The sequence below is a fragment of the Mycolicibacter sinensis genome (assembly GCF_001667945.1).
Taxonomy (GTDB): domain Bacteria; phylum Actinomycetota; class Actinomycetes; order Mycobacteriales; family Mycobacteriaceae; genus Mycobacterium; species Mycobacterium sinense_B.
The window spans coordinates 1-49,919 of sequence record NZ_LZJK01000085.1 but is presented as its reverse complement, the minus strand read 5'-3'; the positions used below and the strand labels follow the sequence as shown (position 1 = coordinate 49,919).

Annotated in this window: 52 protein-coding genes; 29 read left to right on the top strand and 23 right to left on the bottom strand. The window is 68.0% G+C overall.

Features of this window, described 5'->3' with window-relative positions:
• The first annotated feature begins 39 nt into the window (after window positions 1–39).
• Genes hsaA through hsaB form a run of 3 tightly spaced genes read left to right on the top strand, consistent with a single transcriptional unit; the run spans window position 40 to window position 2,758 of the window.
• On the top strand, window positions 40–1,230 hold the full coding sequence (gene hsaA, locus A5694_RS12255) for a 3-hydroxy-9,10-secoandrosta-1,3,5(10)-triene-9,17-dione monooxygenase oxygenase subunit (RefSeq protein ID WP_064922112.1): 1,191 nt from the start codon (window positions 40–42) through the stop codon (window positions 1,228–1,230).
• Window positions 1,231–1,276: 46 nt separating this feature from the next.
• On the top strand, window positions 1,277–2,179 hold the full coding sequence (gene hsaC / locus A5694_RS12250; RefSeq protein ID WP_064922111.1) for an iron-dependent extradiol dioxygenase HsaC: 903 nt from the start codon (window positions 1,277–1,279) through the stop codon (window positions 2,177–2,179).
• Window positions 2,180–2,206: 27 nt separating this feature from the next.
• Window positions 2,207–2,758, top strand: a complete 552-nt coding sequence (hsaB, locus tag A5694_RS12245; protein WP_207515998.1) for a 3-hydroxy-9,10-secoandrosta-1,3,5(10)-triene-9,17-dione monooxygenase reductase subunit — start codon at window positions 2,207–2,209, stop codon at window positions 2,756–2,758.
• Between the two features lie 85 nt (window positions 2,759–2,843).
• Here the strand turns inward: hsaB and A5694_RS12240 are convergent, their stop codons facing one another.
• Genes A5694_RS12240 through fadD3 form a run of 8 tightly spaced genes read right to left on the bottom strand, consistent with a single transcriptional unit; the run spans window position 2,844 to window position 11,313 of the window.
• A complete protein-coding gene (locus tag A5694_RS12240) occupies window positions 2,844–4,088 on the bottom strand; it encodes a hypothetical protein (protein ID WP_064922109.1) in 1,245 nt (414 codons plus the stop codon).
• A 9-nt stretch (window positions 4,089–4,097) separates the two neighbouring features.
• Window positions 4,098–4,496: a heme-binding protein gene (locus tag A5694_RS12235; protein ID WP_064922108.1), complete on the bottom strand. Its 399-nt coding sequence runs from the start codon at window positions 4,494–4,496 to the stop codon at window positions 4,098–4,100.
• Between the two features lie 44 nt (window positions 4,497–4,540).
• The gene (locus A5694_RS12230; RefSeq protein ID WP_064922107.1) at window positions 4,541–5,716 is read right to left on the bottom strand and encodes a pyridoxal phosphate-dependent aminotransferase; all 1,176 of its coding nucleotides are present in this window, start codon (window positions 5,714–5,716) and stop codon (window positions 4,541–4,543) included.
• Entirely contained in the window at window positions 5,713–6,699 is a 987-nt protein-coding gene (locus A5694_RS12225; RefSeq protein ID WP_064922106.1) for a linear amide C-N hydrolase, read from the bottom strand. Before A5694_RS12225 ends, A5694_RS12230 begins: the two co-directional genes overlap by 4 nt.
• Window positions 6,700–6,718: 19 nt before the next feature.
• Window positions 6,719–7,666 carry an acyl-CoA dehydrogenase IpdE2 gene (ipdE2, locus tag A5694_RS12220; RefSeq protein ID WP_064922105.1) on the bottom strand — a complete coding sequence of 316 codons (948 nt, stop codon included), beginning with the start codon at window positions 7,664–7,666 and terminating at the stop codon, window positions 6,719–6,721.
• Window positions 7,667–8,632 (bottom strand): acyl-CoA dehydrogenase family protein, encoded by a 966-nt coding sequence (locus A5694_RS12215; protein ID WP_064922104.1) that lies wholly within the window; start codon window positions 8,630–8,632, stop codon window positions 7,667–7,669.
• Window positions 8,629–9,762 carry an acyl-CoA dehydrogenase family protein gene (locus A5694_RS12210; protein ID WP_064922103.1) on the bottom strand — a complete coding sequence of 378 codons (1,134 nt, stop codon included), beginning with the start codon at window positions 9,760–9,762 and terminating at the stop codon, window positions 8,629–8,631. Before A5694_RS12210 ends, A5694_RS12215 begins: the two co-directional genes overlap by 4 nt.
• Complete coding sequence (gene fadD3, locus A5694_RS12205; RefSeq protein ID WP_064922102.1) at window positions 9,763–11,313, bottom strand: 3-((3aS,4S,7aS)-7a-methyl-1,5-dioxo-octahydro-1H-inden-4-yl)propanoate--CoA ligase FadD3; 1,551 nt, start codon at window positions 11,311–11,313, stop codon at window positions 9,763–9,765.
• A gap of 61 nt (window positions 11,314–11,374) precedes the next feature.
• On the opposite strand from fadD3, the gene ipdE1 reads away from it, so the two are divergent.
• The 5 genes from ipdE1 to A5694_RS12180 are packed head-to-tail and all read left to right on the top strand — an operon-like array spanning window position 11,375 to window position 15,760.
• Window positions 11,375–12,523 (top strand): acyl-CoA dehydrogenase IpdE1, encoded by a 1,149-nt coding sequence (gene ipdE1 / locus A5694_RS12200; protein ID WP_064922101.1) that lies wholly within the window; start codon window positions 11,375–11,377, stop codon window positions 12,521–12,523.
• Entirely contained in the window at window positions 12,520–13,320 is an 801-nt protein-coding gene (ipdF, locus tag A5694_RS12195; RefSeq protein ID WP_064922100.1) for a (5R,7aS)-5-hydroxy-7a-methyl-1-oxo-2,3,5,6,7,7a-hexahydro-1H-indene-carboxyl-CoA reductase, read from the top strand. The genes ipdE1 and ipdF overlap by 4 nt, the downstream gene beginning before the upstream one ends.
• A gap of 4 nt (window positions 13,321–13,324) precedes the next feature.
• On the top strand, window positions 13,325–13,921 hold the full coding sequence (kstR2, locus tag A5694_RS12190; protein WP_064922099.1) for a TetR family transcriptional regulator KstR2: 597 nt from the start codon (window positions 13,325–13,327) through the stop codon (window positions 13,919–13,921).
• Window positions 13,914–15,080 carry a steroid 3-ketoacyl-CoA thiolase FadA6 gene (gene fadA6, locus A5694_RS12185; protein ID WP_064922116.1) on the top strand — a complete coding sequence of 389 codons (1,167 nt, stop codon included), beginning with the start codon at window positions 13,914–13,916 and terminating at the stop codon, window positions 15,078–15,080. Before kstR2 ends, fadA6 begins: the two co-directional genes overlap by 8 nt.
• A 23-nt stretch (window positions 15,081–15,103) precedes the next feature.
• Complete coding sequence (locus tag A5694_RS12180) at window positions 15,104–15,760, top strand: TetR/AcrR family transcriptional regulator (protein ID WP_234786540.1); 657 nt, start codon at window positions 15,104–15,106, stop codon at window positions 15,758–15,760.
• Window positions 15,761–15,770: 10 nt separating this feature from the next.
• On the opposite strand, the gene A5694_RS24625 is transcribed toward A5694_RS12180, so the two are convergent.
• Complete coding sequence (locus tag A5694_RS24625) at window positions 15,771–16,607, bottom strand: TetR/AcrR family transcriptional regulator (RefSeq protein WP_064922097.1); 837 nt, start codon at window positions 16,605–16,607, stop codon at window positions 15,771–15,773.
• Window positions 16,608–16,689: 82 nt separating this feature from the next.
• On the opposite strand from A5694_RS24625, the gene A5694_RS12170 reads away from it, so the two are divergent.
• The 3 genes from A5694_RS12170 (at window position 16,690) to A5694_RS12160 (ending at window position 18,828) form a co-directional block, all read left to right on the top strand.
• Entirely contained in the window at window positions 16,690–17,376 is a 687-nt protein-coding gene (locus A5694_RS12170) for a DUF899 domain-containing protein (protein WP_064922115.1), read from the top strand.
• A gap of 21 nt (window positions 17,377–17,397) precedes the next feature.
• A complete protein-coding gene (locus A5694_RS12165) occupies window positions 17,398–17,784 on the top strand; it encodes a VOC family protein (RefSeq protein ID WP_342707981.1) in 387 nt (128 codons plus the stop codon).
• A gap of 126 nt (window positions 17,785–17,910) precedes the next feature.
• Window positions 17,911–18,828, top strand: a complete 918-nt coding sequence (locus A5694_RS12160; protein WP_064922095.1) for an endonuclease domain-containing protein — start codon at window positions 17,911–17,913, stop codon at window positions 18,826–18,828.
• A 15-nt stretch (window positions 18,829–18,843) separates the two neighbouring features.
• Here the strand turns inward: A5694_RS12160 and ipdC are convergent, their stop codons facing one another.
• The 4 genes from ipdC to echA20 are packed head-to-tail and all read right to left on the bottom strand — an operon-like array spanning window position 18,844 to window position 22,293.
• The gene (ipdC, locus tag A5694_RS12155; protein ID WP_064922094.1) at window positions 18,844–19,914 is read right to left on the bottom strand and encodes a (3aS,4S,5R,7aS)-5-hydroxy-7a-methyl-1-oxo-octahydro-1H-indene-4-carboxyl-CoA dehydrogenase; all 1,071 of its coding nucleotides are present in this window, start codon (window positions 19,912–19,914) and stop codon (window positions 18,844–18,846) included.
• A complete protein-coding gene (gene ipdB, locus A5694_RS12150; protein ID WP_064922093.1) occupies window positions 19,911–20,663 on the bottom strand; it encodes a cholesterol ring-cleaving hydrolase subunit IpdB in 753 nt (250 codons plus the stop codon). The genes ipdC and ipdB overlap by 4 nt, the downstream gene beginning before the upstream one ends.
• The gene (gene ipdA / locus A5694_RS12145; protein ID WP_064922092.1) at window positions 20,660–21,538 is read right to left on the bottom strand and encodes a cholesterol ring-cleaving hydrolase subunit IpdA; all 879 of its coding nucleotides are present in this window, start codon (window positions 21,536–21,538) and stop codon (window positions 20,660–20,662) included. The genes ipdB and ipdA overlap by 4 nt, the downstream gene beginning before the upstream one ends.
• Entirely contained in the window at window positions 21,535–22,293 is a 759-nt protein-coding gene (gene echA20 / locus A5694_RS12140) for a (7aS)-7a-methyl-1,5-dioxo-2,3,5,6,7,7a-hexahydro-1H-indene-carboxyl-CoA hydrolase (protein WP_064922091.1), read from the bottom strand. Before echA20 ends, ipdA begins: the two co-directional genes overlap by 4 nt.
• Window positions 22,294–22,363: 70 nt before the next feature.
• Here echA20 and A5694_RS12135 point away from each other — a divergent pair, with 70 nt between their 5' ends.
• Complete coding sequence (locus tag A5694_RS12135; protein ID WP_064922090.1) at window positions 22,364–23,128, top strand: SDR family oxidoreductase; 765 nt, start codon at window positions 22,364–22,366, stop codon at window positions 23,126–23,128.
• Window positions 23,129–23,157: 29 nt separating this feature from the next.
• The gene (locus A5694_RS12130; protein ID WP_064922089.1) at window positions 23,158–24,063 is read left to right on the top strand and encodes an SDR family oxidoreductase; all 906 of its coding nucleotides are present in this window, start codon (window positions 23,158–23,160) and stop codon (window positions 24,061–24,063) included.
• 22 nt (window positions 24,064–24,085) lie between these two features.
• Here A5694_RS12130 and A5694_RS12125 read toward each other — a convergent pair whose 3' ends face one another.
• From A5694_RS12125 to A5694_RS12115, 3 genes are read right to left on the bottom strand one after another with little or no spacing between them, the layout of a single operon-like run.
• Window positions 24,086–24,565, bottom strand: coding sequence for a nitroreductase family deazaflavin-dependent oxidoreductase (locus A5694_RS12125; protein ID WP_064922088.1), 480 nt, complete (start codon window positions 24,563–24,565; stop codon window positions 24,086–24,088).
• A gap of 9 nt (window positions 24,566–24,574) precedes the next feature.
• Entirely contained in the window at window positions 24,575–24,964 is a 390-nt protein-coding gene (locus A5694_RS12120) for a hypothetical protein (protein ID WP_064922087.1), read from the bottom strand.
• Entirely contained in the window at window positions 24,965–26,116 is a 1,152-nt protein-coding gene (locus A5694_RS12115) for a steroid 3-ketoacyl-CoA thiolase (RefSeq protein WP_064922086.1), read from the bottom strand.
• Between the two features lie 118 nt (window positions 26,117–26,234).
• Here A5694_RS12115 and A5694_RS12110 point away from each other — a divergent pair, with 118 nt between their 5' ends.
• From A5694_RS12110 to A5694_RS12075, 8 genes are all read left to right on the top strand, one after another.
• Entirely contained in the window at window positions 26,235–27,479 is a 1,245-nt protein-coding gene (locus A5694_RS12110) for a cytochrome P450 (RefSeq protein ID WP_064922085.1), read from the top strand.
• Between the two features lie 32 nt (window positions 27,480–27,511).
• Window positions 27,512–28,759: a cytochrome P450 gene (locus A5694_RS12105; protein WP_064922084.1), complete on the top strand. Its 1,248-nt coding sequence runs from the start codon at window positions 27,512–27,514 to the stop codon at window positions 28,757–28,759.
• Between the two features lie 15 nt (window positions 28,760–28,774).
• Complete coding sequence (locus tag A5694_RS12100) at window positions 28,775–29,788, top strand: acyl-CoA dehydrogenase family protein (RefSeq protein WP_064922083.1); 1,014 nt, start codon at window positions 28,775–28,777, stop codon at window positions 29,786–29,788.
• Window positions 29,773–30,936 (top strand): acyl-CoA dehydrogenase FadE29, encoded by a 1,164-nt coding sequence (gene fadE29 / locus A5694_RS12095; RefSeq protein WP_064922082.1) that lies wholly within the window; start codon window positions 29,773–29,775, stop codon window positions 30,934–30,936. Before A5694_RS12100 ends, fadE29 begins: the two co-directional genes overlap by 16 nt.
• The gene (locus tag A5694_RS12090; RefSeq protein WP_064922081.1) at window positions 30,933–31,895 is read left to right on the top strand and encodes a bifunctional MaoC family dehydratase N-terminal/OB-fold nucleic acid binding domain-containing protein; all 963 of its coding nucleotides are present in this window, start codon (window positions 30,933–30,935) and stop codon (window positions 31,893–31,895) included. Before fadE29 ends, A5694_RS12090 begins: the two co-directional genes overlap by 4 nt.
• Entirely contained in the window at window positions 31,892–32,293 is a 402-nt protein-coding gene (locus A5694_RS12085; RefSeq protein ID WP_064922080.1) for a MaoC family dehydratase, read from the top strand. The genes A5694_RS12090 and A5694_RS12085 overlap by 4 nt, the downstream gene beginning before the upstream one ends.
• On the top strand, window positions 32,293–33,450 hold the full coding sequence (locus A5694_RS12080) for a lipid-transfer protein (RefSeq protein WP_064922079.1): 1,158 nt from the start codon (window positions 32,293–32,295) through the stop codon (window positions 33,448–33,450). The genes A5694_RS12085 and A5694_RS12080 overlap by 1 nt, the downstream gene beginning before the upstream one ends.
• Window positions 33,451–33,583: 133 nt before the next feature.
• Entirely contained in the window at window positions 33,584–34,423 is an 840-nt protein-coding gene (locus A5694_RS12075) for a hypothetical protein (protein WP_064922078.1), read from the top strand.
• Window positions 34,424–34,480: 57 nt separating this feature from the next.
• Here A5694_RS12075 and A5694_RS12070 read toward each other — a convergent pair whose 3' ends face one another.
• From A5694_RS12070 to kstD, 3 genes are all read right to left on the bottom strand, one after another.
• Window positions 34,481–35,908 carry a PPE family protein gene (locus A5694_RS12070; RefSeq protein ID WP_064922114.1) on the bottom strand — a complete coding sequence of 476 codons (1,428 nt, stop codon included), beginning with the start codon at window positions 35,906–35,908 and terminating at the stop codon, window positions 34,481–34,483.
• 146 nt (window positions 35,909–36,054) lie between these two features.
• Window positions 36,055–36,915: a MaoC/PaaZ C-terminal domain-containing protein gene (locus A5694_RS12065; RefSeq protein ID WP_064922077.1), complete on the bottom strand. Its 861-nt coding sequence runs from the start codon at window positions 36,913–36,915 to the stop codon at window positions 36,055–36,057.
• A gap of 2 nt (window positions 36,916–36,917) precedes the next feature.
• Window positions 36,918–38,621 carry a 3-oxosteroid 1-dehydrogenase gene (gene kstD, locus A5694_RS12060; RefSeq protein WP_064922076.1) on the bottom strand — a complete coding sequence of 568 codons (1,704 nt, stop codon included), beginning with the start codon at window positions 38,619–38,621 and terminating at the stop codon, window positions 36,918–36,920.
• A 204-nt stretch (window positions 38,622–38,825) separates the two neighbouring features.
• Between kstD and A5694_RS12055 the strand changes: the two genes are divergently transcribed.
• The 6 genes from A5694_RS12055 to A5694_RS12030 all read left to right on the top strand — a co-directional run bounded on the left by A5694_RS12055 (window position 38,826) and on the right by A5694_RS12030 (window position 45,407).
• A complete protein-coding gene (locus A5694_RS12055) occupies window positions 38,826–40,082 on the top strand; it encodes a cytochrome P450 (RefSeq protein ID WP_082952635.1) in 1,257 nt (418 codons plus the stop codon).
• A 147-nt stretch (window positions 40,083–40,229) separates the two neighbouring features.
• Window positions 40,230–41,015, top strand: coding sequence for a 2-keto-4-pentenoate hydratase (locus tag A5694_RS12050; protein WP_064922074.1), 786 nt, complete (start codon window positions 40,230–40,232; stop codon window positions 41,013–41,015).
• A 10-nt stretch (window positions 41,016–41,025) separates the two neighbouring features.
• The gene (locus tag A5694_RS12045; protein WP_064922073.1) at window positions 41,026–41,955 is read left to right on the top strand and encodes an acetaldehyde dehydrogenase (acetylating); all 930 of its coding nucleotides are present in this window, start codon (window positions 41,026–41,028) and stop codon (window positions 41,953–41,955) included.
• A 5-nt stretch (window positions 41,956–41,960) separates the two neighbouring features.
• The gene (gene dmpG, locus A5694_RS12040; RefSeq protein ID WP_064922072.1) at window positions 41,961–42,989 is read left to right on the top strand and encodes a 4-hydroxy-2-oxovalerate aldolase; all 1,029 of its coding nucleotides are present in this window, start codon (window positions 41,961–41,963) and stop codon (window positions 42,987–42,989) included.
• Window positions 42,990–43,022: 33 nt separating this feature from the next.
• Window positions 43,023–45,122 carry a RecQ family ATP-dependent DNA helicase gene (locus tag A5694_RS12035; protein WP_064922113.1) on the top strand — a complete coding sequence of 700 codons (2,100 nt, stop codon included), beginning with the start codon at window positions 43,023–43,025 and terminating at the stop codon, window positions 45,120–45,122.
• Window positions 45,123–45,143: 21 nt separating this feature from the next.
• Window positions 45,144–45,407: a heme-binding protein gene (locus A5694_RS12030; protein WP_064922071.1), complete on the top strand. Its 264-nt coding sequence runs from the start codon at window positions 45,144–45,146 to the stop codon at window positions 45,405–45,407.
• Here A5694_RS12030 and A5694_RS12025 read toward each other — a convergent pair.
• Genes A5694_RS12025 through A5694_RS12010 form a run of 4 tightly spaced genes read right to left on the bottom strand, consistent with a single transcriptional unit; the run spans window position 45,382 to window position 48,403 of the window.
• Window positions 45,382–46,101, bottom strand: a complete 720-nt coding sequence (locus A5694_RS12025) for an EthD domain-containing protein (RefSeq protein WP_064922070.1) — start codon at window positions 46,099–46,101, stop codon at window positions 45,382–45,384. The two genes, A5694_RS12030 and A5694_RS12025, sit on opposite strands and share 26 nt — an antisense overlap.
• A 9-nt stretch (window positions 46,102–46,110) precedes the next feature.
• Window positions 46,111–47,043, bottom strand: a complete 933-nt coding sequence (locus A5694_RS12020; protein WP_064922069.1) for a TIGR03619 family F420-dependent LLM class oxidoreductase — start codon at window positions 47,041–47,043, stop codon at window positions 46,111–46,113.
• Window positions 47,040–47,492 carry a nuclear transport factor 2 family protein gene (locus A5694_RS12015; protein ID WP_064922068.1) on the bottom strand — a complete coding sequence of 151 codons (453 nt, stop codon included), beginning with the start codon at window positions 47,490–47,492 and terminating at the stop codon, window positions 47,040–47,042. The genes A5694_RS12020 and A5694_RS12015 overlap by 4 nt, the downstream gene beginning before the upstream one ends.
• Window positions 47,489–48,403, bottom strand: a complete 915-nt coding sequence (locus A5694_RS12010) for an IclR family transcriptional regulator (protein WP_064922067.1) — start codon at window positions 48,401–48,403, stop codon at window positions 47,489–47,491. Before A5694_RS12010 ends, A5694_RS12015 begins: the two co-directional genes overlap by 4 nt.
• 96 nt (window positions 48,404–48,499) lie before the next feature.
• Here A5694_RS12010 and A5694_RS12005 point away from each other — a divergent pair, with 96 nt between their 5' ends.
• Both A5694_RS12005 and A5694_RS12000 read left to right on the top strand, forming a co-directional pair.
• On the top strand, window positions 48,500–49,636 hold the full coding sequence (locus A5694_RS12005) for a hypothetical protein (protein WP_064922066.1): 1,137 nt from the start codon (window positions 48,500–48,502) through the stop codon (window positions 49,634–49,636).
• Between the two features lie 2 nt (window positions 49,637–49,638).
• On the top strand, window positions 49,639–49,919 hold a 281-nt coding region (locus tag A5694_RS12000), incomplete at its 3' end, for an SDR family NAD(P)-dependent oxidoreductase (protein WP_234787919.1).

Sequence of the window (49,919 nt, the reverse complement as noted above, 5' to 3'; positions counted from 1 at the left end):
ACCGGGCCGCTAACCTGCTCACTCCTGGGAGGCAATCTAGTGACGTCCATTCAACAGCGTGACGCCCAGTCGGTGCTGGCCGCCATCGACGACCTTCTTCCGCAGCTGCGCGAGCGCGCCCAGGAGACCGAAGACCTGCGCCGGCTGCCCGACGCCAACGTCAAGGCGCTCGAGGACATCGGCTTCTTCCGGCTGCTGCAGCCCGAACAGTGGGGCGGGATGCAGTGCGACCCGACGATCTTCTACGAGGCGGTGCGCCGGCTGGCCAGCGCCTGCGGCTCCACCGGGTGGGTCGCCGGGATCATCGGCGTGCACAACTGGCACCTGGCGCTCTTCGACCAGCAGGCCCAGGAGGACGTCTGGGGCGAGGACACCAGCGTCCGGATCTCGTCGTCGTATGCACCGATGGGCGCCGGCGTCGTCACCGAGACGGCCGACGGCTACATCGTCAACGGGTCGTGGAACTGGTCGTCGGGTTGTGACCACGCCACCTGGGCTTTCCTGGGCGGCCCGGTGATCAAAGACGGCAAGCCGGTGGACTTCGGCAGCTTCTTGATCCCGATCTCCGACTACCGCATCGACGACGTCTGGCACGTGGTCGGCCTGCGGGGAACCGGCAGCAACACCGTTGTGGTCAAGGACGCCTTCGTGCCCCGGCACCGCTTCCTGTCCTACCGGGCCATGAACGACGGCACCGCCGGCGGCTACCAGACCAACACCGCCCCGGTCTACAAGATGCCGTGGGGCACCATCCACCCCACCACGATCTCGACGCCGATCATGGGCATGGCCTACGGCGCCTACGCCGCGCACGTCGAGCACCAGGGCAAACGGGTCCGGGCGGCGTTCGCTGGGGAGAAGGCCAAGGACGACCCGTTCGCCAAGGTGCGGGTCGCCGAGGCTGCCAGCGACATCGACGCCGGCTGGCGGCAGCTGATCGGCAACGTCGCCGACGAGTACGCCCTGCTGGCGGCCGGCAAGGAGATTCCGTTCGAGCTGCGGGCCCGCGCCCGGCGCGACCAGGTGCGCGCCACCGGTCGGGCCATCGCCTCCATCGACCGGCTCTTCGAGGCGGCCGGTGCCACCGCGCTCTCCAACGACGCTCCGGTGCAGCGGTTCTGGCGCGACGCGCACGCCGGCCGGGTGCACGCGGCCAACGACCCGGAGCGGGCATACATGATCTTCGGTAACCACGAGTTCGGGTTGCCGCCCGGCGACACAATGGTCTGAGCGGGCCCCGACCCGGGACATAGACGAGCTTGCGGGAGGTATCGCGATGAGTATCCGTTCGCTGGGGTATCTGCGGATCCAGGCCACCGACATGGCGGCCTGGCGGGAGTTCGGCCTGAAGGTTCTCGGCATGGTCGAGGGCGACGGGGCGACCGAGGGTGCGCTGTACCTGCGGATGGACGACTTCCCCGCCCGGCTGGTGATCGTGCCCGGCGACACCGACCGGCTGCTGTCGTCGGGCTGGGAGTGCGCCAACGCCGAAGGCCTGCAGGACATCCGGCAGCGCCTGGAAGTCGAGGGCACGCCGTACAAGGAGGCGGACGCCGCCGAACTCGCCGAGCGCCGCGTCGTCGAGATGATCACCTTCGCCGACCCGTCCGGCAACACCCTGGAGGTGTTCCACGGCGTGGCGCTGCAGCACCGCCGGGTGGTCAGCCCCTACGGTCACCGGTTCGTCACCGAGGAACAGGGTCTGGGCCACGTGGTGCTGTCGACCAAGGACGACGCCGAGGCGCTGCACTTCTACCGTGACGTGCTCGGCTTCCGGCTGCGTGACTCGATGCGGCTGCCCCCGCAGATGGTGGGCCGCCCGGCCGACGGCGACCCGGCGTGGTTGCGGTTCTTCGGCTGCAACCCCCGCCACCACAGCCTGGCGTTTCTGCCGATGCCCACGCCGACCGGCATCGTGCACCTGATGGTCGAGGTGGGGGAGGCCGACGACGTCGGGCTCTGCCTGGACCGGGCGTATCGCCGCAAGGTGCCGATGGCCGCGACCCTGGGCCGGCACGTCAACGACAAGATGCTGTCGTTCTACATGAAGTCGCCCAGCGGCTTTCAGATCGAATTCGGTTGCGAGGGACTGGAAGTCGACGACGACGACTGGGTGGCCCGGGAGAGCACCGCGGTCAGCCTGTGGGGGCATGACTTCACGGTGGGCATCGAGAAGTAGCGGCCGATAGTGACCGACGAGCTTCCGATCGACCCGCGCGCGTTCCGCAACGTACTCGGCCAGTTCTGCACGGGCATCACCATCATCACCACCGTGCACGACGGTGCGCCGATCGGGTTCGCCTGTCAGTCGTTCGCCGCGTTGTCACTGGATCCGCCGCTGGTGCTGTTCTGCCCGACCAAGATGTCGCGGTCCTGGCAGGCCATCGAGGCCAGCGGAAAGTTCTGCGTCAACATCCTGGCCGAGGAGCAGAAGGACGTCTGCGCCCGGTTCGGCTCCCGGGAACCCGACAAGTTCGCCGGGGTGGATTGGACGCCGTCCCCGCTGGGCTCGCCGATCCTGGCCCGGTCGCTGGCTCACATCGACTGCACGGTGGCCTCGGTGCACGACGGCGGCGACCACTTCGTGGTTTTCGGTGCGGTGCAATCGCTTTCCGATGTACCCGAAGTCAAGCCCCGGCCGCTGCTGTTCTACCGCGGCGACTACACCGGCATCGAGCCGGAGAAGACCACGCCCGCACAGTGGCGCGACGACCTGGAGGCGTTCCTGACCGCCACCACCGACGACACCTGGCTGTAAGCCCCGCAGCCAATCCCCCGCCGAGTCGGAATCCGGCGACGCCGAACCGGCGTGTCGCGTCGTGAGATTCCGACTCGGGAGAGCTTCAGTGCCAGCGCTGCTGGTGCTCGGCGTGGGTGCGCAGATAGGCGCCCGGGCGAAAGAACTCGTCGTAGAAGTCGGTGTCCAGATGCTGGGCCTGCAGGTACATCAGCGCATGCACCGTCGGTACGCTGCCGGGCAGCTTGCCGAAGGTGTCGTAGATATAGGACGCCTGCAGCGTGACCAGCTCGGCGATACCGTCCGGCGGCAGGGCCGAGCCGCGCACCCGCGGCGTATCCGACCACGGACCCGGCGTCGACGGGTGCGACGGCCCGCCGGGACCGAACTTTCGGGTCACCAGCTTGGCCACGCCCTCGGCCACCGACGGCACATGCGGCGGGCTCAGCGTCTCGAAATGGCCGGGCAGCCCGGTCACATTGGGCAACGGCCAGCGCGGATCGTCATCGGCGACGAACCCGAACGCGCGCAGCACCGAAACCCGGTCCAGCCCATCGAATATCCAGCCGCCCAAGCCCATCGCCTGTAACCCCAGCGCCCCATTGTGGGCGGCGATGGACAGCTCTGCGCTGGCCTCGGTCAGGCTGTACTGCTCGACGAACGACAGCGGGATCGGGTCGTCGGCGTGCGCCAAACCCGAGAATGCTTGCAGCCCGGGGATCGCACGACCGGTGATGTCGTCGGTGATGCGGTAGCCGTTGGCCGCGAAGAACCACAGGTTCTCCAGCAGGTGCTCGGCCAGGTCGGCCACCGCGAACGCCAGCAGGCTGCCCGGGTGATTGCCGATCCAGGTGTTGTGACCCTCCATATAGGGCTCTTCGCGGGGCAGCTCCAAGCGGGAATCCGACAGCTGCACATACGAATCCGCAGTATGGCCGATCCAATCCTCGAGGGTGGCGAACTCTCGCGGTTGCTGATCGCGGGTGGGCAACAGATAGCAGCCGGTGTCGTCGGTGAAGAACAGCTGGCTGGTGTGAAAGCCCGCCGCCGATGGCATCGCCCGGCCACTGGCGCTGCCGGGGTAGTTGGGCAGTGCGGGGGCGTATCCGGGATGGTGGGCGATACCGTCATGCCAGCCGGTGACCCCACCCATCAGTGACAGCAGCAGCGCCCGCTCCACTGCCGACAGCGGTTGCACCGGCCGGCGGCTGGTATAGGCCAGCGCGCCAGCCGGGATGGCGCCACCGACCGGGAAGCGGCGCGACCGGCGCCCGGTGATCGCGGCGAACAGGCCGAAGCCGGCCGCGTCGGCCAGTGCGGCCCGTTCCTGGTCGCTGATCGACAGGCCCATCGGCCCGACCTACTTGCTGACGGTCTCCAGCAGCGTGGCCAGCTGGGTCGGGGAGACCGTGATGCCGCACTGGTTCTTCAGGTCGGTCAGCGGTGCGGCGATGCCCTGCAGGGTCGACAGCTGGTCGAGGTGGCCGATGAAGTAGCCCTGCACCGAGGACTTGGCCTGCTCCGGCGGCATGGTGGCCGCCGACGTCAGCACGTCGTTGGCCTCGGGGTGGTCGTTGAGGAACCCACCGGCCTGGCTCAGCACGCCGCTGGCGGTGTTGGCCAGCCCGGCGGCGGTGCAGGGCGCCGGTGCGGCATCGGCCGGCGGCGTGGACCCGGAGGTCACCGTGGCGGCCACCGCGCCGAGGATGCCGACGGCTGCCGCGCCGATCGCCAGGCGAGACGTCGTGGTTGTGCGCATTGCTGTGGTCCCTTCGATCAGGTAGGTCGAGCTTGTGGGTAAACCTACCGGAGCGGGAGCCAGCCGCTGATTCGATGCAACGCTTCGGAGATATCGGCGGTCGGCCCGGCGAACGACAACCGGACGAAGGTGTTGCCGCGCTCGGTGTCGAAGTCGACACCCGGCGCCACGGCGACACCGGTGTCGGCGAGCAACCGCGCGCAGAACGCCAGGGAGTCGTCGGTGTAGTCCGCGACGTCGGCGTAGACATAGAACGCCCCGTCGGTGGGCGCCAACCGGTCGATACCGATGTCGCGCAGGCCGGTCAGCAGCAGTTCCCGGTTGGCCGCGTAATGCCGCAGGTGGCCTTGCGCTTCGGCGATCGCCTCGGGCGTGAAGGCCGCGACCGCCGCGTACTGGGCCAGCACCGGCGGGCAGATGGTGAAGTTGCCGGTCAGGCAGTCCACCGCGCGTCGCAGCGCCGGCGGCACCAGCAGCCAGCCCAGCCGCCAGCCGGTCATCGCGAAGTACTTCGAAAAGCTGTTGGCCACCACCGCGTTGCGGGAGGTCTGCCAGGCGCAGCTGGTCTCCGGGGCGCCCTCATAGACCAGCCCGTGGTAGACCTCGTCGCTGATCAGCCGTACGCCCGCCTCGTCGCACCAGGTCGCGATCGCGGCCAGCTCCGCCGGTTCCAGGACGGTCCCGGTCGGGTTGGCCGGGCTGGCGACGATCACCCCGGCCAGCGGCCCGGGGATCGCGGCGAGCATCTCAGCAGTCGGCTGGAAGCGGGTTTGCGGCCCGCACGGGATCTCGATCACCTCGCAGCCGAGGGCGGTCAGGATGTTGCGGTAACACGGGTAGCCGGGGCTGGCGATCGCCACCCGGTCGCCGACGTCGAAGCAGGCCAGAAACGCCAGCAGGAAGCCGCCGGATGACCCGGTGGTCACCACCACGTCGTCAGCGTCGACGTCGAGCCCGTAGCGATCGGCGTAGGAGCCGGCGATAGCCGCGCGCAGCTCCGGGATTCCCAGCGCAACGGTGTAGCCGAGCTGGTTGGCCTGCAGGGCCGCCGCGGCGGCCGAGCGCACCGGCTCGGGTGCGCCCACGCTGGGCTGCCCGGCGGACAGGTTCACCAGGTCGCCATGGCTGCGCTGGCGCTGCGCGGCGGCCAGCCACACGTCCATCACGTGAAACGGCGGGATGCCGGCGCGCAGCGCCGTGCGGTCGAGACGGGCGGTCATGCGCCCACGCCCAGGAAGGTGAACGGTTCGGCGACGGCAAAGCGCGCCGACGTCTCACCGGCGAAGACGTTGCTGTCATCGGAGCCGAGGTCGAGCTTGCGCACCGCGGCCCCCGGCACGAAGTCGAGCTTCTTCAGATCCACCCAGAACACATTGGGTGTCAGCGCGGATTCGAAGCAATACAACTTGTGGCCGTGGTGGGCGACGGTGCGCCACCGCGTCGAGGAGATGTTGGGCTCGTCAGGAGTGGTGATACCGAACGGCACCGACACGTTGCGCACCACGCTGAGCACCGACGCGAGCGCGATCTTCGGATCCTCGGATTTGGGTATCGCGTTGACGTAGAACGAGGCTCGGGCGAACCGGTCAGCGGCCCGGTTGGTGCCCGGCAGCATGACGGTGCCGCCCAGCTGCTCCCAGTAGGCGTTGACCGCAAGCTGCTGGTCGAAGACCGGGGAGTTCGTCATCACCTGATAGTCGCGGCTGTGGTGGATGGTCTGTTTGCCGCCAACATATTCCACGATCGCACTGTCACCGCTGGCGTCCGACATCGACAGATGCAGGGTCGCCAGACGGTCCTCACCGGGTACGCCGTCGGTCACCACGACGAACGGTTCGGTGCTCAAGGTCGCAACCGCCTCGGCCACGGTGGCGAAATTGTCGAGCATGTACTGGGCCCACACCGCGACCGACAGCCCGGGCCGGGAACCGTCGTAGCAGGGGTACTCCGACTCGGCCAGCCACAGCAGGTTGGCCGACAGCCCGGCCTCGTTCAGGCCGTCGGTGGTGCAGATGTCGTAGCCGGTGGCCACCACGCTGCCATATTTCGCCGTCCACTCAACGGAGTTCGCCCCGGCCTGCCCGCCGCGCCGCACGCCGCGCGGGAGCGCCCACAGATTGGTCGCCAGATCCAGCTTCCAGTCCATCGACCGCCCGGTGATGATGTTGCCGTTGGGTCCCAGGTAAACCAATCGGGTGCACACGTGTCTACCGTACGGGACCTTAGAGAACCTCGGCCTCTAACCGGCGCAGGTGTTCGGCCGGCTGACCGAGCAGCTGCGAACTGCCGTGCGCGCGTTTGAAATACAGCTGGATATCGCTTTCCCAGGTGATCGCGATGCCGCCGTGCAGCTGGACCGCCTCGCCGGCCACCTTGGAGAACGCCTCGCTGGCAACGACTCTGGCCAGTGCGGCCGACGTCGCCGACGGCTCGGTGAGGGCGTCGTCGACGACGGCGCGGGCGGCCGAGATCGCCACGTACAGGTCGGCCATACGGTGCTTGAGCGCCTGGAAGCTGCCGATCGGCCGGCCGAACTGCACCCGGTCCTTGGTGTACTGCACGGTCAGGTCCAGGCAGCGGGTGGCCGCGCCGACCTGCTCGGCAGCCAGCAGGATCGCCGCGTAGTCGGCGATGCCCGGATCGGCTCCGATCGGGGTGGTCTGCGCGGCGGTGATCCGGCCCAGCCGGCGGGTCGGATCCATGGTGGTCAACGGCTCAGCGCTGAATTCGGTCCAGCGCTGCAATTGGCCGTCCCGGGCGCCGACAACGATATCGGCGAGGTCGCCGTTGACCGCATAACCGTCGTCGAAGACGACCGTCCCGATCGCCCCTCCTTCGGCTAGCTGCTCGAGGGCTTGGGCGTCGGGCTCGTCAGCGGCCAGCAGCGCCAGCTCGGCCAGCACGGTACCCAGCAGCGGCGTGGGTACCAGTGCCTTCCCGAGCTCTTCGAGAACCACTGCGGCATCGGCTAGTTGGCCACCGGCCCCGCCGAGCTCCTCGGGCACCACCAGCGCGGCGGCACCGACCTGCTCGCACAACAGCTGCCACAGTGCCTCGTCGTAGCCGCGCTCGGACTCCATCGCCGTCCGGACCGCTTCCGGGGTGGCGTGCTTGTCGACCAGCGCGGCGACGGTCTGGCGCAGCAGCTCGCGTTCTTCGTTGTGGGCCACTTAGATCGCCTCCAACACTCGCCGCCGATGGGTGGTCGCATCCCCCCAGGCGGGGCGCAGCGCCTGCACGCGCAGCAGCCACAGCGACAGGTCGCATTCGCTGGTGAAGCCGATCGCACCGTGGGTCTGCAAAGCGGAATGGGCGGCAGCCAATGCCGCATCGGACGCGGCCACCTTGGCCGCGCTGACGTCGCGTGCGGTGTCGGCGGAGCCATCAGCCAGGGACAAGGCCGCCCCGTACACCAGCGGGCGGGCCAGTTCCAGGGCGATGTGCACGTCGGCCAGTTTGTGCTTGATCGCCTGGTAGCCACCGATCACCCGGCCGAATTGAGTGCGCTGCTTGGCGTAGTCGACGGCCGTATTCAGCATGGCCTGGCCGGCGCCGACCAGCTGCGCGGCGGTGGCCAGTGCGCCCACCTCGTAGGCGCGGCTGGTGTCCGCTTCCCAGGAGTCGCCGGCCGCGGTGACGCCGAACACCCGGCGGCTCGGGTCCACCGAGCGGTGCTCGGAGCCGATCTGTGCGATGGCCGCCTGGGAGTTCTCGGCCAGTAGAACGAGGTCGGCGGCGTGGGCGTCGACGGCCCGCGGGGCGTGCGGCGGCAGTGCCGCCGTGGCGATCAGCTCCCCGGCGGCCAACCCGGCCAGCCGCTCGGCGGCATCGGGGGCACCGGCCAGCAGCACCGGTGCCACCGCAAGGGATTCCACCACCGGCCCGGGTACACACCAGCGGCCCAGCGCTTCGATGGCCAGCACCAGATCGACCGGGTGGGCGCCGATGCCGTCGAACTCCTCCGGCACGGCCAGCGCGGTGACGCCCAGCTCGGCCAGCTGGCTCCACACCCGCTTGCCGGGCTCGGTATTCCCGGCCGACCAGGCGCGCACCGCACCGGGTACGTCGGCGGCGCCGAGGGCAGCGTCGATGCTGGCTGCGAAGTCGCGCTGCTCTTGGTCTAGATCGAATTTCATTTCTTCTCCCGGGGCAGGCCCAGCAGCCGCTCGGCGATGATATTGCGCTGAATCTCGTTGGTGCCGGCGTAGATCGGGCCGCCGAGCGCGAACAGGTAGCCGTGGGTCCAGGCATCGGCCAGCTCGCCGTCGGCGCCGCGGATGTCCAGGCCGGTCTGGTGCAGCGCGACGTCCAGTTCGGACCAGAAAACCTTCGTCACCGAGGACTCCGCGCCCAGTTCACCGCCGGCCGCCAGTCGGGTCACGGTGCCGAACGTCTGCAAGCGGTAGGCCTGCGCCTTGATCCAGGCGTCGGCGACCCGATCGGTGAACGCCGGGTCGCTGCCGTGCTCCTTCCACAGCGCCGCCAGCTTTTCGGCGCCCACCAGGAACCGGGCCGGGCTGCGCAGGCTCATGCCGCGCTCGTTGCTCGACGTGCTCATCGCGGCGCGCCAGCCCTCGTTCGGCACGCCGATCACGTCGTTGTCCGGCACGAACACGTCGTCGAGGAAGATCTCGCCGAAACCGGTCTCCCCGCCGAGCTGCTCGATGGCGCGCACCGTGATGCCGGGCGCTTTGAGGTCGAACATGAAGTAGGTCAGCCCGTGGTGGCGCTGCGCCTCCGGGTCGGAGCGGAATAGCCCGAAGCCGCGCTCGCCGAACGGGGCGCGCGAGCTCCAGATCTTCTGCCCGTTGAGTTTCCAGCCGCCTTCGACCTTGGTGGCCGTCGAGCGCAGCGATGCGAGGTCACTGCCGGACTCCGGCTCCGACCAGGCCTGCGCCCAGATCTCCTCGCCGCTGGCCATCTTCGGCAGCACCCGGTCCAGCTGTTCTTCGGTGCCGTGCGCGAATAGCGTCGGCGCCAGCATCGAGGTGCCGTTGGCGCTGGCCCGCCCGGGCGCCCCGGCGCGGAAATACTCTTCCTCGAACACCACCCACTGCAGCAGGGTGGCGTCCCGCCCGCCGTAGCGCTTCGGCCAGGCGATCACCGACAGCCCGGCGTCGTACAGCACTTTGTCCCACCGCCGGTGTTGCTCGAAACCCTCGGCGGTGTCGTAGGACAGGAGAGGGAACTTGTCCTTGTTGGCCGCCAGGAAGTCACGCACCTCGGCGCGAAAGGCCTCGGTCTCGTCGTCGAATGTCAGGTCCATCTAGGCCCACTCTCTCAATTCATGCTTGACCACCTTGCCGCCGGGATTGCGCGGCAGGGAGTCGGCGAACACCACCGATCGCGGTGCCTTGAAGTTCGCCAGATGTTCACGGGCGTAAGCGATCACCTTTTGTTCATCGAGGGCCTCGCCCGACCCGGGCCGGCGCACGATGAATGCCCGTCCCACTTCGCCAAGGCGTTCGTCGGGCACCCCGATCACCGCCACGTCGGCAACCCCGTCGAGGCGGGCCAGCACCTGCTCGATCTCGGCGGGGTAGACGTTGAAGCCGCCGGAGATGTACATGTCCTTGAGCCGGTCGGTGATCCGCAGGTTCCCCGCCGCGTCGACGGTGCCGACGTCGCCGGTGTGCAGCCACCCGTCGCCGTCGATGGCCGCGGCGGTGGCCTCGGCGTCGTCGAGGTAGCCGAGCATGATGTTGGCGCTGCGCAGCAGCACCTCCCCGGCTTCCGAACCGTCTATCCGCAGCTCGAAGTCGGCGATCGGCCGCCCGCACGTGGTGGCCACGGTGACGGCGTCGTCGTCGGCGCGGCACATGGTGGCGAACCCGCCGGACTCGGTCAGACCGTATGCGGTGAGCACGATGTCGATGTCGAGCTCGGTCTGCATCCGCTCGATCAGCACGACCGGGACGGTGGCCGCACCGGTGACCGCGAACCGCAGCGAGCTCAGGTCATAGCGCTGACGATCGGGGTGATCCAGCAGGGTCTGATAAATGGTGGGCGGCCCCGGCAGCACGGTGATCTGGTGCTCCTCGATGGCGCGCAACGCGTCGGCCGGGTCGAAAGTCAGCTGTGGGATCAAGGTGGCCCCGGTCTGCAGACAGGCCAGGATCCCGGCCTTGTAGCCGAAGTTGTGGAAGAACGGGTTGATGCACAGGTAGCGGTCGTCGGCGGTCATCTGGCCGCAGGCCGCCCACGCCGCCGGACCGGCCAGTGACTGCCGGTGCGCGCAGAGCACGCCTTTGCTGCGGCCGGTGGTTCCCGAGGTGAACAGGATGTCGGACAGGTCGTCGGGGCCGACGGACGCAGCCCGCGCGTCGATCTGGTCATCGGAGACCGACGCCCCGGCGGCGATGAACTCATCCCAGGATGCCGCCGCCGCCGCGTCCCCTTCCTGCACGGGTATCCGGACGACATGCTCGAGCGCCGGCAGCTCGGCACGGTCGAGCTCGGCGAGGCGGTCGGCCTTGAGGAAGCGGCCCATCCCGAGCAGCACCTTGGCTTTGCTGCGGGCCAGGATGTCGGTGGCCTCCGAGGCGGTGTAGCGGGTGTTCAGCGGCACCAGGACGCCACCGGCGTAATGGGTGCCCAGGCAGGCGACCACCCAATGCCAGGTGTTGGGCGACCACAATGCGACCCGCTCGCCGGGGGCGACGCCGAGCGCGATCAGTGCGGCGGCGGCCCGGCGCACCTCGTCGCGCAGCTCGGCGTAGGTGAACCGGTTGTCCTCGGCGATCAGCGCGTCATGGTCGGGGAGCGCACCCGCGATGCGGTCCAGCGCGGCGGGCGTGGTGCGCGCTTGGCTGGGCATAGTGCTCCCTGGGTTCGATGGCTCGTAGCCGAGCAAGTGCTTGGTAGGTTAGCCTACAGGGGTGCAAGCAGTCGAGGAGTTCAGGGCTGAGGTCCGCGCATGGCTGGCCGACAACCTGGTCGGGGAGTTCGCCAAGCTCAAAGGCCTTGGCGGGCCTGGGCGCGAGCATGAGGCCTTCGAGGAGCGGATGGCGTGGAACCGCCATCTCGCCGACGCCGGGCTGACCTGCCTGGGCTGGCCGGTGGAGCACGGCGGACGCGGACTGTCGGTGGCCCACCGGGTGGCGTTCTACGAGGAGTACGCCCGCGCCGACGCCCCGGACAAGGTCAATCACCTCGGCGAGGAGCTGCTCGGGCCGACGCTGATCGCCTTCGGCACTGCCGAACAGCAGCAGCGTTTCCTGCCGGGCATCCGCAATGTCACCGAGCTGTGGTGTCAGGGCTACTCCGAGCCCGGCGCCGGCAGCGACCTGGCCAATGTGGCCACCACCGCGGTGCTCGACGGCGATCGCTGGGTGATCAACGGCCAGAAGGTGTGGACCTCGCTGGCGCACCTGTCGCAGTGGTGCTTCGTGGTGGCCCGCACCGAGAAGGGCTCCAAGCGGCACAACGGACTGTCGTACCTGCTGGTGCCGCTGGATCAGCCCGGCGTGGAAATCCGCCCGATCGTGCAGCTGACCGGCACCTCGGAGTTCAACGAGGTGTTCTTCGACGACGCGGTCACCGATGCCGACCTGGTGGTCGGGGAGCCCGGCGACGGTTGGAAGGTCGCCATGGGCACGCTCACCTTCGAGCGTGGCGTGTCGACATTGGGCCAGCAGATCCGGTATGCGCGTGAGCTTTCCGCGCTGGCCGAACTCGCGACACGCAACGGCGCCGCCGAAGACCCGCTGATCCGTGAGCGGCTGGCCCGGTCCTGGGTCGGGCTGCGGGCGATGCGGTCCTACGCGATGGCCACCATGGACGTCGAGCAGCCCGGCCAGGACAACGTCTCGAAACTGTTGTGGGCCAACTGGCATCGCGACCTGGGCGAGCTCGCCATGGACGTGATCGGGCGCGATTCGATGGTGCTGGCCGACGGTGAGTTCGACGAGTGGCAACGGCTCTATCTGTTCACCCGCTCCGACACCATCTACGGCGGGTCGAACGAAATTCAGCGCAACATCATCGCCGAGCGGGTTCTCGGCCTACCCCGGGAGGCAAAGGGATGAGCTCGGCAACGGATCTGTCCAAGGCGCCGGAAGAGATTGCCGGGCATGGCCTATTAGCGGGCAAGACGGTGCTGGTGACCGCGGCGGCCGGTACCGGTATCGGCTCCACCACCGCGCGGCGGGCGCTGCTCGAGGGCGCCGACGTCGTCGTCTCCGACTATCACGAACGCCGGCTCGGTGAGACCCGCGACGAACTGGCCGCCCTCGGCCTGGGCCGGGTGGAGGCGGTGGTCTGCGACGTCACCTCCACCGCCGCCGTGGATGCGCTGTTCACCGACGCCGTGGCGAAGATGGGCCGACTCGACGTGCTGGTCAACAACGCCGGCCTGGGCGGGCAGACCCCGGTGATCGACATGACCGACGACGAGTGGGACCGCGTCCTGAACGTGACGCTGAACTCGGTGATGCGGGCGACCCGGGCTGCCCTGCGTTACTTCCGTGGCGTCGACCACGGCGGGGTCATCGTCAACAACGCCAGCGTATTGGGTTGGCGCGCACAGCATTCCCAGTCTCACTACGCCGCAGCCAAGGCCGGCGTGATGGCCCTGACCCGCTGCTCCGCGATCGAGGCGGTCGAGTACGGGGTGCGCATCAATGCCGTCTCGCCGTCCATCGCCCGGCACAAGTTCCTGGAGAAGACCAGCTCCGCAGAACTGCTGGACCGGCTCGCCGAGGGCGAGGCGTTCGGCCGGGCCGCCGAGCCGTGGGAGATCGCCACCACCATCGCGTTCCTGGCCAGCGACTACTCCAGCTACCTCACCGGCGAGATCATCTCGGTTTCCAGCCAGCACCCGTGATCCCATGACGCGCCGTGACGAACTCCTGAACCTGGCTGCGGCGATGATCGCCGAGCGCGGCCTGCGTGCCACCACGGTGCGCGACATCGCCGACGCCGCCGGGATTCTGTCCGGCAGCCTGTATCACCACTTCTCCTCCAAAGAGGAGATGGTCGACGAGGTGCTGCGCGACTTTCTCGACTGGCTTTTCGGGCGCTACCAGCAGATCATCGACACCGAATCCGATCCGCTGGCGCGCCTGGAAGGGCTGTTCCTGGCGTCGTTCGACGCCATCGAGCACCGGCACGCCCAGGTCGTCATCTACCAGGACGAAGCCAAGCGGCTGTCGTCGCAGGAGCGCTTCGCCTACGTCGACGAGCGCAATCGTCAGCAGCGCAAGATGTGGATCGACGTGCTGCAGCAGGGCGTCGAGGCCGGATGCTTTCGCCCGGACCTCGACCTCGACCTGGTCTACCGCTTCATCCGCGACACCACCTGGGTGTCGGTGCGCTGGTATCAGCCCGGCGGACCGCTCACCGCCGAACAGGTCGGCAGACAATACCTCGCTATCGTGCTGGGTGGAATCAGTGAAGGAGTCCCAAATGGCCGCACAAATCTCTGAGGCATACGTCATCGACGCTGCCCGCACCGCCGTCGGTAAGCGCAACGGGTCGCTGGCCGGGGTGCACCCGGTCGACCTGGGCGCGCTGGCGTTCCGCGGCCTCCTGGACCGGGTCGGCGTCGACCCTGCGGCCGTCGACGACGTGATCGCGGGTTGTGTGGACGCGATCGGTGGCCAGGCCGGCAACATCGGCCGGCTGGCGTGGCTGGCGGCCGGCTACCCCGAAGCCGTTCCCGGGGTTACCGTCGACCGGCAGTGCGGTTCGTCCCAGCAGGCGATCTCCTTCGGCGCTCAGGCCATCATGTCCCGCACGGCGGACCTGATTCTGGCCGGCGGGGTGCAGAACATGAGCTGGGTGCCGATCTCCTCGGCGATGATCGTCGGCGAGCAGTTCGGTTTCACCTCGCCGACCAATGAGTCCAAGAAGTGGCTGGAACGCTATGGCGAGCAGGAGATCTCGCAGTTCCGCGGTGCCGAGATGATCGCCGAGAAGTGGGATCTGTCGCGCGAGGAGATGGAACGCTTCGCCCTGCAGAGCCACGAGCGGGCGTTCACCGCCATCGCCGAGGGCCGCTTCGACAGAGAGATCATCCCGGTCGATGTCGACGGTGTGACGTTCCGCGTCGACGAGGGACCGCGGGAATCGACCCTGGAGAAGATGGCCGGGTTGAAGCCTCTGGTCGAAGGTGGCCGACTCACCGCTGCACTGGCCAGCCAGATCTCCGACGGCGCCAGCGCGGTGCTGCTCGCTTCCCAGCAGGCGGTGTCCGATCACGGCCTGACGCCGCGGGCCCGCATCCACCACATCAGTGCCCGGGGCGACGACCCGGTGTTCATGCTGACCGGCCCGATCCCGGCCACCCGCTACGCGCTGGAGAAGACCGGGTTGAGCATCGACGACATTGATGTGGTGGAGATCAACGAGGCGTTCGCGCCGGTGGTCCAGGCCTGGATGAAGGAGTTCCCGATCGACCCGGCAAAGGTCAACCCCAATGGCGGGGCGATCGCGTTGGGTCACCCGCTGGGGGCGACCGGCGCCAAATTGTTCACCACGATGCTGCATGAGCTGGAGCGAACGGGCGGCCGGTATGGGTTGCAGACGATGTGTGAGGGCGGCGGTACGGCCAACGTCACCATCATCGAACGGCTCGGCAGCTAAAATTCTCCGCCATGGGAGCGATCATGGCAACGCCCACACCTGGCGGCCGCAGAATTCGGGGACTGGACGCCGACCAGCGCCGCGCACAGCGTCGCGATCAGATCTTGGCGGCGGCGTTCGATCTGTTTGCGCGGGACGGCTACGTCAACACCTCGATCGAGCAAATCTGCCAGACCGCCTATGTCGGTAACAAGGCGTTCTACGAACTGTTCGACAGCAAGGAAGACTGCTACCTGGCGCTGATGAACGGGATCGGTGAAGGCATCGAGCGGCAAGTCGAAGAGCAGCTTCAGCGGGCGGCCCCCGGTGAGCCCGAAGAGGCGACCGTGCGCCGCGTCCTCGCCGCGTTTGCCCACGCGCTGGTCGACGACCCGCGGGTGGCGGTGGTGGCGTTTAGGGAGTGCACCGGCATCTCGCCACGGGTTGAGGCGCAACGGCGGGCGAACCGCAAGTGGGCGGCGGATTTCCTCGAGGCGTTCTGGCGTAGCAAGGCGCGCTCCGGTGACAGCGTCGACTACCGGGCGATGGCGGTCGCCACCGTGGGGGGCTGTTTCGAGACCGTCGCTGACTTCCTGCATGACACCGACCCGCCGCGGTCGATCGATGACCTCACCCACGACCTGACTTCGTTCGTGCTCGCGGTCGGCAACGGGATCCACCTGCCGAGCACCACCGACTGACGAACGCGGGCTAATGGACCAGCCCGGAGATGACGTCGTCGACGGTGCGTCGGGCCAGGGCTTCCAACTCGCGGCGGCTGGTGCCCCGCAGCGGTCCATGCAGCGCCAGCTCGGCGAATCCGTGTACCGCCGACCAGCACGGCCACTCCGCACCGGCGCGCCGGTTCGGTTGCAGCACACCGGCATCGGTCATCGCGTCGAGGGCATCCACCAGGGCGCGAAACGGCGGTGGAACCCGATCGTCGCCGAGTGCGCTGAGGTCGGAACCGCTGGATTTGTGCGGCGGTCCCAGCTTCGCCTCTCCTCCGTCGAGGCTCGCTGAACCGCCGGATTCGTGCGGCGGTCCCAGCTTCGCCTCTCCTCCGTCGAGGCTCGCTGAACCGCCGGATTTGTGCGGCGGTCCCAGCTTCGCCTCTCCTCCGTCGAGGCTCGCTGAACCGCTGGATTCGTGCGGCGGTCCCAGCTTCGCCTCTCCTCCGTCGAGGCTCGCTGAACCGCCGAAGAACGCCACGGCGAACCACCCCGGCTCGTCCAGTGCGAACTCGATATAGCCCAAGCCCACTGCGCGTAGCTGATTGAGCGCGCGGGTCTGTGCCGACCCGCGCCGGTTCACCGATGGGAACATGCGCGCGGCCATCCGGTCCTGGATGGCTGTTGCCACGGCGCTGAGCAGCGCCTCGCGGTCCGCGAAGTGACGGTAGGCGGCGTTGGGGGACACCCCGGCGCGCCGGGTCGCCTCCCGGATGGTCAGTGCCTCCGGGCCGCCGGTTCGGGTGAGCTGCAAGCCGGCGTCGATCAGTGCTGCGCACAGATCGCCATGGTGATAACCGGCCTTTGTTCCAGCCACCTCTTGACAGCCCCCTCGAGTCGAAGTGTACGGTGTCAACATACTCAATGTAGACGCCGTACACATTCCGCGGGAGGCTTTCGTGTCGACGACTTTGGGGTTGCCGCCGGTGGTGGACCAATCGACGTGGCAGCGGGAGCTGGATGCGCTGCGGGTCCGGGAGAAGGCGGCCACCCGTGAACTCGATGCGATCGCGGCGCAACGTCGCCGGCTGCCGATGGTCGCCATGGCCGACTACGTACTCGAAGGCGAGAACGGGCCGGTGCGGCTGGCCGATGTCTTCGACGGCAAACACCAGCTGATCGTCTACCACCACATGTGGTTTCCCGGCCAGGAGTGGCAGTGTCCGGGATGTACCGGGTTCACCTCGCAGTTCACCCGGTTGGAGTTTTTGGCCGACTACGACGCACGGTTCGTCATCGTCACCCAGGGCCCGATCGATGAAGCGCTCGCCTACAAGCGTCGGGTCGGCAACCGGATGGACTGGTACAGCACCGCCGGAAGTCCGTTCGGCGCCGACGTCGGCGCCCCGCCGGGTGGCCAGTTCGCACTGAATGTCTTTCTGCGCCATGGCGACACGGTGTATCGCACCTGGCACACGACCGGCCGGGGCTGCGAACAGCTCGGCCACGTGTTCGGCCTGCTGGACGTCCTGCCCTACGGGCGCCAGGAGGTATGGCAGGAATCTCCGGACGGCTGGCCGCAGTATCCCACCTTCAGCCGCTGGGCGGGCTCTGCGGAGATCGCCCAGGCATACGGTACCGAGTAATCCCAACCCAGAAGGAGCATGATGAGTCCCACCAAGATCGGCCTGAAGACGATCAACCTGGTATGCGTGGCGACGCCCGAACAGGACAAGGCGGTTGCGTTCTACGAGTCGCTCGGCTTTGAGAAGCGCACCGACGAGGAGTTCGGCGGCGGCTACCGGTGGATCGAGGTCTACCCGCCCGAGGGCTCGACCGGTATCGCGCTGGCTCCGCCGCAAGAGGGCGTGCCGGTGGTGCCGATGGAAACGGGCATCACGCTGACCACCGACGATATCGACGCCACCCACACCGCGATGCGTGAACTCGGGGTCGACGTCGACGCACAGGTGGCCCGGATGGGGGCGCCGGTCCCGCCGATGTTCTTCTTCCGCGACCCGAGTGGGCACACCCTGATGGTGGTCGAGGTCTAGCCCGACGGCCTTTGCTTCGAGTCGGAATCTCGCGACGCCACCACAGCGTGTCGCGTCGTGAGATTCCGACTCGGGCTCTGTGGATAAGTGTCGGCACCGGCTATCGCCGACTGCCACGCTTCGGCTGTGGACGAATTGGATTGGCCGTTCCTGGGACCCGAGGCATTGGCCGACAGGCTCATTCCCGAGCGGACGATGCGGACGCTGTACCAGCCGGTCTACCCGGGCGTCTACGTTCCGTGGGGCATCGAGCTGACCGCGCGGCAGCGCGCGACGGCGGCGTGGCTGTGGTCGCGGCGGCGCGGCGTGGTGGCGGGCAACTCCGCTGCGGCGCTGCTGGGCTCGAAGTGGGTGGACGCGGCACTGCCCGCTGAACTGGTCCACGACAACCAGAAGGCGCCGCCGAAGCTTGTCGCGCACAATGAGGTTCTCAAGCCCGGCGAGTTGACGACCGTCGACGACATTGCGGTCACCACCGCAGCGCGGACTGCTTTCGACATCGGACGCCGAACGCGGTCGCGGGTGACCGGCGTGCAGCGCCTCGATGCGCTGGCCAACGCCACCGGCATCGGGATCGCTGAAGTTGAGGCCGTCATCGCCGCGCATCCCGGCGCCCGTGGTGTCAACGGGCTACGGAGAATCCTGCCGCTGGTCGACAGCGGGTCGGAGTCGCCCCAGGAGAGCCGTACCCGGCTGGCGCTGATCGACGCCGGCTTGCCGTGGCCGGAGACCCAGATCGTGGTCCATGACGGGTTCGGCGAATTCGTGGGCCGGCTCGATATGGGGTATCGGGAATTGAGGGTCGGCATCGAGTACGACGGCCCGCAGCACTGGACCGACCCGAAGCAACGGCAGCGAGACATTGATCGTCAGGCAGCGCTGGCCGAGCTCGGCTGGGTGATCATCCGCGTCAGCGCGGAGCTGCTGCGCTACCGGCGGGCGACGTTGATCGCCCGAGTGCAAGACGCGATGCGCGTGGCCGGATGGCCCGGCCGGGGCGCGAATCGGAATCTCGTGACGCACCCACCGCGTGTCGCGTCGTGAGATTCCGACTCGAGGTTAGGTGATCAGCGAGGAGGCCGACTGCAGGTGGGTGACCGCTTCGTCGACGATCGAGCTGATCAGCTCCGCGCACGACGGCAGGTTGTCGAGGATGCCGGCGACTTGGCCCGAGGCCAGCACGCCGGCTTCGGTGTTGCCTTCTACCAGGCCTGCCTTCAAGAGCATCGGGGTGTTGGCGGCCATCAGCACCTGTGACCAGGTGAGTTCCTTGCCGTGTCGCATCGCCAGGCCGTCCCGCACCATGGTCGGCCACGACATGCCCGACATCTTCTTGAACTTCGCCGCGTTGCGGATGGCGGCGCTGAAACCGCGTGCCCGCGAACCGCTTTCGAGCTTCTCCACCAGTTCGGTACGCAGCACCCGGTGCGGCATGCCGTCGACCCGGGTCGAGACGACGGTGCCGCTCAAATCCGCAGCAAGGTAGCGCTGCTTGACCGCGTCCGGAACGGTCGAATCCGAGGTGAGCAGGAACCGGGTGCCCATCGCGACGCCGGTCGCACCGTAAGACAGCGCGGCGGCCAGGCCGCGGCCGTCGAAGAACCCGCCGGCGGCGATCACCTGAACCCCGGTACCGGCGACGGCGTCAAGCACCGACGGCAGCAGCAGCGTGGTGGCGACCGGGCCGGTGTGCCCGCCGCCCTCGCCGCCCTGCACGATCACCGCGTCGGCGCCCCAGGACGCCACCTTCTTGGCGTGCTTGGCCGCACCGACCGACGGGATCACCACCGAGCCGGCCTCTTTGAGCTTGGCGATCAGCTCGGCCTTGGGCGCCAGCGCGAACGACGCCACCTTGACGCCTTCGCGGATCATCAGATCCACCCGGTCGCCGGCGTCGGAGGCGTCGGCGCGGATGTTGACGCCGAACGGCTTGTCGGTGGCGGCCTTGACCTTCGAAATGGCAGCGGCCAGTTCGTCGATGGTCATGGTCGCCGAGGCCAGGATGCCCAGCCCGCCGGCGTTGGCGGTGGCCGAAACCAATCGGGCACCGGCCACCCAGCCCATCCCGGTCTGCACGACGGGATGTTCGATGCCGACCAGTGTGGTCAGCGGGGTCTTCAGCCGACTCATGCCCGGACTTCTTTGTCCCGCAGCGATTTCGGGTCGATGACCTCACGGATCAACCGCAGTTCCTCGACCTCCGGCAGCCGGGTCGTGGCGGCCTCGGCCAGCCCGTGCACCTCGAAGGAGGTGTTCTCGGCGACCTCGTCGGCGGTGACGCCGGGGTGCAGCGAGACGGCGCGCATCTGATGCGAAGGGCCGCCGAAGTCGAACACCCCGAGGTTGGTCACCACCCCACCCAGGTTGAAGAACCGGAACGCGGGGTTGGCCGGGTCGACCTTGTCGTAGCCGATGCCGGAGACGATGTCGACGGCCTCGCAGAACACCCGCGACGAGTGCGCGCCCACCCAGTAGCTGGTGGTGTGGTTGATGGTGTTGCCGGGGGCGCCGCGGACCCCGAACATCTGCCGGGTGGGCTGCTGCAGCGGACCGAACGCGCTCAGGTTCTGATTGCCGTAGCGGTCAATCTGGTTGGCGCCCATGATCACATGGCGCCGGCCCCACGACAGGGTCTCGAAGACCCGGTTGAACGGCATCCAGCCTTCCAGCGGCCCGACCTTGCCGATCGCCGGGGTGTCGGCCAGGATGCGAGCCTCCCCGTCGGTGAGCACCAGGTCGGGGGAGAAGGTCAGGCGGGCCAGCCGGGCGCCGACCGAGGGCACCGTAGCCATGGGTGAGGCCATGATCTCGCCGGCGTCGCGGAACAGCTCGGCACAGGCGACCGCGCAGATCTCGGCGCGAGTGGGTGAGTCGGTCATGCTTGGGCCTCCGCTCCGAATGCCTTAACCGCCGCCTGGTAGTCGTCTTCGCTACCGGACAGATAGGTGGCCTTGAACTCCGCCCAGGTCTCGTCGGACTTGGCGGCCTCGGCGTAGTGCCGCTGGAACTTCTCGTCGCGGCCGTAATCGGCTGCGCCAATGGTGAAGTGGGCTCCGTTGGGTGCCTCCACCACGCGATCGACCATCATCCGGTTGATGATCTGGGTCTGCGGGATCGATGCGGCCATCAGTTCCTCGGTGGACACGATCTTCTCCACCGACAGGAACCGGCGCTGCGCCGACATCAGGAACAGGTCGTCGAAGTACGGGTCGATCCCGGTGTAGGCGGCGTTGCCGCGCTCATCGCCGATGTTCATGTGCACGAACGCGGCGTCCAGGTTCAGCGCCGGCATCGCGACCAGGGTCTCGTGGCCGCCCTCAACGGGATACGGCGAGGTGACGGTCTTGAGCTCGCCCTCCCAGAAGTCGATCACCGAGCTGCCCAGACCGGCCCGGATCGGCAGGAACGGCAGCCGCTGGGCCGCGGCCTGCAGCCCGCAGCGCAGCATGCCCTCGTCCATCTCGCGGGCCTCGATGGCGCCGGTGGTGCGGGCGCGCGCGAACCACGGGTCGTAGAACGGCGGCGAGTCCAGCGAGACGAAGCCGTAGTAGGCCCGGCGCACCTTGCCCGCCGAGCACAGCAGCCCCAGATCCGGCCCGCCGTAGGTCACCACGGTCAGGTCCTTGACGTCGGTGCGCAGGATGGCGCGGACGAACGCCATCGGCTTACGCCGCGACCCCCAGCCACCGATGCCGATGGTCATGCCGTCGCGCAGCTCGGCGACGGCGTCGTCGAGTGTGGTCAGCTTGCTCATTTCTTGGCGCCCTTCTCGGTACCGGCGAACGCGTCGCGGTGTTCGTCGGCGACGCCGGCGAGGTTGAGCTCGAAGGTGAAGCCCTGCTCCATCCGGTAGCTGGAGTTGACCTTCTGCACGTCGATGAGGTTGAGCGCCTCTTTGGCGGCCCGGATCACCCGGGTGTCCTTGGCGGCGATGTCGCGGGCCACCCGCAGGGCGGATTCGTCGAGCTCGGCGCGCGGCACCACCTCGTGCACCGAGCCGTACTGGTGCAAGGTGGCCGCGTCCACGGTGGCCGCGGTGTAGAACAACCGGCGCATCATGTGCTGCGGCACCAGCCGGGACAGGTGGGTGGCCGCACCCAGCGCGCCGCGTTCCACCTCCGGCAGGCCGAACTTGGCGTCGTCGGAAGCCACGATCACGTCGGCGTTTCCGACCAGGCCGATCCCGCCGCCGACGCAGAAGCCATTGACCGCGGCGATCACCGGCACCGCGCACTCGTAGACGGCCTTGAAGGCGGCGAAGCAGCCGCGGTTGGCGTCGATCAGGGCGGTGAAGCCCTCGGTGTGCTGCATCTCCTTGATGTCCACGCCGGCGTTGAAGCCGCGGCCCTCGGCACGCAGGATCACCGCGTGGGTGGACATGTCGTTGCCGGCGGCGGTGATGACGTCACCCAGCTCGAACCAGGCTCGGGACGGCAGCGCGTTGACGGGCGGGAAGTCGACGGTGACCGCGACGATCCCGGGCTCGACGGTCTTGGATGTGATCGGCATTGGCGGGTTTTCCCTGTCGTGTCGGGGGCCATCAGTACCTGAGCAAGCACTTGCTTGGTACGCTAGCACAATGCGTGACGCCATCAACCTCGGTTTGACCGGCAAGGTGGTCCTGGTGACCGGCGGGGTGCGCGGCGTGGGCGCCGGTATCAGCGCCGTCTTCGCCGATCAGGGAGCGACGGTGGTGACCTGCGCCCGGCGCCCGGTGGAGGGCCTGCCGTACGAGTTCCACGCCTGCGACGTGCGCGACGACGACGCGGTCCGGGGACTGATCGAGGCGGTCGTGGCCACCCACGGCCGGATCGACGTCGTGGTCAACAATGCCGGCGGCTCGCCGTTCGCATTTGCCGCCGATGCGTCGGCCAACTTCAGTCGCAAGATCATCGAACTGAATCTGCTCAGTGCCCTGCTGGTGTCCACGCACGCCAACGCGGTCATGCAGACCCAGGACGGCGGGGGCTCGATCGTCAACATCACCAGTGTCAGCGGCCGTCGGCCGTCACCGGGCACCGCGGCCTACGGCGCGGCCAAGGCCGGGGTGGACAGCCTGACCACATCGTTGGCCGTCGAATGGGCGCCGAAGGTGCGGATCAACTCGATCGTCGTCGGCATGGTCGAGACCGAGCAGTCCGAGCTGTTCTACGGCGACGCCGAATCGGTGGCCGCGGTCGGCGCCACCGTGCCGTTGGGCCGGTTGGCCAAGCCCTCCGAAATCGGTTGGACAGCCGCATTTTTGAGTTCCGATCTGGCTTCCTATGTCACTGGCGCCAGCCTTACCGTGCACGGTGGCGGCGAGAACCCCGCCTACCTCGACGCATCCAGCGCGAACAAGTAAGTCGACCCCAAAAAAAGGAGACAGCACTGATGGGACTTCTCGACGGCCGCGTGGTCATCGTCACCGGAGCCGGCGGCGGAATCGGGCGGGCGCACGCGCTGGCGTTCGCCGCCGAGGGCGCCCGGGTGGTGGTCAACGACATCGGCGTCGGCCTCGACGGGTCACCGGCCGGTGGGGGCAGCGCCGCCCAGGCCGTGGTCGATGAGATCGTCGCCGCCGGGGGGGAAGCCGTCGCCAACGGCTCCAACGTGGCCGACTGGGCCCAGGCCGAGCAGTTGATCCAGACCGCGGTCGACGCCTTCGGTGGGCTGGACGTGCTGGTCAACAACGCCGGCATCGTCCGGGACCGGATGTTCGCCAACACCAGCGAAGAGGAGTTCGACGCCGTCGTCGCCGTGCACCTCAAGGGGCACTTCGCCACCATGCGGCACGCCGCCGCCTATTGGCGGGCCAAGTCCAAGGCCGGCGAGACGGTGGACGCCCGGATCATCAACACCAGTTCCGGGGCCGGCCTGCAGGGCAGCGTCGGGCAGGCCAACTACAGCGCCGCCAAGGCCGGTATCGCCGCGATGACCCTGGTCGCCTCTGCGGAGATGGGCCGCTACGGCGTCACCGTCAACGCGATCGCCCCGTCGGCGCGCACCCGGATGACCGAGACCGTGTTCGCCGACATGATGAACACCCAGGACCAGGCCTTCGACGCGATGGCCCCAGAGAACGTGAGCCCGCTGGTGGTGTGGCTGGGCAGTGTGGAATCCAAAGACGTCACCGGCAAGGTGTTCGAGGTCGAGGGCGGCAAGATCCGCGTCGCCGAGGGCTGGGCGCACGGCCCGCAGGCCGACAAGGGCGCCCGCTGGGATCCTGCCGAGCTGGGGCCGGTCGTCACCGATCTGCTGGCCAAGGCGCGCAAGCCGGTGCCGGTTTACGGGGCTTAGCCCCGGCCGGCCCGATAGCGGATCAGGGCTCGCAGATGACGATCGGGATCTCCCGGTCGGTCCAGGCGCGGTAGTTGACGAAGTCGGGATACATCGCGTCGAGCTTCGGCCAGTAGGCGGCCCGCTCGGACTCACTGGCGTCGCGGGCGCGCAACGTCAGCACCTCGTTGCGGATCCGGAACGACACCTGCGGGTTCGCCTTCAGGTTCAGGTACCACATCGGGTTGGTGGCGCGCCCGCCCTGCGACGCCACCAGGATCACCCGGTCGCCTTCGCGCAGGAACAGCAACGGGGACTCACGGGGCTGACCGGTCTTGCGCCCGGTGGTGGTGAGGATCCCGACTTCGGGGACCTCCCCGAAATGCTTGGTGCCCAGCCGCCACTTGCCGCCGATCCGGCCGCCGGTGGCTTTGTAGGCGAGTGTGTTGGCCCGGGACATCCACTTGATGATGGTGCCGGTGACCGGTGAGTCCAGCGACTTCGGCTTCTCTGGTGTCTCCACGGCACCACCCTAACGTTGCACGAACGGCTTGATCCCGGCCCGGATGTGGTGGATGACGGCGGTGCCGTCGGGGCTGTCGGCGGGAATGACGAAGACCTCGTCGACATGCGAGCAGATCCGTCGGCCGAACAGCGACGGCTTGGTGATGATGTCGTAGACCGCGCGCACCTCGTCACCGTCGATGCTGTACTTCGGCAAAGTGGCGGCCGAGATCAGCCGGAACTGCGGCCCACGATTGAGGCTGCGCCGCAAGTGGTTTCCGGAAAATCCGGTCTTGAGTCCGACCTCGATGCGGACGCAGTCGGGGGAGAACCGGACCGCGGAGGCGTCGTGGCTGACCAGCGCGTCGATGTAGGCCTGGGCGGCCGCGATGCGGTCGGTCTCTGGCACGGGGGCCATTTAGATCCGCTCGATGATGGTGCCGGTGGACAGCGCGCCGCCGGCACACATGGTGATCAACGCGGTCGAGGAGTCGGTGCGCTCCAGCTCGTGCAGCGCGGTGGTGATCAGCCGGCTGCCGGTGGAACCCACCGGGTGGCCCAGCGCGATCGCCCCGCCGTTGACGTTGACCCGATCCATGTCCGGGTTGTGCACCGCGGCCCAGGACAGCACCACCGAGGCGAACGCCTCGTTGATCTCGACCAGGTCGATGTCTCCCATCTTCATGCCGGCCTTCTCCAGCACCTTGGCGGTGGACTGCACCGGGCCGTCCAGGTGGTAGTAGGGCTCGGCGCCGACCAGGGCCTGGCTGACGATCCGGGCGCGCGGCTTGAGCCCCAGCGCCTTGGCCTTGTCTTCGTCCATCCACAGCACCGCGGCCGCCCCGTCGGAGATCTGCGACGACGTGCCGGCGGTGTGGATGCCGCCCTCGAGCACCGGGTTCAGCTTGGCCAGCCCCTCGAGCGTGGTGTCACGCAGCCCCTGGTCGCGGCTGACGGTGTTCCACTCGGCGGTGGGCTGCTTGTTCTCGTCGATCACCGGCGCCTCGATCGGGGAGATTTCCCGGTCGAACCGGCCCTCGGCCCAGGCCTGCTTGGCCAGCTGCTGCGAGCGCAACCCGAACGCGTCCACGTCGGCGCGGGTGATGCCGCGGCGCTTGGCGATCCGCTCGGCGGCCTCGAACTGGTTGGGCAGGTCGATGTCCCAGGACGCCGCCCGGGCGCCGCCGCCGTTCTCGCCCAGGCCCACCCGGCTCATCGCCTCGATGCCGCAAGCGATGCCGATGTCGATGGCGCCGGTTGCGATCAGGCCGGCTATCAGGTGGTTGGCCTGTTGCGCGCTGCCGCACTGGCAGTCGATGCTGGTGGCGCCGACGTGCTCGGGCAGACCCGCGATCAGCCAGGACTGCCGGGCGACGTTGTTGGCCTGCTCGCCGTACTGGGTGACGCAGCCGCTGATGACCTGCTCGACGCTGCCCGGGTCGATACCGGCCTTGGTGACCAGGGCCTTTTGCACCGCCCCGAGCAGTTCGGTGGCGTGCAGGCCGGACAGCCAGCCGTTACGTTTACCGATGGGGCTACGAGTGGCTTCGACGATGACAGGTTTACCCATGCGGCCAGGCTAGAACACGTTTCAACAGTCTGACAAGCGACGATGTGAAGACGCCTTTGGTCTATGGTGAGGCCATGTTTTACTGCTACTAGAACGCGTTGCATTTAGGAGTCCGTCGATGTCGAGTATCAAACTACCGCCGGGGTTCGACTTCACTGACCCGGAGATCTACGCCGAACGGCTCCCGGATGCGGAGTTCGCCCAAGTGCGGGCCGCCGCCCCGATCACCTGGATCGAGCAGCCGGACGACAAGAGTGGCGGATTCAAAGACGGTGGCTACTGGGCGATCACCAGCCACCACGACGTCAAAGAGGTGTCCCGGCTCGACGACGTCTTCTCCAGCGAGATCAATGGGGCCATCCCGCGCTACAACGACGACATCGAACGGGAGAACATCGACGTCGGCCGGCTGCTGATGCTCAACCAGGACGCGCCCCGGCACACCCGGCTGCGCCGGATCGTCTCGCGTGGTTTCACCCCCCGCCACATCCTGCCGCTGCACGACGAACTGCAGGAGCGCGCCCAGGCCATCGCCAAGGAGGCCGCCGCCAAGGGCACCGGTGACTTCGTGGTGGAGGTGGCCTCCGAGCTGCCGCTGCAGGCGATCGCCGGCCTGATGGGGGTGCCGCAGGAGGACCGCGGCAAGTTGTTCAACTGGACCAACCAGATGACGTCCTACGACGACCCGGAGTACGCCCACTACGACCCGAAGACCTCGTCGATGGAGATCATCTCCTACGGGCTGCAGCTGGCCGAGATGAAGCGGCAGAACCCCGGCCAGGACATCGTCACCACGTTGATCGAGGCGGACATCGACGGCGAGAAGCTCAACGACGACGAGCTGGGGTTCTTCATCATTCTGCTGGCGGTGGCCGGCAGCGAGACCACACGTAACTCGATCACCCAGGGGATGATGGCGTTCACCGAGTTCCCCGAGCAGTGGGAGCTGTTCAAGTCCGAGCGCCCGGAGACCACCGCCGACGAGGTGGTGCGGTGGGCCACCCCGGTGACGTCGTTCCAGCGCACCGCCACCCGCGATTACGAGCTGTCCGGGGTGAAGATCAAGAAGGGCCAGCGGGTGGTGATGTTCTACCGCGCCGCCAACTTCGACCCCGAGGTCTTCGACGACCCGCAGCAGTTCAACATCCTGCGGGACCCCAACCCGCACGTCGGCTTCGGCGGCACCGGCGCGCACTACTGCATCGGCACCCACCTGGCCCGGATGTCGGTGAACCTGATGTTCAACGCCATCGCCGACCAGATTCCCAACCTCAAGCCCCTGGCCGCCCCGGAACGCCTGCGTTCGGGCTGGCTCAACGGGATCAAGCACTGGCAGGTCGACTACACCGGCAAGTCCGCCTGAACCACCGAACGAACACGGAGGGTAGTTCCACCATGTCCACACTTCCCGCAGGATTCGACTTCCTCAATCCTGACGTCATCGTCCAAGGCATCCCGGAGGAGGAATTCGCGCGGCTGCGCAAGGCGGCGCCTGTCTGTTGGGTCGAGCAAGCCCCCGGCAAGGGCGGCGGATTCAACGACGGGGGCTACTGGGCGGTCACCAAGCTCGCCGACGTCAAAGAGGTGTCGCTGCGCAGCGATGTCTTCTCCAGCTACGAAAACTGTGTGATCCCACGGTTTCCCGACGACATGGCTCGGGAGAACATCGAGGTTCAGCGGTTCGTGATGCTGAACATGGATGCGCCGCACCACACCCGGCTGCGCCGGATCATCTCTCGGGGCTTCACCCCACGAGCGATCGGGCGGCTGCGCGACGAACTCCACGAGCGTGCGCAGGCGATCGTCAAAGCCGCCGCCGAGGCCGGCTCCGGGGACTTTGTCGAGCAGGTCTCTTGCGAGCTGCCGCTGCAGGCGATCGCCGGGCTGCTCGGGGTGCCGCAGGAAGACCGGGACAAGCTGTTCCAGTGGTCCAACGAGATGACCGGCAGCGAGGACCCGGAATACGCCGACATCGACCCGCAGGCCTCGTCGGTCGAGTTGATCCAGTACGCCATGCAACTGGCCGCCGCCAAGGCGGAGAACCCGGGCGAGGACATCGTCACCACCCTGATCAACGCGGACATCGACGGCGAGAAGCTCTCCGACGACGAGTTCGGTTTCTTCGTGGTGATGCTGGCGGTGGCCGGCAACGAGACCACCCGCAACTCGATCACCCACGGCATGATCGCGTTCTCCGAGCACCCCGAGCAGTGGGAGCTGTTCAAAAAGGAGCGCCCGGCAACTACCGCCGACGAGATCGTGCGGTGGGCCTCCCCGGTGATCTGCTTCCAGCGCACCGCGCTGGAAGACTACGAACTGTCCGGAGCGCAGATCAAGAAGGGCCAGCGGGTAGTGATGTTCTACCGCTCGGCCAACTTCGACGAGGACGCCTTCGACAACCCGCAGGAGTTCAACATCCTGCGCGATCCGAACCCGCACGTCGGGTTCGGCGGCACCGGTGCGCACTACTGCATCGGCACCCACCTGGCCCGGCTGACGATCGACCTGATCTTCAACGCAGTCGCCGACCACGTGCCGGACCTGGCCCCGCTGGCCAAGCCGGAACGGCTGCGGTCCGGGTGGCTCAACGGCATCAAGCATTGGCAGATGGACTACACCGGCAAATGCCCGGTGGCCCACTAGGTTTAAGGAGATTCGGTGGACTTCAGTCCAGATCCGGAACAGCAGGCAGTCGCCGACGTCGTCACGTCGGTGCTCGACCGGGACAACAGCTGGGAGGCGCTGGTCGCCGGCGGCGTGACCGCTCTCGCGGTGCCGGAGCGGCTCGGCGGTGACGGGGTCGGCTTGTCGGAAGTCGCCACGGCGCTCACCGAGATCGGTCGGCACGGGACCGTCAGCCCCGCACTGGCCACCCTCGGGTTCGGCCTGGTGCCGCTGCTGGAACTGGCCAGCGAGGGCGAGCAGGACCGCTACCTGGCCGGCGTGGCCAAAGGGGCGGTGCTGACCGCCGCGCTCGACGAGCCGGCCGCCGCGCTCCCCGAGCAGCCCGCAGTCACGCTGACCGGTAATCGCTTGTCCGGCACCAAGATCGGGGTGCCCTTCGCCGAGCAGGCCGAGTGGATGCTGGTCACCGCTGATTCCGGTGTTGCGGTGATCTCACCGACGGCGGCCGGGGTGACGCTGAACAAGACCCCGACGGCCAACCACAGCGACGAGTACACGGTCGTCTTCGACGACGCCGAGGTCGACACCGTGCTCGACGGCGCCTCGGTGCATCGGGTGAACCAATTGGCGCTGGCCATGATCGGCGCCTACGCCTCCGGATTGGTGGCCGGTGCGCTGCGGCTGACCGCCGACTACGTCGGCAGCCGTGAGCAATTCGGCCGACCGCTGTCGACCTTCCAGACGGTGGCCGCGCAACTGTCCGAGGTCTACATCGTCTCGCGCACCATCACCTTGGCGGCGACGTCGGTGGTGTGGCGGCTGGCCAACGGCCTCGACGCCACCGACGACCTCGGGGTGCTCGGCTACTGGATCACCTCGCAGGCGCCCCCGGTGATGCAACTCTGCCATCACCTGCACGGCGGGATGGGTATGGACGTGGACTACCCGATGGACCGCTACTACTCCACGATCAAGGACCTGAACCGCCTGCTGGGCGGACGGTCGCACCGTCTCGACCTGGTGGGAGCACAATGTTCGTCGATCTGACCCCCGAGCAGCGCAAGCTGCAAGCCGAACTACGGGAATACTTCGCCAACCTCATCACCCCTGATGAGGAAAAGGCGATGGCCGTCGACCGGCACAACCAGGCCTACCGTGACGTGATCCGGCGGATGGGCCGCGACGGCAAGCTCGGGGTGGGCTGGCCCAAGGAGTTCGGCGGCCTGGGCTTCGGTCCGATCGAGCAGCAGATCTTCGTCAACGAGGCGCAGCGCGCCGACATCCCGCTGCCGGCCGTGACGCTGCAGACGGTCGGTCCGACCTTGCAGGTGTATGGCAACGAGGCGCAGAAGAAGAAGTTCCTGCCGGCGATCCTGGCCGGGGAAGTGCATTTCGCGATCGGCTACACCGAACCGGAAGCCGGCACCGACCTGGCGTCGTTGCGCACCACCGCGGTGCGCGACGGTGACCACTACATCGTCAACGGTCAGAAGGTGTTCACCACCGGCGCGCACGACGCCGACTACATCTGGCTGGCGGTGCGCACCGACCCGACCGCGGTGAAGCACAAGGGGATCTCGATCCTCATCGTCGACACCAAGGACCCGGGTTACTCCTGGACACCGATGATCCTGTCCGATGGCGCGCATCACACCAACGCGACCTACTACAACGACGTTCGGGTGCCCGTCGACATGCTGGTCGGCGAGGAGAACGGCGGCTGGAAGCTGATCACCACCCAGCTCAACAACGAGCGCGTGATGCTCGGTCCGGCCGGCCGGTTCGGCGCCATCTACGACAAGGTGCACGCCTGGGCCACCAAGCCCGGCAGCGACGGGGTGACCCCGATCTCCCACGAGGCGGTCAAGCGCGGCCTCGGCGAGATCCACGCCATGTTCCGCATCAACGAGTTGCTCAACTGGCAGGTCGCTGCGGCCGGCGAGATCATCGATGTCGCCGACGCGGCAGCCACCAAAGTCTTTGGCACCGAGCGGATCCAGTACGCCGGCCGGTTGGCCGAGGAGATCGTCGGCTGCTACGGCAACCCGGCCGACCCGGCCACCGCCGAGCTGCTGCGCTGGCTGGATGTGCAGGCCAAACGCAACCTGGTCATCACGTTCGGCGGTGGGGTCAACGAGGTGATGCGCGAGATGATCGCCGCCTCAGGTCTCAAGGTTCCGCGGGTGCCACGATGAACGAGCTGAGCTCGGGGATCGAGCAGATATTGGCGGCCGGCCGCAGCAAGCCACGGTCCGGTCGGGACCCGGTGAACCAGCCGATGATTCGGCACTGGGTTGATGCGATCGGCGACAAGAACCCGATCTACATCGACGAGGCGGCTGCCAAGGCGGCCGGCCACCCCGGAATCGTCGCTCCGCCGGCGATGATCCAGGTGTGGACCATGATGGGCCTGGGCGGGGAGCGTCCCGCAGACGACCCGCTCGGCAAGGTCATGGAATTGTTCGACGGCGCAGGCTATGTCGGCGTGGTGGCCACCAACTGCGAGCAGACCTACCACCGCTACCTGCGGCCGGGCGAAGAGGTCAGTGTCACCGCCGAGGTGACCGACATCGTGGGACCCAAGCAGACCGGCTTGGGTGAGGGGTACTTCGTCACCCAGAAAATCCGCTGGTGGGTCGGCGAAGAGAATGTCGCCGACATGAACTGGCGCATCTTGAAGTTCCTGCCGAAAGACCGCGCCGAGTCCGTCGCGGTGCCCGAGGATCTCGAGCCGGACAAGATGATGCGCCCCTCATGGTCGAGGGATTCCCAGTACTTCTGGGAGGGGGTGGCCGCCCACGAGCTGCGCATCCAGCGCCGTCCGGATGGCAGCCTGCAGCACCCGCCGGTGCCGGCGGTCTGGAAGGACAAGACCGAGACCACCGACTACGTCGTTTCCAGCGGTAAGGGAACGGTGTTCAGCTACGTGGTGCACCACGCCCCGAAAGTCCCCGGCCGAGCATGTCCGTTTGTGATCGCGCTGGTCGAGCTCGAGCAGGGCGTGCGGATGCTCGGTGAGCTGCGCGGCGTCGACGCCGCTGCGGTGAAGATCGGAATGCCGGTTCGCGCAACCTATCTCGACTTCCCTGCCAGTGACGCCGGTCCGGCCTGGAGCTTGTATGCATGGGAGCCTGTGGAAGGAGGCGGGGCATGAGCGCTCCGACCGTGGAAGTGGGCACCACACTGCCCGAACTGAAGATCTACGGCGACCCGACATTCATCGTCTCCACGGCGATCGCCACCCGCGATTACCAGGACGTGCACCACGACCGGGACAAGGCTCAGGCCAAGGGGTCCAAGGACATCTTCGTCAACATTCTCACCGACACCGGCCTGGTGCAGCGTTACCTCACCGACTGGGCCGGATCCAACGCGGTGATCCGCTCGATCGCGCTGCGACTGGGCGTGCCGTGGTACGCCTACGACACCGTCACCTTCAGCGGTGAGGTGACCGCGGTGGAGGACGGCCTGGTCACGGTGAAAGTCGTTGGTAACAACAGCCTGGGCGACCATGTCATCGCCACGGCCACACTGACCATCGGGGAGGCGTGATGTTGTCCGGTAAGGCGGCCATCGCCGGGATCGGCGCAACCGACTTCTCCAAGGAATCCGGGCGCAGCGAACTGCGCCTGGCCGCCGAGGCGGTGCTCGACGCGCTCGACGACGCGGGCCTGACGCCGGCCGACGTCGACGGGTTGGTGACCTTCACCATGGACTCCAATCTGGAGACCGCCGTCGCGCGCGCTACCGGCATCGGTGAGCTGACGTTCTTCTCCCAGATCGGTTACGGCGGCGGTGCCGCGGCGGCCACCGTGCAGCAGGCGGCCATGGCGGTGGCGACCGGGGTGGCCGAAGTCGTGGTGGCCTACCGCGCTTTCAACGAGCGCTCGGAATTCCGGTTCGGCCAGGTGATGACCGGGCTGACCGTCAACGCCGATTCCCGTGGCGTGGAGTACAGCTGGTCCTACCCGCACGGCCTGAGCACCCCCGCCGCGTCGGTGGCGATGATCGCCCAGCGCTACATGCACGAATACGGGGCCACCAGTGCAGATTTCGGTGTGGTATCGGTCGCCGACCGCAAGCACGCGGCGACCAACCCCAAGGCCCACTTCTACGGCAAGCCGATCACCATCGAGGATCACCAGAACTCGCGCTGGATCGCCGAGCCGCTGCGGCTGCTGGACTGCTGCCAGGAGACCGACGGCGGGGTGGCCATCGTGGTGACCACCCCCGAGCGGGCACGCGACCTCAAGCACCGTCCGGCGGTCATCGAAGCGGCCGCGCAGGGCGCCGGCGCCGACCAGTTCACCATGTACTCCTACTACCGCGAGGAGCTCGGGCTGCCCGAGATGGGCCTGGTGGGCAAGCAGTTGTGGGCGCAGTCCGGACTGACACCGGCCGACATCCAGACCGCGGTGCTCTACGACCACTTCACCCCGTACACGCTGATCCAGTTGGAGGAGCTGGGTTTCTGCGGTAAGGGGGAGGCCAAGGACTTCATCGCCGGCGGGGCGATCGAGCTGGGCGGCCGGCTGCCGATCAACACCCACGGCGGCCAACTCGGCGAGGCCTACGTGCACGGCATGAACGGCATCGCCGAAGGGGTGCGCCAGCTGCGCGGCACGTCGGTCAACCAGGTCGAGGGCGTCGAGCACGTGCTGGTCACCGCCGGCACCGGCGTGCCCACGTCGGGCCTGATCCTGGGTTGACCCCTTCTCGCCGAACGTGAAGTTGGCTTCACGCTCAGGGGTCGAGCGTGAAGCTACCTTCACGTTCGGCAGGGTGTGGATAACTTCGGGCGGGTGAAATGACGATTGGCGGCCCGGGTGCGACGCTGCCGCCGTGGCAGATCCGTTCATCGGCAGTGAGTCGCTCGACGCCGGATTGGTGACACCAGGGCAACTGGTCACCGGCCACGTCCGGGTGTTTCGTGACGTATATCTGCACAGGGACGTCGAGATCAGCGCGGTCGACCGGGCCAGAGCGGCGTGGCTCTGGTCAAAGCGGCAAGGTGTGGTCGCCGGCTTCTCCGCGTCGGCTCTGCACGGCAGTGAGTGGGTAGACGCCGACAGGCCCGCCGAACTCATCCACGACAACCGGCACCGTCTTCCCGGCCTGGTGATCCGCGGCGATGAGCTGCGGCTCGATGAGATCCAGGTCATCGGTGGAGTTCCGGTCACCACACCGGCGCGCACCGCCGTGGACCTGGCCTGCTGGTATCGGCCCGCCGAAGCGGTCGCGGGATTGGATGCGCTGGCTCGCGCCAGTCGCTTCAAAGATGTTGATGTCCAACGGATTATGGATCGTTGCGGCGGACGACGCGGGATCGTGCGTGCACGCGAGTCGCTGGATCTGGTCGACGCCGGCGCGGAGTCGCCGAAGGAAAGCTGGCTGCGGGTCACCCTCATCCGGGCCGGCTTGCCTCGACCGCACACCCAGATCGCGGTGTACGACGGCGGTTGGAAGCCGTTCGCATTCCTGGATATGGGCTGGCCGGAGCTGAAAGTCGCCGCCGAGTACGACGGGGACATGCATCGGACGGATCCCATTCGCTGGCGCAAGGACGCCAAGCGTCATGAGCGACTTCAGCGCTGCGGATGGATCGTCGTCCGAGTGCTGGCGGGCGACCGGGAAGGCGACATCATCCGTCGCGTGCGTGCCGCCCGTGCCCGCCGAGCGTGAAGTTAGTTTCACGCTGGGGGTCGAAGGTGAAGCCAACTTCACGCTCGGCCGAGCCGCTCAACCGTCGTTGGTCTCGTCCCAGCTTTCGGGTAGGAGCGGTACCGTCGGCCCGCCGCCGAAGCCGTCAGCGGCCAATGTCGTCAGCCCTGCCGCAGCAGTCCTATCCGGTTGGGCTTGCGCCCCGGCGAAGCCCAGGGCACCGGCCCCACTCGTCGAGACGCTGGTGACCTCCAGGTCGGCGAACTCGTTGGCCTCATCACGGGCATGTCGGCGCCGGCGGGACTTGACCCGATTCCGATCCCGTGCGGCCGCGGCCGCCGCCTCAACGGCGTCATCCGGATTCGGCGCCTTCTTGGCGGCATAGCGGCGGGCCTTGGCACTCGACTGGCCGACGGTACCGGCGGGCCCGATCACGTACGGCGGGAAGAACCCCGGGCTGCCGCCGGCCGGGGGAGCCGACGGCGGTGCCGAGGCGGGCGCTGCGCTGCTCGTCGGGGCCGATATCGACGCCGGCGTCGTGGCCGGCGTCGTGGCGGTGTTGGCGACGGTGGTGGACGGGTTGGCGGCACCCGGCCAGGCCAGCGGCTCGGCAGCGGTCGGGCCCTCGGCGACGAGACCGGCCGGGCCGGGCTGAATGCCGGCCAGTCCGGCCAGGCCGGCCGCCCATCCCAGGTTGCCGATCACCAGGCCCAGCGCGGGTTGCAGCAGGGCGGGCGCGAATTGGCTCAGCGTCGAGGCGATCTGGCTGGCGTGGAAGGTCAGGTCGGCCAGGATGAACGGCAGATCGGTCAGCAGCGCCGCCGGATCGGTCAGCAGATCGGTGAGGATGGTGTCGGCGTATTCGCCGAGCTCACCGAAGAAGTCCTTCCACCACTCGGGATCGGAGGGATCCAACTCGCCATCGTGGATCCCGTCGTGGTCGTGGTCGTGGTCGTGATCGTGATCGTGGTCGTGATCGGCCTTCTCCTGCAGCACGATCGGTGGTGCCGCGGCGGGGCGGGGGGCGGACGCGAGCGCCGCCCCGGACACCGCTTCGTAGGTGGCCATGGTGGTGGCGGCCTGCACCCACATCCGCACGTAGTCGGCCTCGTTGAGCGCGATCGGAATGGTATTGACGCCAAAGAAATTCGTGGCGACCAGGACCCCGTGCATCGCGTGGTTGGCCGCCAGTTCGGGCATCGTGGGCATGGCCGCCAGCGCGCTGACGTAGGCGGCGGCCACCGTCTCGTGCTGCGCCGCCAGCGCGGCGCTGTCGGCGCTGGCCGTGGACAGCCATGCCAGGTACGGAACATGCGCGGCGACATAGCGTTCCGCACTGGGCCCCTGCCATGCCCCCTGGGCAGCGCCGAGCAAGGCCCGCAACGCCTCGGCGATCGCGGTGTACTCCAGGCTCAGCGAAGACCATGCGCCGGCAGCCGACAACAGCGCCGCCGGGCCGGGTCCACTGGCCAAGGCCGCCGAATGCACCTCCGGTGGCGAGGCCATCCACACCGGAGCCGTCACCGGGCCGTCCTCGCTCGTCGCTTCACGACGCAGACCTTAGCGAAGATGACAATCATTTTCAATAAAGGCCCGCGACGAGGGCGCGCAGCTCTACGGATCGCGACGACGAACGTCGCCGGGTGGCGTCGCTACGCCGAGACCAACTCCACGTCGCTCAGCACAGCGGCATCGTCGCGCGAGGGCGCGACCACGTTGCCGATCAGCCGGCCGTCCTCTTTCCAGAGGTGGGCGCGCAGGGTCTCGCCCGGGAAGACGACTCCGGCGAACCGCGCGCCGAAGGAGCGCACCGCGCCCGCGTCGCCGCCGAGCACGGTGTCCACCGCGGCCTTGCAGGTCATGCCGTAGGTGCACAGCCCGTGCAGGATCGGCCGGTCGAAGCCCGCCGCGGCGGCGAACTTCGGGTCCGAGTGCAGCGGGTTGCGGTCGCCGCAGAGCCGGTACAGCAGTGCCTGCTGCGGTGCCACCGGGATGTCGACTTCGAAATCCGGTGCGCGGTCGGGACGTTCGGAAGACGACGCCGGGCCGCGCTCACCGCCGAAACCGCCCTCGCCCCGGGCGAAGATGGACCGCTGCTGCGTCCACAGCGGCGTTCCGTCGGTGCTGGTGACGGTCGTCTCGAGTACGACGACGGCGGCTTTGCCCTTGTCCCAGACATCGACGATTCGGCTGACCGCCCGCGCGCTGCCGGCCGGCGGTAGCGGTGCCGGAACGATCACCTTCTCGGAGGCATGCAAGATCTTGGCCAGGTCGATCTCGACGCCCGGCCAGCTGACCTTGGGTGGGTCGACATCGTTGAAGGACGCCGCGACGCAGCCGAACGTCGGCAGCACCTGGGGGGTCCCGTCGACGACGTAGCTCAGCTCACGCGGGTCCATCGGGTCCGACCCCGCACCCAGTGCCAGGTTGTAGAGCTGCACATTGGTTGCGGTCCAGGAGAATTCGACCCGGCCGAACTCCGCGCCCCGGGCGACATCGAGATCGATTGGCATGTCTAGGCCCTCCCAGCCGGTGAGTCGGCGATATCGAGTGCGGCCAGGTAACCGAAGGTCATGGCGGGTCCGATGGTGCCGCCGGGCCCCGGGTAGGTGTGGCCCATGACCGGGGCGCTCACGTTGCCCGCGGCGTAGAGCCCCTCGATGACGCTGTTGTCGTCGCGCAGCGCCCGTCCGCGCACATCGGTGCGGATCCCGCCCTTGGTGCCCAGATCGCCGGGAACCATCTTGGCCGCATAGAACGGGCCCTGCGCGATCGGTCCCAGGTTCGGGTTCGGCTTATTGGTCGGGTCGCCGTAGTAGCGGTCGTAGGCGCTCTGGCCGCGGTGGAAGTCCTCGTCGACGCCGGTACGGGCGAACTCGTTGAACCGCTCGACGGTCGCGGTCAACGCCGCGGCCGGTACCCCGGTCTTGCCGGCCAGTTCTTCGAGGGTGTCGGCGGTGACGATCACGCCGGACTCCAGCCACTTCTTCGGGATGCGTTGCCCGGGCTGCAATCCCGCGAAGATGTAGTTGTTGCGGTAGCGCTGGTCGAACACCAGCCAGGCCGGGATGTTCTCGCCGGGACCCGGACCCTGCCCGTACTGACCGCCGTACATGTGGTGGCACGCCTCGACGTAGGGCATCGACTCGTTCATGAACCGCTTGCCGGCCATGTTCACGATGATCGACCCGGGCGAGTTGCGCTCCGACAGTGCGAACCACGGCGAACCCGGCAGCGGCACCGTCGGCCCCCACCAGGAGTCCTCCATGATGTCCAGTGCAGCACCGAGTTTCTCACCGGCCAGGATGCCCTCGCCGGTGTTGGCCTTGGCTCCCACGGTCCACTCGGTGGTGATCGGAGCGCGCTGGTACTTCACCCGCATCTGCTCGTTGTGCTCGAATCCGCCGCTGGCCAGGATGACCCCGCGTCGCGCCCGGATCAGCCGCGGCTCAGTGGTCTCCGACGCATTGGTGTCGCGGACGTAGACGCCGCGGACCACGCCGTCTTCGACGTAGAGGTCGGTCAGCGCGGTGTTCAGTTCCACCGGAACGCCGGCGTTGCGCAGGCCGATCCGCAGCGGGGCGATCAAGGCGCGCCCCATGCCGACCAGGTTCTTGCCGGTGGCCTGGGCCCACATGGTGCGCAGCCCCACCTTCAGGCTGCGCAGCACCCCGCGGGGGTGGCGCTTGAGCTGGTTGAGCCGGACATAGTCCTGCTGCATCACAACGACATTCAGTGGCACCTTGCCGTAAGCCGGTTCCAGGCCGGCCATGTCGGCGCCGAGTTTCTTGGCATTGAACGGCTTCGGCTCGATCGAGCGGCCGGTGGGCTTGCCGCCCGGCTGCTCGGGGTAGTAGTCGGCGTAACCGGGAACCCAGCACATCTTCAGCGGTGAGTGCTTCAGCACGAACGACAGCATCTCCGGGCCGCGCTGCAGGTAGGTGTCGATCTTCTCGGCCGGTACCACGTCACCGACGATGGTGTGCAGGTAGGTACGGGCGGCTTCGGGAGTGTCCTTGACACCGGCGCGCTGGAGCACCTCGTTGTTGGGAATCCACACGCCGCCGCCGGAGCGGGCGGTCGAACCGCCGTAGTGGGCGGCTTTCTCGATGACGATCGTTGACAGTCCCCGGTGGGCGGCGGTCAGGGCGGCAACCATCCCGGCGCCGCCGCTTCCGACCACGACGACGTCGTACTCCTGTTCGGCCATGTAGAACACGTTATAGAATTGCCCCGCCCGGGCGCCAGTTGGCTGGCGGTTTCGCTGTCACGGCCACCCGGAAGCCCGCTTCCGCTCAGTAGAACGTGTTTCATTTTAACTACCGGCGAGGACGCGTTCCCGCCTTTCGTCTGCGGCGGAGGCATGTTTTACTGGCACGAGCATGCATCGTGCTTTCACGTGCCCTGAGTTAGGAGTATCAGCGTGGCCAGCCCCACTGTCCCTTCCGCCCCCAACCTGCCCGCCGGGTTCGACCCGACCGATCCGGAGATCTACGCCGAGCGGATTCCGGACGAGGAGCTGGCCCAGCTGCGTACCAGCGAGCCGATCAAGTGGATCGAGCAACCGGACGGGGTCGGTGGCTTCAATGACGGCGGCTACTGGGCGATCACCCGGCACGAGGACGTCAAAGAGGTCTCGCGGCTCGACAGCATCTTCTCCAGCGAGATCAACACCGCCATTCCGCGGTTCAACGACGACATCCAGCGCGAGGCGATCGATGCGCAGCGCATCCTGATGCTCAACCAGGACGCCCCACATCACACCCGCCAGCGCCGGATCATCTCGCGCGGTTTCACCCCGCGCCACATCCTGCCGCTGCGCGACCAGCTCGAGCAGCGCGCCCAGGCCATCGCCAAGGAGGCGCAGGCCCGCGGCACCGGTGACTTCGTGGTGGAGGTGGCCTCCGAGCTGCCGCTGCAGGCGATCGCCGGCCTGATGGGGGTGCCGCAGGAGGACCGCGGCAAGTTGTTCGAGTGGACCAATCAGATGACGTCCTACGACGACCCGGAGTACGCCCACTATGACCCCGCGGCCTCGGCGATGGAGATCATCACCTACGGGCTGCAGCTGGCCGAGCAGAAGCGGCAGAACCCCGGCAACGACATCGTCACCACGCTGATCGAGGCCGACATCGACGGCGAGAAACTCAACGACGACGAGCTGGGCTACTTCATCATCCTGCTGGCGGTGGCCGGCAGCGAGACGACCCGCAACTCGATCACCCAGGGCATGATGGCCTTCACCGAGAATCCCGACCAGTGGGAGCTGTTCAAAAAGGAGCGCCCGGAGACCACCGCCGACGAGGTGGTGCGCTGGGCCACCCCGGTGACCTCATTCCAGCGCACCGCCACCTGTGACCACGAGCTCAACGGCACCCTGATCAAGAAGGGCCAGCGGGTGGTGATGTTCTACCGCGCCGCCAACTTCGACCCGGAGGTCTTCGACAACCCGCAGCAGTTCAACATCCTGCGCGACCCCAACCCGCACGTCGGCTTCGGCGGCACCGGGGCGCACTACTGCATCGGCACCCACCTGGCCCGGATGACCATCGGGCTGATGTTCAACGCCATCGCCGACCACATCCCGGACCTCAAGCCGCTGGAAAGCCCCAAGCGGCTACGCTCGGGCTGGCTCAACGGGATCAAGCACTGGCAGGTCGACTACCTCGGCCAGTCCTAGCTCACGGCTACGGCGGGGGCCGGCGGCGAACATGCCGCCGGCCCTCCGTCGCTACCGGACCGCCCGAGCCAAAAGTTAGAACACGTTATAGAATTTTGGCCAGCGGCTCGGTTTCACCCGCACGACACCCGAGGGGACTCTTCGAAGATGCTCAGCGCCCAGATCCGCGACGAACTCGCCGCCGAGTTGGCGCAAGCCGAGCGCAGCCGGGTCCCGATCTCGCCGTTGACCGCGGCGCACCCGGACATCGACGTGGTCGACGCCTACGAGATCCAGCTGATCAACATCCGCCAGCGGATCGCCGAGGGCGCTCGGGTGGTCGGGCACAAGGTCGGGCTGTCCAGCGAGGCGATGCAGCAGATGATGGGCGTCGACGAGCCGGATTACGGGCACCTGCTCAACGAGATGCAGGTGTTCGAGGACACCCCGGTCAAAGCGGCGAACTACCTGTACCCGCGGGTCGAGGTCGAAGTGGCGTTCATCCTGGCCGAGGATCTGCCGGGCGCAGACTGCACCGAGGAGCACGTGCTGGCCGCGACCGAGGCGTTCGCCCCGGCGATCGAGTTGATCGACAGCCGGATCACCGACTGGAAGATCAAACTCTGCGACACCATCGCCGACAACGCCTCCTCGGCCGGTTTCGTCCTCGGCAAGCAGCGGGTCAAGCCGGGCGACATCGATATCCGGGCCATTGACGCCTCGCTGACCAAGAACGGCGAAGTGGTCGCCGAGGGCCGCAGTGACGCGGTGCTGGGCAACCCGGTCACCGCGGTGGCCTGGTTGGCTCGCAAGGTGGAGAGCTTCGGGGTGCGGTTGAAGGCCGGCGACATCGTGCTGCCGGGCACCGCGACCCGGGCCATCGACGTGCACGCCGGCGACGACTGCGTCGCCGATTTCTCCGGGCTGGGTTCGGTCCGGCTGGTTTTCGAGTAGAGGAGCGCTCATGGCCGACAAAGCGTCAGTCGCGATCGTCGGGTCGGGCAATATCAGTACCGATCTGTTGTACAAGTTGTTGCGTTCGGAGTGGCTCGAGCCGCGGTGGATGATCGGTATCGATCCGGAGTCGGAGGGTTTGGCTCGGGCGCGCAAGTTGGGTTTGGAGACCTCTGCCGAGGGGGCGGATTGGTTGTTGGCCCAGAATGAGTTGCCGGACTTTGTTTTTGAGGCCACCAGCGCGTATGTGCATAAGGCGTATGCGCCTAAGTATGAGGCGGCGGGGATCCGGGCGATTGACTTGACGCCGGCGGCGGTGGGTCCGGCGGTGATCCCGCCGGCGAATCTGCATGAGCATGTGGGCGCCCCGAACGTCAACATGATCACTTGCGGGGGGCAGGCCACCATCCCGATCGTGTATGCGGTGACTCGGGCGGTGGCCGAGCAGGGCGGCAGCGTGCCGTATGCGGAGATCGTGGCGTCGGTGGCGTCGGTGTCGGCGGGGCCGGGCACGCGGGCCAATATCGATGAGTTCACCAAGACCACGTCGCGGGGGGTGGAGACCATCGGTGGGGCGCAGCAGGGCAAGGCGATCATCATTTTGAATCCGGCCGATCCGCCGATGATCATGCGCGACACCATTTTCTGCCAGATCCCCGAGGACGCCGACCACGCCGCGATCACCGCATCCATCAAGGAGGTGGTGGCTCAGGTGCAGTCTTATGTGCCGGGTTATCGGTTGCTCAACGAGCCGCAGTTCGACGCGCCGTCGCTGAACTCCGGCGGACGGGCGGTGGTCACCACCTTCGTGGAGGTCGAGGGTGCCGGCGATTACCTGCCCCCGTATGCGGGCAATCTGGACATCATGACGGCGGCGGCCACCAAGGTGGGTGAGGAGATCGCCCGTGAGATGGCGACCGCCAAGGCCGCAGGAGCGTAGGGACTATGTCTGATCACATTTTCGATGTACGGATCACCGACACCAGCTTGCGGGACGGCTCCCATCACAAGCGTCACCAGTTCAGTGCCGAGGAGGTCGCGGCGATCGTTGCGGCGATTGACGCGGCCGGGGTGCCGGTCATCGAGGTCACCCACGGTGATGGCCTGGGTGGCTCGAGCTTCAACTATGGGTTTTCCAAGACCCCGGATCAGGAGCTGATCGCGTTGGCGGCGCGGACCGCCAAGGACGCCAAGATCGCGTTTTTGATGCTGCCCGGGGTGGCGACCAAGGACGACATGAAGACCGCGCAGGGCAACGGCGGTCAGATCTGCCGGATCGCCACCCACTGCACCGAGGCCGATGTGTCCATCCAGCACTTCGGGCTGGCCCGTGACCTCGGGCTGGAGACGGTCGGGTTTTTGATGATGGCCCACACCGTGTCCCCGGAGAAGCTGGCCGGCCAGGCCCGCATCATGGCCGATGCGGGCTGCCAGTGCGTGTATGTGGTGGATTCGGCCGGGGCGCTGGTGCTCGAAGGGGTGCGGGATCGGGTGGCTGCGTTGGTCGCCGAACTCGGCGATGACGCCCAGGTGGGCTTTCACGGTCATGAGAACCTTGGGCTCGGCGTCGCCAACTCCCTGGAGGCGGTGCGCGCCGGTGCCAAGCAGATCGACGGCTCGGTGCGCCGGTTCGGCGCCGGTGCGGGCAACGCCCCGGTGGAGGCGTTGATCGGGGTGTTCGACAAGGTCGGGATCAAGACCGGCATCGACTTCTTCGACATCGCCGATGCCGCCGAGGACGTGGTACGCCCCGCCATGCCCGCCGAGTGCGTGCTGGACCGCAACGCGCTGATCATGGGCTACTCCGGGGTGTACTCCAGCTTCCTCAAACACGCCGTACGCCAAGGCGAACGCTACGGCGTGCCCGCCCACGAACTGCTGCACCGCGCCGGCCAACGCAAACTCATCGGCGGCCAAGAAGACCAACTCATCGACATCGCACTAGAGATCCAACGAGAGCGGGCCGCGAAGTAAGCAGCTGTCGGGGTGGTCCGGCACGATGGGGCCGTGACCAACTCGACCACACGCGCCGACGCCCAGGCGATCCTGGAACAGCTGGCCGGACCGCAGGCGCGGCTGCGTGACGACCAGTGGACGGCAATCGAGGCGCTGGTGGTGGGGCGCCGGCGCGCACTGGTGGTGCAGCGCACCGGGTGGGGCAAATCGGCGGTGTATTTCATCGCGGCCAAGCTGCTGCGGCAGCGCGGCGATGGGCCGACGGTCATCGTGTCACCGCTGCTGGCGTTGATGCGCAACCAGGTCGCCGCCGCCGAGCGCGCCGGGGTGCACGCCGCCACCATCAACTCGTCGAACATGACCGAGTGGGCCGAGGTGCAGGCCAGGATCGGCGCCGGCGACCTCGATGTACTGCTGGTCAGTCCCGAACGGCTCAACAACCCCGATTTCCGCGACGACGTGCTGCCCGCGCTGGCGGCCCGGGCCGGGCTGGTGGTGGTCGACGAGGCCCACTGCGTCTCGGACTGGGGCCACGATTTCCGGCCGGACTACCGGCGCATCCGCACCCTGATCGCCGACCTGGGCGCGGGAGTTCCGGTGTTGGCGACCACCGCGACCGCCAACGACCGGGTGGTCGACGACGTCGCCGGCCAACTCGGCATGGGTGGCCCGAACGACCACGACACGCTGGTGCTGCGTGGCGGCCTGGACCGGGAGTCGCTGCGGCTCTCGGTGGTGCACGCCGGTGGTCCGGCGCAGCGTGCCGCCTGGATCGGCGCGCACCTGGAGAAGCTGCCCGGATCCGGGATCGTCTACACGCTTACGGTGGCCCAGGCCCACGATGTGGCCGCCGACCTGCGTGCGCAGGGGTTCGCGGTGGCCGCCTACACCGGTTCCACCGAAGCGGCCGACCGGGAACAGCTCGAGGCCGACCTATTGGCCAACCGGGTCAAAGCGCTGATCGCCACGTCGGCGCTGGGCATGGGGTTCGACAAACCCGACCTGGGATTCGTCATCCACCTGGGCGCGCCGTCCTCACCGATCGCCTACTACCAGCAGGTGGGGCGAGCGGGGCGCTCCACGGCCAGCGCGGAGGTCATCCTGCTGCCCGGCCCGGAGGATCAGGACATCTGGCGTTACTTCGCGTCGCTGGCGTTCCCGCCCGAAGCGGTGGTGCGCAAGGTGCTCGGCGAACTCTCCGGTGAACGGCCGTTGTCGACGCCGGCCCTGGAACCGCTGGTGGACTTGAATCGCTCGCGACTGGAGATGGTGCTCAAAGTCCTCGACGTCGACGGCGCGGTGCGCCGGGTCAAAGGCGGCTGGCTGGGCACCGGCAAACCGTGGCTTTACGACGAGCAGCGCTACCGCAACCTCGCAGAGCTGCGCCGCGCCGAACAGCAGGCCATGCTCGACTATCAGCGCACCGGCGAGTGCCGGATGAGCTTCCTGCGGGCCCAGCTCAACGACCCACAGCTGAGCGCCGGGGAACGCTGCGGGCGGTGCGACAACTGCGCCGGGCCGCGGTTCGACGCCGAGGTGGATGCGGCCGCCGCCGCGGCCACCCGGGAGCGGCTGATGCGTCCCGGGGTTGAGCTCACCCCGCGCCGCCAGTGGCCCTCCGGTCTGGGCAAACTCGGCGTCGATCTGTCCGGGCGGATCACCGACGGGCCGGAGCCGGGCCGGGTTATCGGCCGACTCACCGACCTGGGCTGGGGGGCCCGGCTGCGGCGGCTGCTCGACGAGCCGGATCAGCAGGTTCCCGACGAGGTGGTGCGTGCGGCGGTGGCGGTGCTGGCGGGCTGGGACTGGCAGACCAGGCCGACCGCGGTGGTGGGCCTGGATTCGGGCACCCACCCGAAGCTGATCGAGTCGCTGGTCGACCGGCTGGCCGAGCTGGGCCGGCTGACCCGGCTGGACACGCTGCGCTACGCGCCGGGCCGGCGAGCGAGTACCGCAGCGAACTCGGCCTACCGGGTCGCCGCCCTGCACGGCTGCTGGCAGCCGCCCGCCGACCTGCCGGCGGGCGTCGGCCCGGTGCTGCTCGTCGACGACGTGGCCGACACCGGCTGGACGCTGACGATGGCGGCCCGGGTGCTGCGCGCCGCGGGCGCCCCACAGGTGCTGCCCTTCGCGCTGGCCAGCGTGAACTGAGCGCGCAGGTACCGTCGAGTGATGAGCGGCATTACTCGAGCGATCGCGGTCGGACTACTGAGCGTGGCCGGGCTACTGGCACCGGTGGCCACCGCGGCACCGTGCGATCAAACCGTCGGCGAGTCCATCGACTCCTACCTGAACCGGCACCCGGACGTCCGGGCCGAACTGGACGAGAAGGGACGCCAGGAAGACCCCGGCGCCCCGAACCCGGTGCTGGCTTATCTGGAGCGGCACCCCAACGTGCGGCAGGCGCTGATCACACTCTCCCAGCAGTGCGTGTGACAAACGGGGACCGGAACACGTAGCGGCTGGTCGGGACCGTGTCGATGTTCTGGTGCGCCCCGAACGCGCTGACACTGGCGATCATCCGGCCCACCCGGTCGGTGAGATCGGCTTCGTCGGCCGCGCCGTAGAACGCGTAGGGATCCGACACCGCCGCGTCGGGGAACAGTTCCTCGACGATGCCGTCGATCGGGGGCGCGTCGTCGGTGAGCGCGCGCACCACGACGTTCTGGGTGTAGCCGAAGGTCGCCTGCGTGTCGATCGCGACCTGGGTGTGGTCGATGTGCCAGCGGTGCAGCCAGGTCTCGTGGTCCAGGTCGGCGGGGCGGCGTAACAGCGCCACGTTTGCCAGGCCTGGCGTGCGTGCGCCGTTGCCGGCGTCTGGTGGCGGCATCGGCGTCGATTCGGTCACCAGATACGCTGCCGCCGAGTCGGACTCGGCGGCGATCAGCCCGATGGCGGCGCGGGCCTGCTTCCCGTAATACTGCTCAGTCCACAGGCTGACCACTGCGCCGGCCGGCGGGTCCAGCGTGGTCAGGGTCATCATGGCGTCGCGCACCGGCTCGTCGCGGACGTTGATCGCCAGCCCCGGTAGCCCCAGCGCCAGCAGTTCGTCGGCGACCGGCCCGCGCAACCTCTGGCACCATTCGTCGCTGGAATCCGTTGTGCGCGCGATGATCACCACTTTTTCCACGGCTGTCTCCTAATCGGTTGCGGCGCGAAACGCCTCGACGAGTTCACTCAGCAGTTCCGTTGCCCGGCCGGCGTCGCGTGGCAGTGAGCAGGTGACCCGCACATCGGTGACGCCGGCAGCCACCAGCGCCGGCGCCGACGCCGCGGTGGCCGCGGTGTCCACGGAACCGTCGGCGCGTTTGACGGTTTTCGCGTGACCCAGCACCTGTAGCCCGGTCGGATCGCCACCGAGACCGGCGATGCGATCCTTCATCGCCGCAATGGCGCCGGCCGGATCCTGGATCGCCGGACCCCACGGGATCCAGCCGGAGCCGAACCGGGCCAGCCGGCGTGCCACCGCATCGTTGACGGTGCCACTGACCCAGATCGGAACCCCGCCGGGTTGAACGGGTTTGGGCATCTGGTGGATGTTCTCGAACGACAACTCCGGCGAGGTATAGCTGCTCCGTTGGTGGGTCCAAAGCGTCTGGCACACCTCCAGGGTGTGATCCAGCAGCCGGCCGCGCCGCTCGAAGGCCAGGCCGGCGGCCTCATACTCCTCGCGCTGCCAGCCGACACCCACACCGAGGTCGAGTCGCCCGCCGGACAGCACATCCAGTGTGGCCAACTGTTTGGCCAACACCGCCGGCCGGCGTAGCGCGGCCAGCAGCACCGCGGTGCCGAGCCGGATCCGGGTGGTGGTCGCGGCCAGCGCGGTCAACACGATCAACGGGTCCAGCCACTGGCCGTCGGGACCGGTCGGCTGTCGCCCGCCGACGATCCCGCCAAGGCGGGGGTCGGCGTAGGCGTCCGGGTTCTCGCCGAACACCACATGGTCGGAGACCACGACACGATCCACCCCGGCGACGTCCATCGCCCGCCCGAGTGCGAGTGTGCTGTCCCAGTCGTGTCCGGGATCCTCGGTGAAAGTCCGCAGCTGCATTGAGATCTGGGGTCTGGTCATGATCGCACCTGGCGGGCCGGGCGGGTCTCGATGGCGTCGATGGACAGGGTGCGCACCGCAATCCGCCAGCCCTGCTCACCGCGGCGGTAGACGTCGCTGTAGCGCAGATACCAGACGTGGTCGGTGAACTGGCCATCATGGGAGATCCAGTGGTGCGCCACACCGGTGATGGCACCGGTCGCCACATCGCCGGCGCCGGTGTAGAACTCGCCGACGATGCCGTGGTGGGTTTTGGCCACTCCGGCCAGGGCGGCCATCGCGGCGTGCACGCCGGCGTGGCCATTGTGGCGCAGGCACGGCTCCAGGTGCTCCGGCGGCTTCGGCAGGATCAGCTCCGTATCGGCGGTGAACAATTCGGCGAGCTCGTCGAACCGACGGGCGTCGACATACCCGGCATAGCGGTGCACGAGGCCGGACAGCTCCAGTTGATCGGCGACGGTCAACGTCATGACGCCGAATCTAGCGTCGGCTTGGTCCCGCCGAGTTGCGCGGTGAGCGCCTCGGCGGTCCGCAGCAGTCCGCGGGCCCACTTGCTGATCTCGGTGTCGGTCAGGGCCCGCTGGGCGTGCAGCGACACGACCATCGCCTGGCGCTGATGATGGTCGTAGACCGGCGCCGAGATCACGCTGATGTCGTGGCGCCCCCGGCCGCCGGCTTCGCCGCGCAGGTACACCCGCTCGCCGATCGCCGACACCAGTTCGCCCAATAAGGCCCGCAGCTCGTCGGGCAGCTCGCTGGACAGGCCGGCCATCAGGGCGTAGAGCCGCTGCCCGCCCGGCGTCAGCCGCTCGACCAGATAACCGTCGGCCCGGCATTCGGCGACGACGCGCGCGAGACGCTCGCTCTCAGCACGCAGCGGGATCGTGGGTTGCCGGGCCAGCCAGTCCTGCAGGGCAGCATCGTCCCAGAGCACGAACATCAGCCCCACCGGCGGCGCAAACGGATAACTCTGGCCGGCCTGTACCCCCAGATGCGCGTTGGGTGCCGCGACCAGCTCCAGCACCGTGATCCGGTCCTCGACCACCGCGCTCAATGCCGCGGACGTCGCGAAATCATGGGCGAGTCGGCGCAGTTCCTCGCGCGCCTCCGGGCCGACCCGCAGCGACTGCTGGGCGGCGCGGCCCAGGGAGATCAGGGCCGGCCCCAACCGGTAGGCCTTGTCCGCATCGTCACGGATCAGGTAGCCGGCATCGGTCAGGGTGGTGGCGATCCCCAGACAGGTCGGCTTGGACAGGCCGGTCCGGCGGGCCAGCTCGGACAGGCCGAAGCGCTGGTCGGGGTGACAGGCCAGAAAGTCCAGGACACTCACCACCCGCTCGGTCGGCGGAGACGACCGAACGGATTGTTGGGCTTCCGGCATTGCAGCATGCTACCCCGACGGTTTAACCTCGGTTCGAGATATCTACCAATGTGGTCCAATATTGAACCGCTCGACTGTCAGCGAGGTGCTACTGAGATGTCCTCGACGTACTCCGAACCCCTTTCGGCCGCGATCGCCGAGGCGGAGAAGCTGGTTGCCGCCGCTGCCCACATCGACACCGAAGCAGACCTGCTGGAAGGTCTGCAGTACCTGGCCGGCGGTGTCGAAGCGTGCGTGCATGCCGCATTCAACTCCGAACGCGATCATCCGTTCCTGCTGTCGGGCACCGGACCGTTCACCAAGATGGGCCTGGACAATCCCGACACGCTGTACTTCGGCACCGTCGTGCGGCCTGGCAACGACTATGTCGTCACCGGCCGGCGCGGGACCACGACTGACCTGAGCTTCCAGCTGCTCGGCGGCGAATACACCGATGACAACGTTCCGGCCAGCGAAGCGGCGTTCGATGACCGCGAACTCGACGTCGCCGCCGACGGCAGCTTCACCTGGCGCTTCCAGCCGAAGACGCCGGCGCAACTGGTGATCCGCGAGGTCTACAACGACTGGGACGCCCAGCGTGGCACACTCTCGATCGCCCGGGCCGACACTGAGGGCACCGCGCCGCCGCCCCTGACCCGCGAACTCATCGAGAAGCGCTATGCGGCAGCGGGAAAGCAACTGATCAACCGGGTCAAGACCTGGCTGGCGTTTCCCCAGTGGTTCTATCTCAACCTCCCGGTCAACACCATGGTGGCGCCGCGGCTCACCCCCGGCGGGCTGGCCACCCAGTACTCCTCGGCCGGGCACTACGAGTTGCAGCCCAACGAGGCACTGCTGATCACCCTGCCGGTGACCGATGCGCCCTACCTGGGCTTCCAGTTGGGCAGCCTGTGGTACATCTCGCTGGACTACATCAACCACCAGACCTCCCTGAACGGCACGCAGGCGCAAGCGGATCCGGACGGCAAGATCCGGATCGTGGTGTCTGACACCAACCCCGGCGTCACCAACTGGGTCGAGACCCTGGGTCATCGCCGCGGTTTCCTGCAGTTCCGCTGGCAGCGGGTGTCGCGACAGCTGACCGAGGCCGACGGACCGACCGTCGAACTCGTCGATGTCGACTCGGTGCCGGCGATACTGCCTTACTACGACCACAACAAGATCGCGCAAGACGGCTGGCGGGCGCGTATCGCGCAGCGCCAGCGGCAAATCGCTAACAGGATGCTGGGGTGAAGATGACGGGAATGCTCGACGGCAAAGTCGTGGTGATCAGCGGGGTGGGACCTGGGCTGGGCAGTACCCTGGCGCACCGATTCGCGGCCGACGGTGCCGACCTGGTGCTGGTGGCCCGCAGTGCGGATCGTCTCGAGGAGGTGGCTAAAGAGGTCACCGCCACCGGGCGGCGGGCACTGGCGGTGCCGGCCGACATCACCGACGACGACCAGGTCGCCAACCTGGTGCAGGTGGCGTCGGCCGAGTATGACCACATCGACGTGCTGATCACCACGACTTCCGG

What these genes read in the sequence shown, in the direction of transcription:
- hsaC (WP_064922111.1), top strand. Translation starts at nt 1,277, where the DNA reads ATGAGTATCCGTTCGCTGGGGTATCTGCGGATCCAGGCCACCGACATG.
- A5694_RS12240 (WP_064922109.1), bottom strand. Translation starts at nt 4,088, where the DNA reads ATGGGCCTGTCGATCAGCGACCAGGAACGGGCCGCACTGGCCGACGCG.
- A5694_RS12235 (WP_064922108.1), bottom strand. Translation starts at nt 4,496, where the DNA reads ATGCGCACAACCACGACGTCTCGCCTGGCGATCGGCGCGGCAGCCGTC.
- A5694_RS12230 (WP_064922107.1), bottom strand. Translation starts at nt 5,716, where the DNA reads ATGACCGCCCGTCTCGACCGCACGGCGCTGCGCGCCGGCATCCCGCCG.
- A5694_RS12215 (WP_064922104.1), bottom strand. Translation starts at nt 8,632, where the DNA reads ATGAAATTCGATCTAGACCAAGAGCAGCGCGACTTCGCAGCCAGCATC.
- A5694_RS12210 (WP_064922103.1), bottom strand. Translation starts at nt 9,762, where the DNA reads ATGGACCTGACATTCGACGACGAGACCGAGGCCTTTCGCGCCGAGGTG.
- fadD3 (WP_064922102.1), bottom strand. Translation starts at nt 11,313, where the DNA reads ATGCCCAGCCAAGCGCGCACCACGCCCGCCGCGCTGGACCGCATCGCG.
- ipdF (WP_064922100.1), top strand. Translation starts at nt 12,520, where the DNA reads ATGAGCTCGGCAACGGATCTGTCCAAGGCGCCGGAAGAGATTGCCGGG.
- kstR2 (WP_064922099.1), top strand. Translation starts at nt 13,325, where the DNA reads ATGACGCGCCGTGACGAACTCCTGAACCTGGCTGCGGCGATGATCGCC.
- A5694_RS12180 (WP_234786540.1), top strand. Translation starts at nt 15,104, where the DNA reads ATGGCAACGCCCACACCTGGCGGCCGCAGAATTCGGGGACTGGACGCC.
- A5694_RS12165 (WP_342707981.1), top strand. Translation starts at nt 17,398, where the DNA reads ATGAGTCCCACCAAGATCGGCCTGAAGACGATCAACCTGGTATGCGTG.
- ipdC (WP_064922094.1), bottom strand. Translation starts at nt 19,914, where the DNA reads ATGAGTCGGCTGAAGACCCCGCTGACCACACTGGTCGGCATCGAACAT.
- ipdB (WP_064922093.1), bottom strand. Translation starts at nt 20,663, where the DNA reads ATGACCGACTCACCCACTCGCGCCGAGATCTGCGCGGTCGCCTGTGCC.
- ipdA (WP_064922092.1), bottom strand. Translation starts at nt 21,538, where the DNA reads ATGAGCAAGCTGACCACACTCGACGACGCCGTCGCCGAGCTGCGCGAC.
- echA20 (WP_064922091.1), bottom strand. Translation starts at nt 22,293, where the DNA reads ATGCCGATCACATCCAAGACCGTCGAGCCCGGGATCGTCGCGGTCACC.
- A5694_RS12135 (WP_064922090.1), top strand. Translation starts at nt 22,364, where the DNA reads ATGCGTGACGCCATCAACCTCGGTTTGACCGGCAAGGTGGTCCTGGTG.
- A5694_RS12130 (WP_064922089.1), top strand. Translation starts at nt 23,158, where the DNA reads ATGGGACTTCTCGACGGCCGCGTGGTCATCGTCACCGGAGCCGGCGGC.
- A5694_RS12120 (WP_064922087.1), bottom strand. Translation starts at nt 24,964, where the DNA reads ATGGCCCCCGTGCCAGAGACCGACCGCATCGCGGCCGCCCAGGCCTAC.
- A5694_RS12115 (WP_064922086.1), bottom strand. Translation starts at nt 26,116, where the DNA reads ATGGGTAAACCTGTCATCGTCGAAGCCACTCGTAGCCCCATCGGTAAA.
- A5694_RS12110 (WP_064922085.1), top strand. Translation starts at nt 26,235, where the DNA reads ATGTCGAGTATCAAACTACCGCCGGGGTTCGACTTCACTGACCCGGAG.
- A5694_RS12105 (WP_064922084.1), top strand. Translation starts at nt 27,512, where the DNA reads ATGTCCACACTTCCCGCAGGATTCGACTTCCTCAATCCTGACGTCATC.
- fadE29 (WP_064922082.1), top strand. Translation starts at nt 29,773, where the DNA reads ATGTTCGTCGATCTGACCCCCGAGCAGCGCAAGCTGCAAGCCGAACTA.
- A5694_RS12090 (WP_064922081.1), top strand. Translation starts at nt 30,933, where the DNA reads ATGAACGAGCTGAGCTCGGGGATCGAGCAGATATTGGCGGCCGGCCGC.
- A5694_RS12085 (WP_064922080.1), top strand. Translation starts at nt 31,892, where the DNA reads ATGAGCGCTCCGACCGTGGAAGTGGGCACCACACTGCCCGAACTGAAG.
- A5694_RS12080 (WP_064922079.1), top strand. Translation starts at nt 32,293, where the DNA reads ATGTTGTCCGGTAAGGCGGCCATCGCCGGGATCGGCGCAACCGACTTC.
- A5694_RS12070 (WP_064922114.1), bottom strand. Translation starts at nt 35,908, where the DNA reads ATGGCCTCGCCACCGGAGGTGCATTCGGCGGCCTTGGCCAGTGGACCC.
- A5694_RS12065 (WP_064922077.1), bottom strand. Translation starts at nt 36,915, where the DNA reads ATGCCAATCGATCTCGATGTCGCCCGGGGCGCGGAGTTCGGCCGGGTC.
- A5694_RS12050 (WP_064922074.1), top strand. Translation starts at nt 40,230, where the DNA reads ATGCTCAGCGCCCAGATCCGCGACGAACTCGCCGCCGAGTTGGCGCAA.
- A5694_RS12045 (WP_064922073.1), top strand. Translation starts at nt 41,026, where the DNA reads ATGGCCGACAAAGCGTCAGTCGCGATCGTCGGGTCGGGCAATATCAGT.
- dmpG (WP_064922072.1), top strand. Translation starts at nt 41,961, where the DNA reads ATGTCTGATCACATTTTCGATGTACGGATCACCGACACCAGCTTGCGG.
- A5694_RS12030 (WP_064922071.1), top strand. Translation starts at nt 45,144, where the DNA reads ATGAGCGGCATTACTCGAGCGATCGCGGTCGGACTACTGAGCGTGGCC.
- A5694_RS12020 (WP_064922069.1), bottom strand. Translation starts at nt 47,043, where the DNA reads ATGACCAGACCCCAGATCTCAATGCAGCTGCGGACTTTCACCGAGGAT.
- A5694_RS12015 (WP_064922068.1), bottom strand. Translation starts at nt 47,492, where the DNA reads ATGACGTTGACCGTCGCCGATCAACTGGAGCTGTCCGGCCTCGTGCAC.
- A5694_RS12010 (WP_064922067.1), bottom strand. Translation starts at nt 48,403, where the DNA reads ATGCCGGAAGCCCAACAATCCGTTCGGTCGTCTCCGCCGACCGAGCGG.
- A5694_RS12005 (WP_064922066.1), top strand. Translation starts at nt 48,500, where the DNA reads ATGTCCTCGACGTACTCCGAACCCCTTTCGGCCGCGATCGCCGAGGCG.